General features: G+C 67.2%; 55 protein-coding genes and 2 pseudogenes. 27 read left to right on the top strand and 30 right to left on the bottom strand.

The features are described from left to right. On the top strand, window positions 1-597 hold a 597-nt coding region (locus ACFWU9_RS29700; RefSeq protein WP_384323849.1), incomplete at its 5' end, for a DUF5819 family protein. Further along, on the top strand, window positions 587-1,738 hold the full coding sequence (locus tag ACFWU9_RS29695; RefSeq protein ID WP_384323847.1) for an HTTM domain-containing protein: 1,152 nt from the start codon (window positions 587-589) through the stop codon (window positions 1,736-1,738). The genes ACFWU9_RS29700 and ACFWU9_RS29695, both read left to right, overlap by 11 nt. A gap of 455 nt (window positions 1,739-2,193) precedes the next feature. Here ACFWU9_RS29695 and ACFWU9_RS29690 read toward each other — a convergent pair whose 3' ends face one another. Then, complete coding sequence (locus ACFWU9_RS29690) at window positions 2,194-3,129, bottom strand: NADP-dependent oxidoreductase (protein WP_384323845.1); 936 nt, start codon at window positions 3,127-3,129, stop codon at window positions 2,194-2,196. A gap of 50 nt (window positions 3,130-3,179) precedes the next feature. On the opposite strand from ACFWU9_RS29690, the gene ACFWU9_RS29685 reads away from it, so the two are divergent. Beyond that, on the top strand, window positions 3,180-3,794 hold the full coding sequence (locus ACFWU9_RS29685; protein ID WP_384323843.1) for a TetR/AcrR family transcriptional regulator: 615 nt from the start codon (window positions 3,180-3,182) through the stop codon (window positions 3,792-3,794). 115 nt (window positions 3,795-3,909) lie between these two features. On the opposite strand, the pseudogene ACFWU9_RS29680 reads toward ACFWU9_RS29685, so the two are convergent. The 6 genes and pseudogenes from ACFWU9_RS29680 to ACFWU9_RS29655 all read right to left on the bottom strand — a co-directional run. After that, window positions 3,910-4,102, bottom strand: a pseudogene (locus ACFWU9_RS29680) (transposase); the annotation flags it as partial. A gap of 457 nt (window positions 4,103-4,559) precedes the next feature. Further along, on the bottom strand, window positions 4,560-5,138 hold the full coding sequence (gene amaP / locus ACFWU9_RS29675) for an alkaline shock response membrane anchor protein AmaP (RefSeq protein ID WP_384323841.1): 579 nt from the start codon (window positions 5,136-5,138) through the stop codon (window positions 4,560-4,562). A 4-nt stretch (window positions 5,139-5,142) separates the two neighbouring features. Beyond that, complete coding sequence (locus ACFWU9_RS29670; protein ID WP_384323839.1) at window positions 5,143-5,802, bottom strand: DUF6286 domain-containing protein; 660 nt, start codon at window positions 5,800-5,802, stop codon at window positions 5,143-5,145. Continuing rightward, window positions 5,799-6,143 (bottom strand): hypothetical protein, encoded by a 345-nt coding sequence (locus ACFWU9_RS29665; protein ID WP_384323837.1) that lies wholly within the window; start codon window positions 6,141-6,143, stop codon window positions 5,799-5,801. Before ACFWU9_RS29665 ends, ACFWU9_RS29670 begins: the two co-directional genes overlap by 4 nt. A gap of 5 nt (window positions 6,144-6,148) precedes the next feature. Then, the gene (locus tag ACFWU9_RS29660) at window positions 6,149-6,370 is read right to left on the bottom strand and encodes a hypothetical protein (RefSeq protein WP_384323835.1); all 222 of its coding nucleotides are present in this window, start codon (window positions 6,368-6,370) and stop codon (window positions 6,149-6,151) included. A 27-nt stretch (window positions 6,371-6,397) separates the two neighbouring features. Continuing rightward, window positions 6,398-6,886: an Asp23/Gls24 family envelope stress response protein gene (locus ACFWU9_RS29655; RefSeq protein ID WP_384323833.1), complete on the bottom strand. Its 489-nt coding sequence runs from the start codon at window positions 6,884-6,886 to the stop codon at window positions 6,398-6,400. Between the two features lie 93 nt (window positions 6,887-6,979). On the opposite strand from ACFWU9_RS29655, the gene ACFWU9_RS29650 reads away from it, so the two are divergent. From ACFWU9_RS29650 to ACFWU9_RS29630, 5 genes and pseudogenes are all read left to right on the top strand, one after another. Continuing rightward, a complete protein-coding gene (locus ACFWU9_RS29650; protein WP_384323831.1) occupies window positions 6,980-7,672 on the top strand; it encodes a hypothetical protein in 693 nt (230 codons plus the stop codon). Window positions 7,673-7,970: 298 nt separating this feature from the next. After that, the gene (locus ACFWU9_RS29645) at window positions 7,971-10,019 is read left to right on the top strand and encodes a SpoIIE family protein phosphatase (protein ID WP_384323829.1); all 2,049 of its coding nucleotides are present in this window, start codon (window positions 7,971-7,973) and stop codon (window positions 10,017-10,019) included. Window positions 10,020-10,586: 567 nt separating this feature from the next. Next, the gene (locus ACFWU9_RS29640) at window positions 10,587-11,198 is read left to right on the top strand and encodes an HD domain-containing protein (RefSeq protein WP_384323827.1); all 612 of its coding nucleotides are present in this window, start codon (window positions 10,587-10,589) and stop codon (window positions 11,196-11,198) included. Window positions 11,199-11,477: 279 nt separating this feature from the next. Further along, complete coding sequence (locus tag ACFWU9_RS29635; RefSeq protein ID WP_384323825.1) at window positions 11,478-12,893, top strand: FAD-binding oxidoreductase; 1,416 nt, start codon at window positions 11,478-11,480, stop codon at window positions 12,891-12,893. A 439-nt stretch (window positions 12,894-13,332) separates the two neighbouring features. Further along, window positions 13,333-13,671, top strand: a pseudogene (locus tag ACFWU9_RS29630) (NAD(P)/FAD-dependent oxidoreductase); the annotation flags it as partial. Window positions 13,672-13,847: 176 nt separating this feature from the next. On the opposite strand, the gene ACFWU9_RS29625 reads toward ACFWU9_RS29630, so the two are convergent. Then, on the bottom strand, window positions 13,848-14,567 hold the full coding sequence (locus ACFWU9_RS29625; RefSeq protein ID WP_384323823.1) for a cation transporter: 720 nt from the start codon (window positions 14,565-14,567) through the stop codon (window positions 13,848-13,850). Between the two features lies 1 nt (window position 14,568). Then, window positions 14,569-14,904 carry an ArsR/SmtB family transcription factor gene (locus ACFWU9_RS29620; protein WP_384323821.1) on the bottom strand — a complete coding sequence of 112 codons (336 nt, stop codon included), beginning with the start codon at window positions 14,902-14,904 and terminating at the stop codon, window positions 14,569-14,571. A gap of 144 nt (window positions 14,905-15,048) precedes the next feature. Here ACFWU9_RS29620 and ACFWU9_RS29615 point away from each other — a divergent pair, with 144 nt between their 5' ends. From ACFWU9_RS29615 to ACFWU9_RS29605, 3 genes are all read left to right on the top strand, one after another. Then, entirely contained in the window at window positions 15,049-15,831 is a 783-nt protein-coding gene (locus ACFWU9_RS29615) for a MerR family transcriptional regulator (protein WP_384323819.1), read from the top strand. A gap of 49 nt (window positions 15,832-15,880) precedes the next feature. Next, on the top strand, window positions 15,881-16,216 hold the full coding sequence (locus ACFWU9_RS29610) for a YnfA family protein (protein WP_384323817.1): 336 nt from the start codon (window positions 15,881-15,883) through the stop codon (window positions 16,214-16,216). Between the two features lie 69 nt (window positions 16,217-16,285). Further along, on the top strand, window positions 16,286-16,720 hold the full coding sequence (locus ACFWU9_RS29605; RefSeq protein WP_384323815.1) for a hypothetical protein: 435 nt from the start codon (window positions 16,286-16,288) through the stop codon (window positions 16,718-16,720). Here ACFWU9_RS29605 and ACFWU9_RS29600 read toward each other — a convergent pair. After that, on the bottom strand, window positions 16,717-17,385 hold the full coding sequence (locus ACFWU9_RS29600; RefSeq protein ID WP_384323813.1) for a winged helix-turn-helix transcriptional regulator: 669 nt from the start codon (window positions 17,383-17,385) through the stop codon (window positions 16,717-16,719). The two genes, ACFWU9_RS29605 and ACFWU9_RS29600, sit on opposite strands and share 4 nt — an antisense overlap. 391 nt (window positions 17,386-17,776) lie before the next feature. Between ACFWU9_RS29600 and ACFWU9_RS29595 the strand changes: the two genes are divergently transcribed. From ACFWU9_RS29595 to ACFWU9_RS29585, 3 genes are all read left to right on the top strand, one after another. Then, window positions 17,777-19,072, top strand: a complete 1,296-nt coding sequence (locus ACFWU9_RS29595) for an MFS transporter (protein ID WP_384323811.1) — start codon at window positions 17,777-17,779, stop codon at window positions 19,070-19,072. 32 nt (window positions 19,073-19,104) lie between these two features. Further along, window positions 19,105-19,809, top strand: a complete 705-nt coding sequence (locus ACFWU9_RS29590; protein WP_384323809.1) for an SDR family oxidoreductase — start codon at window positions 19,105-19,107, stop codon at window positions 19,807-19,809. Between the two features lie 192 nt (window positions 19,810-20,001). Continuing rightward, window positions 20,002-20,850 carry an alpha/beta fold hydrolase gene (locus tag ACFWU9_RS29585; protein ID WP_384323807.1) on the top strand — a complete coding sequence of 283 codons (849 nt, stop codon included), beginning with the start codon at window positions 20,002-20,004 and terminating at the stop codon, window positions 20,848-20,850. Between the two features lie 126 nt (window positions 20,851-20,976). Here the strand turns inward: ACFWU9_RS29585 and ACFWU9_RS29580 are convergent, their stop codons facing one another. Then, complete coding sequence (locus ACFWU9_RS29580; RefSeq protein ID WP_384323861.1) at window positions 20,977-21,735, bottom strand: SDR family NAD(P)-dependent oxidoreductase; 759 nt, start codon at window positions 21,733-21,735, stop codon at window positions 20,977-20,979. A 57-nt stretch (window positions 21,736-21,792) separates the two neighbouring features. On the opposite strand from ACFWU9_RS29580, the gene ACFWU9_RS29575 reads away from it, so the two are divergent. Beyond that, window positions 21,793-22,146 carry an ArsR/SmtB family transcription factor gene (locus ACFWU9_RS29575; RefSeq protein ID WP_384323805.1) on the top strand — a complete coding sequence of 118 codons (354 nt, stop codon included), beginning with the start codon at window positions 21,793-21,795 and terminating at the stop codon, window positions 22,144-22,146. An 89-nt stretch (window positions 22,147-22,235) separates the two neighbouring features. On the opposite strand, the gene ACFWU9_RS29570 is transcribed toward ACFWU9_RS29575, so the two are convergent. Further along, window positions 22,236-22,955 carry a hypothetical protein gene (locus ACFWU9_RS29570; protein ID WP_384323804.1) on the bottom strand — a complete coding sequence of 240 codons (720 nt, stop codon included), beginning with the start codon at window positions 22,953-22,955 and terminating at the stop codon, window positions 22,236-22,238. Window positions 22,956-23,407: 452 nt separating this feature from the next. Between ACFWU9_RS29570 and ACFWU9_RS29565 the strand changes: the two genes are divergently transcribed. The 3 genes from ACFWU9_RS29565 to ACFWU9_RS29555 all read left to right on the top strand — a co-directional run bounded on the left by ACFWU9_RS29565 (window position 23,408) and on the right by ACFWU9_RS29555 (window position 26,393). Next, window positions 23,408-24,292: a haloalkane dehalogenase gene (locus tag ACFWU9_RS29565; RefSeq protein ID WP_384323802.1), complete on the top strand. Its 885-nt coding sequence runs from the start codon at window positions 23,408-23,410 to the stop codon at window positions 24,290-24,292. An 86-nt stretch (window positions 24,293-24,378) separates the two neighbouring features. Beyond that, entirely contained in the window at window positions 24,379-25,341 is a 963-nt protein-coding gene (locus ACFWU9_RS29560; RefSeq protein ID WP_384323800.1) for an SDR family NAD(P)-dependent oxidoreductase, read from the top strand. Window positions 25,342-25,544: 203 nt separating this feature from the next. Further along, window positions 25,545-26,393 (top strand): NmrA family NAD(P)-binding protein, encoded by an 849-nt coding sequence (locus ACFWU9_RS29555; protein WP_384323798.1) that lies wholly within the window; start codon window positions 25,545-25,547, stop codon window positions 26,391-26,393. 246 nt (window positions 26,394-26,639) lie between these two features. On the opposite strand, the gene ACFWU9_RS29550 is transcribed toward ACFWU9_RS29555, so the two are convergent. Then, window positions 26,640-27,158 carry a winged helix-turn-helix transcriptional regulator gene (locus ACFWU9_RS29550; RefSeq protein ID WP_384323796.1) on the bottom strand — a complete coding sequence of 173 codons (519 nt, stop codon included), beginning with the start codon at window positions 27,156-27,158 and terminating at the stop codon, window positions 26,640-26,642. 131 nt (window positions 27,159-27,289) lie between these two features. Further along, complete coding sequence (locus ACFWU9_RS29545) at window positions 27,290-27,640, bottom strand: VOC family protein (protein WP_384323794.1); 351 nt, start codon at window positions 27,638-27,640, stop codon at window positions 27,290-27,292. 1,073 nt (window positions 27,641-28,713) lie between these two features. Here ACFWU9_RS29545 and ACFWU9_RS29540 point away from each other — a divergent pair. Continuing rightward, on the top strand, window positions 28,714-29,115 hold the full coding sequence (locus ACFWU9_RS29540) for a hypothetical protein (RefSeq protein WP_384323792.1): 402 nt from the start codon (window positions 28,714-28,716) through the stop codon (window positions 29,113-29,115). Window positions 29,116-29,270: 155 nt separating this feature from the next. On the opposite strand, the gene ACFWU9_RS29535 is transcribed toward ACFWU9_RS29540, so the two are convergent. The 7 genes from ACFWU9_RS29535 to ACFWU9_RS29505 form a co-directional block, all read right to left on the bottom strand. Then, the gene (locus tag ACFWU9_RS29535; protein ID WP_384323790.1) at window positions 29,271-30,173 is read right to left on the bottom strand and encodes a cytochrome P450; all 903 of its coding nucleotides are present in this window, start codon (window positions 30,171-30,173) and stop codon (window positions 29,271-29,273) included. Beyond that, the gene (locus ACFWU9_RS29530; protein WP_384323788.1) at window positions 30,170-30,490 is read right to left on the bottom strand and encodes a hypothetical protein; all 321 of its coding nucleotides are present in this window, start codon (window positions 30,488-30,490) and stop codon (window positions 30,170-30,172) included. Before ACFWU9_RS29530 ends, ACFWU9_RS29535 begins: the two co-directional genes overlap by 4 nt. Window positions 30,491-30,504: 14 nt before the next feature. Next, on the bottom strand, window positions 30,505-31,083 hold the full coding sequence (locus ACFWU9_RS29525; protein ID WP_384323786.1) for an ATP/GTP-binding protein: 579 nt from the start codon (window positions 31,081-31,083) through the stop codon (window positions 30,505-30,507). After that, window positions 31,067-31,363: a DUF742 domain-containing protein gene (locus ACFWU9_RS29520; RefSeq protein ID WP_384323784.1), complete on the bottom strand. Its 297-nt coding sequence runs from the start codon at window positions 31,361-31,363 to the stop codon at window positions 31,067-31,069. Before ACFWU9_RS29520 ends, ACFWU9_RS29525 begins: the two co-directional genes overlap by 17 nt. A gap of 62 nt (window positions 31,364-31,425) precedes the next feature. Beyond that, entirely contained in the window at window positions 31,426-31,848 is a 423-nt protein-coding gene (locus ACFWU9_RS29515) for a roadblock/LC7 domain-containing protein (protein ID WP_384323782.1), read from the bottom strand. Between the two features lie 129 nt (window positions 31,849-31,977). Further along, complete coding sequence (locus ACFWU9_RS29510) at window positions 31,978-34,197, bottom strand: nitrate- and nitrite sensing domain-containing protein (protein WP_384323780.1); 2,220 nt, start codon at window positions 34,195-34,197, stop codon at window positions 31,978-31,980. 248 nt (window positions 34,198-34,445) lie between these two features. Further along, a complete protein-coding gene (locus ACFWU9_RS29505) occupies window positions 34,446-35,234 on the bottom strand; it encodes an SAM-dependent methyltransferase (protein ID WP_384323778.1) in 789 nt (262 codons plus the stop codon). Window positions 35,235-35,477: 243 nt separating this feature from the next. On the opposite strand from ACFWU9_RS29505, the gene ACFWU9_RS29500 reads away from it, so the two are divergent. Both ACFWU9_RS29500 and ACFWU9_RS29495 read left to right on the top strand, forming a co-directional pair. Beyond that, window positions 35,478-36,968, top strand: a complete 1,491-nt coding sequence (locus ACFWU9_RS29500) for a helix-turn-helix domain-containing protein (protein WP_384323776.1) — start codon at window positions 35,478-35,480, stop codon at window positions 36,966-36,968. A gap of 58 nt (window positions 36,969-37,026) precedes the next feature. Beyond that, window positions 37,027-37,614 (top strand): 2'-5' RNA ligase family protein, encoded by a 588-nt coding sequence (locus ACFWU9_RS29495; RefSeq protein WP_384323774.1) that lies wholly within the window; start codon window positions 37,027-37,029, stop codon window positions 37,612-37,614. 444 nt (window positions 37,615-38,058) lie between these two features. On the opposite strand, the gene ACFWU9_RS29490 is transcribed toward ACFWU9_RS29495, so the two are convergent. After that, window positions 38,059-38,427, bottom strand: a complete 369-nt coding sequence (locus ACFWU9_RS29490) for a hypothetical protein (protein ID WP_384323772.1) — start codon at window positions 38,425-38,427, stop codon at window positions 38,059-38,061. Between the two features lie 352 nt (window positions 38,428-38,779). Here ACFWU9_RS29490 and gltX point away from each other — a divergent pair, with 352 nt between their 5' ends. Beyond that, complete coding sequence (gltX, locus tag ACFWU9_RS29485) at window positions 38,780-40,150, top strand: glutamate--tRNA ligase (protein ID WP_384323859.1); 1,371 nt, start codon at window positions 38,780-38,782, stop codon at window positions 40,148-40,150. Between the two features lie 431 nt (window positions 40,151-40,581). Here gltX and ACFWU9_RS29480 read toward each other — a convergent pair whose 3' ends face one another. The 6 genes from ACFWU9_RS29480 to ACFWU9_RS29455 form a co-directional block, all read right to left on the bottom strand. Next, a complete protein-coding gene (locus ACFWU9_RS29480; RefSeq protein ID WP_384323770.1) occupies window positions 40,582-41,676 on the bottom strand; it encodes a radical SAM protein in 1,095 nt (364 codons plus the stop codon). A 14-nt stretch (window positions 41,677-41,690) separates the two neighbouring features. Then, window positions 41,691-42,809 (bottom strand): radical SAM protein, encoded by a 1,119-nt coding sequence (locus tag ACFWU9_RS29475; RefSeq protein ID WP_384323768.1) that lies wholly within the window; start codon window positions 42,807-42,809, stop codon window positions 41,691-41,693. Beyond that, the gene (locus tag ACFWU9_RS29470) at window positions 42,806-43,585 is read right to left on the bottom strand and encodes a nucleotidyltransferase domain-containing protein (protein WP_384323766.1); all 780 of its coding nucleotides are present in this window, start codon (window positions 43,583-43,585) and stop codon (window positions 42,806-42,808) included. The genes ACFWU9_RS29475 and ACFWU9_RS29470 overlap by 4 nt, the downstream gene beginning before the upstream one ends. Further along, window positions 43,582-45,015 carry an FAD-dependent oxidoreductase gene (locus tag ACFWU9_RS29465; RefSeq protein WP_384323763.1) on the bottom strand — a complete coding sequence of 478 codons (1,434 nt, stop codon included), beginning with the start codon at window positions 45,013-45,015 and terminating at the stop codon, window positions 43,582-43,584. The genes ACFWU9_RS29470 and ACFWU9_RS29465 overlap by 4 nt, the downstream gene beginning before the upstream one ends. After that, window positions 45,012-45,908: a hypothetical protein gene (locus ACFWU9_RS29460; RefSeq protein ID WP_384323761.1), complete on the bottom strand. Its 897-nt coding sequence runs from the start codon at window positions 45,906-45,908 to the stop codon at window positions 45,012-45,014. Before ACFWU9_RS29460 ends, ACFWU9_RS29465 begins: the two co-directional genes overlap by 4 nt. Window positions 45,909-46,401: 493 nt before the next feature. Beyond that, window positions 46,402-47,232, bottom strand: coding sequence for a TauD/TfdA family dioxygenase (locus ACFWU9_RS29455; RefSeq protein ID WP_384323759.1), 831 nt, complete (start codon window positions 47,230-47,232; stop codon window positions 46,402-46,404). A gap of 168 nt (window positions 47,233-47,400) precedes the next feature. On the opposite strand from ACFWU9_RS29455, the gene ACFWU9_RS29450 reads away from it, so the two are divergent. After that, on the top strand, window positions 47,401-47,820 hold the full coding sequence (locus ACFWU9_RS29450; RefSeq protein ID WP_384323757.1) for an NUDIX domain-containing protein: 420 nt from the start codon (window positions 47,401-47,403) through the stop codon (window positions 47,818-47,820). 6 nt (window positions 47,821-47,826) lie between these two features. Next, entirely contained in the window at window positions 47,827-48,999 is a 1,173-nt protein-coding gene (locus ACFWU9_RS29445; protein ID WP_384323754.1) for a helix-turn-helix domain-containing protein, read from the top strand. A gap of 1,037 nt (window positions 49,000-50,036) precedes the next feature. Here the strand turns inward: ACFWU9_RS29445 and ACFWU9_RS29440 are convergent. Further along, window positions 50,037-50,435: an ATP-binding protein gene (locus ACFWU9_RS29440; RefSeq protein ID WP_384323857.1), complete on the bottom strand. Its 399-nt coding sequence runs from the start codon at window positions 50,433-50,435 to the stop codon at window positions 50,037-50,039. 413 nt (window positions 50,436-50,848) lie between these two features. Between ACFWU9_RS29440 and ACFWU9_RS29435 the strand changes: the two genes are divergently transcribed. The 3 genes from ACFWU9_RS29435 (at window position 50,849) to ACFWU9_RS29425 (ending at window position 53,544) form a co-directional block, all read left to right on the top strand. Then, entirely contained in the window at window positions 50,849-51,715 is an 867-nt protein-coding gene (locus ACFWU9_RS29435) for a helix-turn-helix domain-containing protein (RefSeq protein WP_384323752.1), read from the top strand. After that, window positions 51,712-51,954, top strand: a complete 243-nt coding sequence (locus ACFWU9_RS29430; protein WP_384323750.1) for a DUF397 domain-containing protein — start codon at window positions 51,712-51,714, stop codon at window positions 51,952-51,954. Before ACFWU9_RS29435 ends, ACFWU9_RS29430 begins: the two co-directional genes overlap by 4 nt. A gap of 1,002 nt (window positions 51,955-52,956) precedes the next feature. Further along, a complete protein-coding gene (locus tag ACFWU9_RS29425) occupies window positions 52,957-53,544 on the top strand; it encodes a hypothetical protein (RefSeq protein ID WP_384323748.1) in 588 nt (195 codons plus the stop codon). Here ACFWU9_RS29425 and ACFWU9_RS29420 read toward each other — a convergent pair. Then, the gene (locus tag ACFWU9_RS29420; RefSeq protein ID WP_384323745.1) at window positions 53,504-53,929 is read right to left on the bottom strand and encodes an HNH endonuclease; all 426 of its coding nucleotides are present in this window, start codon (window positions 53,927-53,929) and stop codon (window positions 53,504-53,506) included. The genes ACFWU9_RS29425 and ACFWU9_RS29420 overlap by 41 nt on opposite strands. Window positions 53,930-54,928: the final 999 nt, after the last annotated feature.

The following is a 54,928-nucleotide window of genomic DNA, read 5'->3' as shown; positions in this document are numbered from 1 at the left end:
GCGGGATTGCGTACCGTCGTATTCCTCTGCCTGGCGACCGTGCTGACCCACGCGGTCCTGGTGTTTTTGCACATCGCGCCCCCCAACGCCGTCTCGCAGCGCTACAGCCGACAGATCAACGCCTGGGTCTATCCGCTCTTCGAGCAGAACTGGCGGCTCTTCGCCCCTGACCCGGACTCCGTCAACCGGCAGATTTCCGCGCGGACGGCGCGCACCGCGGCCGACGGAAAGGTCCAGGTGAGCGGGTGGTTCGACCTGACGGCCGTGGACAAGGCGGCCGTCGAGCACAGCCCCTTCCCCAGCCACACCGCGCAGAACGAACTGCGCCGGGCCTGGACGTCGTACCTCGAACTGCACGGCGGGAGCGACGAGTCGCGTTCCGCCCGCGCCGTAATGATGCAGAAGTATCTGCGCAACATCGCGGTGGCGCGGACGAGCGACCGCTTCGGCAAAGGCGCCCCGTTCATCCAGCTCCGCGTCGTCACCGTGCCCATCCCGCCCCTGGGGACGGACGGCACGCGCGCGGCCCAGGGCTCGCCGAAGACCCCCGAGACCCGGCTCCTGCCCTGGTGGAAGGTGACGCCCGATGGCAACTGAACAGCTCTCACCGCGCGACCGGACCAGGCGCCTGTACGCCCTGCTGACCGAACAGCCGCTCTCGCTCTACGCCACGGCAGTGCTGCGCATCGGCTACGGCCTGCTCTATCTGGGCTTCCTGCTCAGGGAGTTCCCGCATCGCGACGAGATCTGGGGACCCGGTTCGCCCTGGACCCCGGAGCTCGCGGCACAGCTCTACGACCAGACCGGCTGGGCGAGCATCCTCGCCCTCTCCGAGAGCCGCACCTACTTCGAACTCTGCTACGCGCTGGCTGTCGTCACCTCCGCGCTGTTCGCGCTCGGCTGGCGGACTCGCGCCGTGTCCGTCCTCTTCGCCCTCGTCGTGGCCTCGTTCCACTCCCGGTCGATCTTCATGACGGACGGCGGCGACAACCTCATCCTCCTGATGGCCTTCTACCTCGTACTCACCGCCTGCGGCCAGCGCTGGTCCCTGGACGCGCGCAGAGCGGCCCGGCACGGTGCGACGGGCGACGGGCGTACGACGGCGCCGGCAGGCCAACTCCGCTACGCCCGGACCACGCTGGTCACGGTGCTGCACAACTGCGGACTGATCGTCATCGCCGTCCAGGTCTGCTTCCTCTACGGATCGGCCGGCCTCTACAAGGTGCAGGGCGGTACGTGGGGCAGCGGCACCGCCATGCACTACGTACTGAATCTCGAACTCTTCCGGCCCTGGCCCGCACTCTCACAGATCGCGGACGAACAGACCGTACTGCTCGCGATCACCGCGTACGGGACGGTGCTCCTCCAGGTCGCGTTCCCGTTCGTCCTGTTCGGCAGGCTCAAGTACCCCGTCCTGACAATGCTGTTGGGCATGCACATCGGGATCGCGGTACTCATGGGACTGCCGCTCTTCTCCGGCGCGATGATCGTCGCGGACCTGGTCTTCCTCCCCGACCGCTTCTACCTCGCACTCCGACGCCTGTGCGGGCGAGCGGCGCGGCGCACAGTCCGGCGCGCCGGGCCGGGGAAGCCCACGAGCCAGGCGTCCGAGGGGTTGCCAACCACCGCACTGCTGCCGCAGCAGGGTGGGGCCAAGGGGCCGGTGGAGAACGGTCTCCGTGCGTCACCGTTGCCCTCTCCACCTTCTTCGACCAGGCCCCCAACCACCGCACCTTGAACAACACCCGCACCCCCCTGCCCACCCTCCACCAGCGAGGACAGCGCCTCACCCGACCCCTGTTGCAGAGCAAGCCGCGCAGGTGCGGCAGGCGCTGCCGGAACTGGCCGAGCAGATCCTCGCCGAAGGGGGGCCTTTCCCACATCGCTCACCACGGTCGCGCCGCTTCCGCAGCATGTGGCGGTTTGAAGCTCCCCCGCAGGGCGGCTCCGAGGGGCCAATCCCTCATCTCTGGCACAGCACCGACGTCCAGACCTGACCTGCAGCAGGACTCTCCGCCGTTCGTGGCAAACCACATGATCGGGTAGCTCAGCAGGAAGGCTCTGTGGCCGGAGCGGCATCTCGCGGGGCGCGCACAGGTCGCGGTGTCGACGAGGACACCATTCCTCGCTGGCGCTGACCTGACCGACCCATGCCCCAGCCGGTTGGTGATCGACCTGGCCCCGCACGGAGGTTCAGTGCAGCAGCGCGATCTTGCCCCGGGCATGTCCGGTCTCGCTCAGCGTGTGTGCGGCCGCGGCATCGGCGAGAGGGAACACCCCCGCTACGGGGATTCGCAGCCGGCCCCGCTCGGCCAGTTCGACCGCGATCGCCAGGCCGTAGATCGCGGGCGGATCGGCGGGGCCCAGGGGCATGCCCGGCGAGGTGTGCGACAAGTGCACGCCGTGGGCGGCAGCGGTGACATCGGCGACCGTCACCACGCGGGCCGGGTCGCCCGCGACGGCGACCAGATCGGCCAGCGCGCCGCCCGCGCAGTCGACCACCGCGTCCACACCGGACGGCGCCAGCGCGCGGACCCGCTCAACCAGCCCCGGCCCGTACGTCGTCGGCTCCGCGCCGAGGGAGCGCAGGAAGCCGTGGTTGCGCTCCCTCGCCGTGCCGATCACGGTCGCGCCGCGCACGGCCGCGAGCTGCACGGCGACCGTGCCAGTACCGCCCGCTGCGCCCTGCACCAGCACGGTGTCTCCGGCGGCCACGACGAGCCGGTCCAGCACCCGGAAGGACGTCTCGACGGCGCCCATCGCGCCGGACGCCTCCTCCCACGTCCACGTGGACGGTTTCCGTGTCCACGTGGTGAGGACCACATGGTCGGCGTTGGCGCCGCGACGGGTAGGTGAGGTGGCGCCGAACACCTCGTCCCCGGCGTGAACACCGGACACACCCACACCTACCTCGTCCACCACCCCCGCCGCCTCGTAGCCGGTCAGGACGGGAAAGGCCGTCTCCAGCACCTCCCTCATCGCCCCGGACCGGCTGCGCACCTCGCCCGGTGACACACTTGAGGCACGGACGGCGATGCGGATCTCCCCGAGGCCCGCGTGCGGTTGTGGAACGTCGACGATCCGGAGGACACTGGGCGGGCCGTACTCGGCGAACTGGATTGCTCTCATGGCTCCGAACGTAGGCGGGACGGTCCTCCTGCCCGTCCATAGTGAGAGTGGTGGCGACCAAAGTGAGTCAGTTGCGTTCAGACGCCCACGACAACCGTGAGCGCATCCTGGCAACGGCCCGGCTGGCATTCACCGCCGAGGGCCTGTCCGTGCCGGTCCGGGAAATCGCACGCCGCGCCCAGGTCGGCGCCGCCACCGTCTACCGGCGGTTCCCGACCAAGCAGGCGTTATTCACCGCAGCCTTCGACAAGGAAATGACCCTGTGCTCAAGGGTCATCGAAGAGGGTCTCGCGGCGAGAAACCCGTGGCAGGGGCTATCACGGGTGATCGAGAAGCTCGTGACCGCGCACGGCGGCGACCCGCGGGTGTGGCCCATCCTCGCGCAGCTCTCCCGCAGCGCCGAGTACACCGCCGACCACGACCGGACGGTGAACGGGCTGCTCGAACTGATCCGGCGCGCCAAGGAAAGCGGCGAACTGCGAGGGGACATCGTCCTGGAGGACATCGTCCTCACCATGCAGGCGGGGCACGGCATCCGCGCAGGCTCCCCTGCGGCACAGGCAGCGGCGACGCGCCGACTCGCGGCGCTGATCATCCAGTCGTTTCGGGCAAACCCCGAAGCTGCCCCACTACCGCCCGCCGTCCAGCTGCCGACACGGGCATGACATGCCGAGGCTAGGACGTGGGTGAAGTCGGTGCGCTGCCGGCCACGCTCCCGGACCAGGCCGACTGCCCGGATCTTCTCCAGCGCGAGGTCCAGCAAACTGTCGGCCCGACCTTCCTCAGCCAGACGCTCGCGGAAGTCGGAGAGAACGCTGTGGTGGAAACCAGGGTCCTCCAGCTCCATGCCCATCGCGTACTTGAAGTTGATGCGGTTGCGCACGGACTCGGCGGCCTGACGGTCGGGCAGCTCCAGCAGGAACTGCAAGACCGACACCGTCGCCAACTGAGCAGGTGACAGACCCGGCTCGCCGTCTATACCACTCCTCGAAGCCCTTGTCGCTCCAGAGACCCTTCAGATGGTCATGGATGGCCATGGTCGTAGTGGCCTGGGGATTGCCTGCCCGAGCGAGCCACGCGCACCGTCAGCTCGGGAACCACACCGCCGGAACGGGAGCGAACGCACATCTCGGGCTTCCGAAGTCGCGGACCCCAACCGTGCCACCCGCACGGGCCACTAGATTCGCCAATCTCGGGGTGCTCACCACGAACGGGTGAACCCTCATCACTCCACCCACCACCACAGCCGCACCAGCACCGTTGAGCACGAACGTTCCGTTCGCCCAACGGTCACCAGGACCGCAAAAGACTTCCAACCCGAGGACCGCCCCGCTACACGATCACCTGAACAGGTAAAACGCATCGCTCAGGTGCCACGCAGGGTTTGATCAACCACACCGAATTTCAAGATCGCCGACAGTGTCATCCACTCAGGTCACCTGCTCCGCGTGGTGCTTCGTGACCCGCAGGCGGGCTTCCGCCTGAAGCGCCGCCAGGTTCGCGGAACGCTGTGCGTTGCCCAGCACTTCGCTGGTGAAGTGGTTCAGCGTGTCGGCTGGTGCGGCGTGCGGTTCCAGCAGCAGGCGGACGCGCACCACGGGTGCGGTGCGGTGGCCTGTCAGTCTGACCCGTGCACCAGCCACCCCGTCCTGGGCTTCCGCTTCGCTCTCCAGGACCCTCTCCAGGGCCTTTCCGCGCAGCGTTGCGCCGTCTCCGTCGGGCGTGTTGATGACTACCTCTGACAGTCGGGCGCGCCGGAGTAAAGCCAGCAGCCACCAAAGGGTGAGCACAAGGATGACAGCGAGGGCGGCGATGACGACGGGCCACCACCAGTCGTCGTTGCGCCAGCGAAGGCGGTTGGCGTGGGTCAGCAGTACGTCGTGTGAACTGCTGTATGGCCACCAGGACGGCACTGCCCAGCCCTGCCCTTGCGCCATGGCCACGCCACCGGCGCAGAACAGGACGAGTCCGATCACAGCCAGCAGTAGGCGATTGACCGTCCGGATCATTCTGTCATCCCGTCTTTTTGGGCCTGCGGACACGGACCGACAGTGAAGGCGGCTTGGCCAGGCCGAGCTGCCCGACAGCGCCCCCCAGAGTCGCGTCCAGGTCTTTGCGTACATCGTCGAGTGCGCGGAAGTGGGACTGGGCGCGGACTCGCACCTTGGAGCGGTGGACCTTCACCCGTGCGGCCTGGACGCCGGAGACTTCCATCGCCCGGTCGCGCAGTACCAGCGCGGCAGCATCGCGTTCGAGGCCTGCCCTTAGCTGCGTGGCGTCGCGTCGCATGGGCAACAGAGCGCGCAGACCAGGGGTGAGAGCGAGCAGGGCCAGCCAGACCCCGAGAGCCATGGCGGCGCAGGCAGCGACCACCACCCATGTCTCGTTCAATGGCTGTTCGGCCAGCTCCTGTGCCAGTCTGCGGCGCCAGTACATCGCCGGGCCGCCCGCACGTACCGAGACGATGTCGTACAGCAGCAGTCCGGCTGCTCCGGCCAGTACCGCGGCGAGCAGCAGGGCGGGAATCCGCCGCATGGACCAGAAGCGCCCGGTCCTGCCGGCGCCCCCGGCCGGCTTCTTCGGTGAGGATTCATGGCGTGTGGCCGCGGCGCTGGCGCGGCCCTCGTCCTCGCCGGTGCCCTGCCCGCCCGGTTGAGGTGCGGGTTCACTCATCGGACCCTCCGGTGTGCTGCACTCCCCGCCCGGGAGTGCAGCCGTTCGACTCTCACCTGCACGTGGGGTACCTCCAGGCCCGCCAATGCGGTCACCTGTGCGGCGACCTGACGGCGTACGGCCCTGCACTGTGCACCGATGTCACTGGGATAGGACAGCTCCACACTGACGCGCACGTGCGCGGCGCCGTGACGCACCCTGACCCGGGCGTTCGGCGCGGTGCCTACCCACGGGGCGGCATCAAGTGCCTCGCGTGCCGCCTGCGCGGCGATCTTGATCACCGCGCGGTCAGTGATCACGGTCGACCCGCGCTCAGCCGTCGCGACCTGATCAGCAGCCATACGGGTCACCGCCGCCGCCCGTAACGGTCACGGCGCCGCAGAACATCGTCGTCGCGCTGGGGCCGGCGGAAGAAGTAGCCGGGTTGCATGTCGCCGTCGGAATACCACCCGGCCAGAAACCCGGCGATCCCCAGTACGGCCACCACCACAAAAGCTCCGAAGCCGCCGAAGTACCCGGCGAATCCGAGCGCGATACCGGCCAGGAGGCCGGCGGCCGCTCTGTTCATCGTGTGCTCCTCTTCACGTCGCCCGCGTCAGCGCAGCTGTGACTGTGAGTCGTCGTCTTCCTCGCCGGGCAGCTTCACATCGCTGACCGCGATGTTGACCTCCACGACTTCCAGGCCCGTCATCCGCTCCACCGCAGAGATGACGTACTCACGGACAGCCCCCGCGACATCGGCGATCTCCACCCCGTAGTCAATGACGATGTCCAGATCGATCGCTGTCTGTGTTTCTCCCACCTCCACCTTCACACCCTGGCTGACGGACCTGCTGCTACCCGGGACCCGTTCACGGACGGCGCCGAAAGTGCGGGCCATACCGGTGCCGCCCATCGCATGCACGCCCATTACTTCGCGGGCCGCCAGACCGGCGATCTTCTCCACCACGCCGTCGGCGATAGTGGTGCGCCCCCGCGAACCGGGGCTGCCGCCCCGCCTGCCCGCCGAGGGCTTTTCCCCTTCCCCGTCTGGCCGCTCCCTGACGGAAGCCCCGGGCTGGTTGTGCGCCGCGTTCTCCGACATCGCAATTCACCCTTTTCTGCTAGATACAGGACTCACGGCTCAGAGTAAGCGTGCTTGCCGAGCACCGCGCCACGAATACGGCACGCTGAAAACATGACCACGACGCACAGCACCGGTGGATGGCCCGCCGCGGTACAACAGCTCCGCGACCTCGGCAGAGCGCTGCCCCTCGGCGAAGCGCAGGACGCCACCTGGCTCTTCGAATGGGCAGCCGCGGCGGAACTCCGGCGAGCCGGCGCCACCTTGCCGGGTGCGACACCCGGCCGGCTGCGGATCGGCCTGATCGATCCGGACACTGCGGGCACGCCCGCCACTACCGCCCCACCCAGCGCGCTGCCACCCGGCCCTCTGCGTATCGACGGGGAATTCGCAGCCCTGCCCGGAGAGCCGCTGCCCGCCCTCGCAGATCAACTGCGCCACGTACTGTTCGCCTGCGCGGCCGATCGGCTGGGACTGCACGTCGCAGAGGTGAACCTGCAGGTAACGGCGCTCCTGGAGTCGGCTGATGCTTCCCCCGTGCCCCCTACTCCGATGGAGGTACCCACCACCTCCCCGGACGAAGAAGCAGCCTTCACCGCAATCGCCGTTCCCGGCGTCGCCCACCTCACCAGGACTCTGGGCAGCCCGGTGACCGAACGCCGGGGACACCTGCGGGTCGAATTCGCCACGGCGGCCGGGCACCATCCACTGCACGTAGCCCGCGCCGTCCGAACAGCAATCACAACCAAGCTGGCAAGCGACACACCAGTAACCGTGCTCATCACCGCAGTGAACGTCACTGCCTGACCTGAACGCACACCCGTGGGAAGCGATCACACGATGCGCGGCTTCTTCCCCTGAAACAGAGAGCACGGCACCACGCTCTCCGGACTACGCCCTGCGCCGGGGAGTCACCAACCATCTGGATCGGCTCGCCGACGACGTACGCGCGGTGGCGGCGGGGGACTCCGACCATCCGGTGACCCCAACAGGGAAAACGCCTTACCGACCATGCCTCCCGCCTGCGGTTGGGCGGTTGTCGATATTCTGAACCCTGCAGGCCAGGCAGAGCGGCCTAAAAGGGCATGAGTCGTATAGTTCTTCTATGTCCACCCCGGGAGATGGGACTGCCGGCGAGCCCCTTGAGGTGCTCGCCGTGCTCGATTCCCATCTGACGGTGACCACCTGGACCGGGTCCGCCGAGCGCTTGTGGGGCTACCCCACAGGCGAGGTGCTCCACCGTCCTTTCGCGCGCCTGCTGGCCCCGGGCGGCTCCGTTCCGGCCGATGCCCTCGCCGCCGGCCGCACCTGGTCGGGCCCCGTGCGGATCAGCCGCCGAAACGGCCGGCAGGAGGAGCTCAGACTCTCGGTCTTCGCCCTGCACGGCGGTGACCGCACAGCGGGCTGGCTTCTCTGCACGCACGATCCGGTGGCACGGCCGAGCCTGGACCCCCCGGCGCTGCGTGCTCTCATCGGACATGCGCCGTTCAGCCTGGCCACGTGGGACCGGGACCTGCGCTGTACGTGGTTCAACGACAGTGTTTACGACCGGAGGATCTTCCGTGCCGGCCCGGAGTTGGGCGGTCACGTGACCGACCTCTTCGACGCCCGGCATCCCGCTTTCCTGGAATCAGCGATGACGCGGGTGCTGGAGACCGGCGTGCCGCTGATCCGCCACGAGCTGTGGCCAGCGTCGGCGGAGCGGGAGGGCAACTACTGCTGGGTGACCTTCCTGCGCCTGGAAGGATCCGACGGGCGGCCGCTGGGTGTGTGCTCGGTGGCAATGCATGGCAGCGGCGGGCAGGAGCGCGGACGGCTCAGGCTGCTCAGCGAGGCGGAGCGGGGCGTAGGGACCAGTTTGGATCCGATGCTCACTGCCCAGGAGCTGGCGGAGACCGCAGTGCCGAACCTCGCCGACTACGCCACGATCGACCTGACCGAGGCGGTCCCGCTGGGAAGAGTGCCGCTGGAACGCATCCGGGCCGACGGCCCCGGCATCCCCGGCTTCTACCGTGCTGCGGCGGCCTCCATCCACGCCGACCTCCGCGAATCGCTCTGGGCTCCGGGAATGGCGGTCTTCGTCCCCCGCGAATCTCCCTTCACCGCCGTTCTCGGGAGTCGGAGGTCCCATTTCGAACCGTTCCTCGACACATCCCCGGGCACCTGGCTCGACAACGACCCGGACCGAGCCCGGGTTATCCGCCAGACCGGGATGCACTCCCTGATCATCGTCCCGCTGCACGCGCGCGGGGCGATGCTGGGCATCGCCGTCTTCGTCCGCACCGAGAACCCGACCCCTTTCAGCCGGGCCGACCTCGTCCTCGCCGAGGACCTGGTGTCGCGGGCGTCGCTGAGCCTCGACAACGCTCTCAGCTACACCCGCGAGCGGGCAATGGCGCTCACGCTGCAGCGCGATCTGCTGCCGCACCGCCTGTCTGGCGCCGGCGTCGTCGAGGTGGCTTCCCGCTACCTGCCGTCCGACACCCACGGCGGCGTGGGCGGTGACTGGTTCGACGTCGTTCCGTACGCCGGTGGTCGGATCGCCCTGGTGGTCGGGGACGTCGTGGGCCACAGCATCAACGCGGCGGCCACCATGGGGCGGTTGCGGACCATGGTCCGCACGCTGGCCAAGCTGAGTATGCTGCCCGACGAGCTGCTCACCCATGTCGACGAACTCGTGGTCGAGATGGCCCGGGGTGACCTGGAAGGTGACGATGCCTCACTCCCGGCGGTTGGGGCGACCTGTCTGTACGCGCTGTATGACCCGGCCACCCGGCGGTGCACCATGGCTAGCGCGGGGCATCCGCCGCCCGCCATTCTGGCTCCGGACGGATCGGTCGAGTTCGCCGACGTTCCTCCTGGAGCGCCGATCGGGGTGGGACTGGCATCGTTCACATCGGTCGAGGTTGAACTGGAGGAGGGCAGCGTGCTGGCGCTGTACACCGACGGCCTGATCGAGACCCGCGACGCCGACATCGACCAGGGCATGCAACGGCTGCGTTTGGCACTCACTCACCCGGCGCCGTCCCTGGGCGACCTGTGCGACACGGTCGTCGACATCATGCTCCCGGACGGACCTGCCGACGACGACACCGCGCTCCTGCTGGCCCGAACCCTTGCTCCGGCGTCCACGGACACGGCCGGGATCCGGTAGCCTAACCGGGTACCGGATCCCGGTAGACCGGGAGGGAACTGTCGGAGCCACCGGGCGCGATCACCGGACGGCCACCGTTCAGGACACTTCCCCGTGGACAGCCGAGGTATTGGCCAGATCGGTGAGGTCCGTGGGTCCACGCAGGTACGACGGTCCGGGACCGCGAAAGAGGCGCCCCTCTCGCCGGTGACGGCGAACCCTGAGCGGGCCGGCACCCCACGGATACCGTGCAGTCGTGTGTGGCCCTCGCCCACGGCGGCGGCAAGCCGCACCGTGAACATCTGGCTCAACGACTACGACAGTCGGCCCCGGCGGCTTCACGATCCGATAGCCGCACCCCACCAATATGGTCCTCGTCCGTCCGGATTCAAGGGATACAGGTCCAGATGAAGGTGGTAACAACGACGGGGCTGCGGCAGGGTGGAGTGGAGAGGAAAACGGACAGTCGTGTCTCGATGGGTTATCGACTGACGGCACGCTGCGAACAGCGGTCGCCTCGCAGATATCACGTGTCTGGCGCAAGGCCGTCATTCACGTCACCCACGGCTCAGCCGAAGGAAAGCGCTCATGACCCGAACGACCCTCAACGAACTCGTGGTCCCCGACACCGCAGCGTCGGCCGCCGCCCGGGAGGTGGCATCGGCGTACCTGTCGCCTGCACTGTTCAACCATTCCCTGCGCTCCTACGTATGGGCAGCCGCCCGCGGCACCGCGCGCGGTATCCCTTTCGACCCGGAACTGCTGTACGTGGCAGCGATGCTCCACGACCTCGGCCTGATGACGGCCTTCGACAGCCACACTCTCGCGTTCGAGGAAGCAGGCGGCCACGTGGCGAGCGTGTTCGCGGCGGGGGCCGGATGGACGACGCAACGCCGTGAACGCCTCTCGGACGTGATCATCCGGCACATGCAGCTGGACGTCGACGAGTCCACCGACCCCGAGGGCCACCTGCTGGCCCAGTCCACCGCCACGGACGTAGTCGGCGCGAACCTGGACGACTTCGACAGCGATTTCCGCCGCGACGTGATCACCCGCTATCCACGCCTCGACTTCACAGCGGACTTTCTCGCCTGCTTCCGGGAACAGGCTGCGCGCAAACCGGCCAGCTCTGCGGCCGGCGCGCTGAGCGCCGGCCTTGGCACCCTCATGGCAGACAACCCCTTGGACACCCGTCCCTAGGGACACAGCGTCCTCAATGCGGGACCGGGGAACATGCCCGGTCCCGCACGACCGGCGGGCATGCCCGCCACCAGGGACACCCCCATGCACCGAACCGGCGCACGCTGCCGCACGTGAGGCGGTCCGCACAGCTTTGGGGCTACTCGCAGCCCGCTCTCCGCAGATGAAGGCAGCCACCACTGCGGCCTGTCCGCACCCCTGCCGCCGGACTCAGTCTCGACCCGCCCAATGAGGACCGCACGTTTTCGGAATACTCACACTCGCAATAGGCTAGATGTCATGACTTTCAATGATTCGGCCCTGCCGCTGATGCTGCCGGAGGACGCCGTGCCTCTCCGGGCTGCGGTGGCGGGGCCGGTTCTGCTGCCGGGCGACGAGGGATACGACGATGAGCGCGCCGTCTTCAACCTGGCTCACGATCTGGCTCCCGCGGTGATCGTGGTGGTGGAGAGCGCGGCCGATGTCCAGGCTGCGGTCACGTTCGCGGCGGGGCAGCACCGCCCGGTTCTGATCAAGACCACCGGCCACCAGATGGTCGGCCCGGCACACGGCGCCGTCTTGATCGCGACCCACCGGATGAACGATGTGACCATCGACGCGATCGGCCGTACGGCCCGGATCGGCGCGGGGGCGCTGTGGGCCGAGGTCGTCAAAAAAGCGGCCGAGGCCGGGCTGGCTCCGCTGAACGGGTCGAATCCAACGGTGGGAGTCTCCGGATACACCCTGGGCGGCGGTCTCAGCCCGACCCTCGGCCGCTCCCAGGGATATGCCGCCGACCATGTGCGCTCGCTGGACGTGGTGACCGCCGACGGCGAGTTCCGGCACGTTGACGCGGGGTCCGAACCCGAGCTCTTCTGGGCGCTGCGCGGCGGCAAAGGCAACTTCGGAGCGGTCACCGCGCTGGAGTTCGATCTGTTCCCGGTGTCCCGCCTCTACGGAGGCGGGATCTACTTCCCCGGGGAGCGGATGGCGGACGTGCTGCGCGCCTGGACCGCCTGGCACCCGGGTACGCCGGAGACCATGACCTCTTCGTTCGCCGTACTGCAGCTCCGAGATCTGCCCCAACTGCCCGAGCCCCTCCGCGAGTCCCCGCACGAGGAGTTCGTCGCGCACGTGCGGATCGCCTACAACGGCACAGCCGCCGACGGCGAGCGGATGACCGCACCGCTGCGGGCGGCGGCTCCAGCGCTCCTGGACACCGTTGCCGACATCCCCTACACGAAGGTCGCTTCGATCCACAACGAGCCGACTGAACCGGTGCACTACTACGAACGGAGCATCATGTTGCGGGAGTTCCCCGCGGAGGCATTGGACAAGCTCGTCGAACTCGCCGGCCCGGACTCTGAAAGCACCCCGACCGTGGTCGAACTGCGTGCCCTGGGCGGGGCGTGGGACCGGGAGCCCTCAGTGCCCAACGCCGTGGCCACCAGGGGCCTGCCGTACGTCCTGCTGTGCGTCGCGGGCGGTCGGGTATCGGAAGAGCCGCAGCTCAAGGAGTCGGTAGGGGCGGTGCTCGACGGTATGGAACCCTGGCGGGCCGACCGGCGGCTGGTGAACAACCTTGCGCCGGACGAGGCGACCCACGCCGCCTCGATCTACGGATCAGAGCGCTACAAACGCCTGGCGGGCGTTAAGAAGATCTACGACCCTGCCAACATCTTCCGGATCAACCACAACGTGGCACCGGCCGCCTGACCAGATAATGGACACCGGCTCCTGACACGTTCGTGGTGGTGCATGAGTGGCTGCGTGGGGGTCTGTGTCACAGAAGCGGAAAGCGCAGCGCATGACGCCGGCGCGGGGAAGCGGGCGCGGTCGGCGGTGCGGGCGAAGATCAGCAACATCGACCGGTACTTCGTGTTCCTGGAGCAGGGGTTCGCTGGGGAGATCGCCCGGTTGTTCGGCGCGGTGGTGGAGTCGCCGGTCGATCTGTTCAACCGGCCACGGCACCGTAGGAGCTCCGGGCTCAGGGTGCCGCCCTCGCAGCGCGCGATGGAGGAGTTCCTCGCCCGCTGGCGGGACGCGCTGGGGCAGGCGGGAAAGGCGGCGGTGGCATGCCGTGACTACGTCATGTCGAAGATGGCGTACGTGTCCGGGGCGAGCTGCGGCCGAGCTGTGCGGGGTCAAGCCGACAGACGTGCACTGGGGCGGCGTCGTTCTGCGGGACGTCTTCACCGGCGGAACCCGCGAACTCCCGGTCACCGGACTGTTCATCGCGATCGGCTATGACCCGCGCACCGAACCCTTCCAGGGCCAGCTCGGCCTGGACACCTCCGGCTACCTCAAGGACGCCTGACCCTCGACGCGCACGAACTTTCCCGGAGTATTCGGCGCCGGTGATGTCGTCGACCACACCTACTGCCAGGCCATCACCGCCGTCGGCAGCGCCTCAGCAGTACTCGACGCCGAGGGCTACCTCGCCAACCTCACCCCGGTGCGCACCGGCGAGCGCGAACCTACCCTCACATTCTGACGCGGGAAATGACGGCCCAGAGCAGCGAAATGGCAGCGACCGTGCCGCCCTGACGCAGTGTGTGGTCCGCAAGGGTGAGCTGGCGAATGGCCTCCTCGTAGAAGCGGACCGTGGCACGCAAACCGGCGCCGCCCGGGGACCACGCGGCCTGCGTGATTCCGGGGCGGGGCGCGCGTTCAGCAGCAGACGCACCCGGGGCGGTAGCCGCACGCGTCGGGTTCCACGGCAGGCGTGCCCGCAGCGGGGCGGACCGAGGGTGCGCAGCAGCTTTTGCCCTGCCAGGCGTCGCGGCCTTCCCTGACCGCGATGGCGGCGATGGCCAGGGCGGCGATGGGGTCGGCCCAGGACCAGCCGAGGGTGGCGTTGAGGACCAGGCCCACCAGCAGGACAGCGGACAGGTAGGTGCACAGCAGCGTCTGTTTGGAGTCCGCGACGGCGGAGGCGGAGCCGAGTTCGCGCCCGGCGCGGCGCTGGGCGGCGGACAGGAACGGCATGATCGCCAGCGACAGGGCGGCGATGACGATGCCGGGGATGGAACGGTCGGCCTCGCCGCTGCCGGCCAGCGTCCGCGCCGCGTCGAAGGTGACGTATGCGGCGAGTACGAAGAACGACACCGCGATGATCCGCAGCGTGGTCTTCTCCCTCGCGTCGTGCACCGCGTGGTCGCGGGCGGAGAACTGCCAGGCGACCGCAGTAGCCGAGGAGACCTCGATGACCGAGTCGAGGCCGAAGCCGATCAGCGCGGTCGACGAGGCGATCGTGCCGGCGGTGATCGCGACGACGGCCTCGATGACGTTGTAGGTGATCGTGGCCGCGACCAGCAGGCGTACGCGCCGGGCGAGGATGTCTCGCCTGACCGGGGAGGGGCCGAGGGAGATCGGTGTCTCGGCGGCCATCTCAGCGGCACCCCTTGTCGTCCGCGTCCGCACACGTCTTGTCGGCTTCCACCGCGACCACGGCGGCACGCAGATCGTCCAGAGCGTGGCCGAGTCGTTCGTCGGCGAGCTCGTAGCGGGTACGCCTGCCTTCGGGCACGGGGACGACCAGGCCGCAGTCACGCAGACAGGCCAGATGATTGGAGAGACGGGTAAGGGAGATTTCCACCAGGTCGGCGAGATCGGCGGGGTACGCCAGGGCTTGGCGGAGAGCGAGCAGAATACGGCAGCGGATCGGATCGGCGAGCGCGTGGCCGAAACGGGCCAGCATCTCGATGTCGGAGGCAACGGTCAGCACACCCGGACAGTACGGAATATCCTGAAATCACAAAGCCTGTACATGCGTGGCTCGCCTGGAAAGCGACGACCCCCTGGGGAACTCGGGCGCCCGAGAACAGTCGACTTGACCTTTAAGTGGGGTCGAAGGTTTACCGTCGGCGGCGTGAGGACCTACCGCATCTCCCAGCTTGCCGAGCGCTCGGGTGTACCGGCGACCACACTGCGCTTCTACGAGGGCGCCGGACTCCTGCCCGCCGACCGGACCCCGGCCGGCTACCGGGTGTATGGCGAGAGCGCGGTCGAGCGCCTCGCGTTCATCGGCGCGGCCAAATGCCTCGGGCTGCCACTGGAGGAAATCGGCGAGCTGCTCGCGGTGCGGGAGGCCGGCGCTTGCAGGGATGTGAGAGCTGACCTGCGTCCGCGGCTCGCCGGCCGCGTGGCCGAGGCCGAATCCCGCGCCGCCGAACTGGCCGCGTTCACCGCCTCCCTGTACACGGCCCTGGAGCACCTTGACGCGCTGCCCGAGCGCGCGAGCCCGTGTGATCCGGAGTGCGGCTTCCTCGCTCCGGCGGCTCCGGCTCCTGGCGGTAGGGGGCTGGCGGACGTGGTACCCACGCCCCGCCGACAGGCCGCCGAAACAGAAGCGGAGGCGTGGCGCGCGGCGCCTGTGGTCTGCTCGCTGACCGGTGACGGACTACGTGAGCGGACCGTGCAGTGGCGGGAGGCGGTCGACGGCGCACTGCGGACAGCGGTGCCCGAGGGGCTGCGGCTGACGCTGCCCGTGGATCGGACCGCGCGGGTGGCGGAGCTGGCCGCGGCCGAGCAGCGGTGCTGCCCGTTCTTCGACTTCCGGCTCCATATCGACGGCCCGCACCTGCACCTTGACGTCCGCGCACCGGCCGACGGGGCCGATGTGCTCACCGACCTGTTCGGTCCGCCAGCCTGAACGCGCCCGATCGCCCCTTCTCTCTCCAACTGTCAAGAGGATCTCCGCCGTGCTTGTCGCCCGTTCCCTCGCTCTGTTCGCTGTCGCCGCCGTGTTCGAGATCGGGGGCGCCTGGCTGGTCTGGCAGGGTATCCGCGAGCACAAAGGATGGATCTGGATCGGAGCCGGCGTCATCGCTCTCGGTCTCTACGGGGTGGTCGCCACCTTCCAGAACGACGACAACTTCGGCCGGATCCTCGCCGCGTACGGCGGCATCTTCGTCGCCGGGTCAATCGCGTGGGGCATCGTTGCTGACGGCTACCGCCCCGACCGCTACGACATCATCGGCGCCGCGGTGTCCCTGGCCGGGATGGCCGTCATCATGTACGCCCGACGCGGCCACTGAACGGGTCGCCCCCGGAGGAAGGCTCGCCTCCCGGGCGAGGTCGTGTTGCGGAGCGCGGCAAGGCCAGTCGTGGCGAGCCAGTTTGACGGCCGAGACGAGCAGGATCACCGCCAGAGCTGGGATGAGGACCAGGTCCGGGAACACGCCGAGGAGGAGTCCGCCCAGTACCGCGCCGACGGTGGAGCCTGCGGCCGTGATCAGCGTGAAGCAGAGATTGGCGCCGAGGACGGCGAAGCTGCCGTCGCGGCTGTAGCGGGCGAAGGCCACGAGCATGGTCGGCAGCGAGACCAGGAGGGAGAGGCTGCCTGCGGTTTTGATGTCCTCGCCGAACAGCAGCACGATCGTGGGATCAGCAGCTCGCCTCTGGCCAACCGTGCTGCGGTCGCTCCAGCGGTCCCTCCGACCGCCCGCGCGGACCCCGGCCAGCAAGCCGCCGCCCATCCGATGCGGGCAGGCACTGTCCGCATCGGTATGGGCGTAGCCAAGTCCAGCCGTTTGATTTAGGACGCCCTGCGGAGCGGGGTGGCATAGCGTTCGCCCCACACTCTCAGGGCGCCGAGGACGGGCTTGAGGTCTCTTCCGGCGGTGGTGAGCACGTATTCGTCGCGCGGTGGGCGCTCGGAGTACTGACGCCGTTCTATGAGACCGGCTGTTTCGAGTTTGCGCAGACGCAGCGTGAGGGTTTCGCGGGGTGCGCCGGTGTTTGTCTGGATGTCTTTGAACCGGTGGACGCCGAAGCTGATCTCCCGAAGCGCGTGAAGAGTCCAGCGCTCACACACGATGTCGAGCGCGTCGCTGATGAAGCAGACGCGGGGCTCGCTCAAAGTTCCGTCCACGGGCGTGACGTAGCGTTCACCCCATTCCCGCAGAGCGGCGAGGACGGGGCTGAGGTCGGTGCTGGCGGGGGTGAGTACGTATTCGTCGCGCGGCGGGCGCTCCGAGTACCGACGCCGTTCCACGAGGCCGTTCTCCCTGAGTTTGCGCAGACGCACAGACAGCGTCTCGTCGGGTGCGCCGGTGTTGGCCTGGATGTCCTTGAACCGGTGGACGCCGAAGCCGATCTCCCGAAGCACGTGCAGAGTCCAGCGCTCACAGAGGATGTCGAGCGCGTCGGCGATGGAGCAGACGCGGGGCGCTCCAAGATTCGTCGGTTCGCTTATCTGACTCACTCCGTCACGGTAACGCATACCGCCGACGTACCAGGAAAACGGGACCGGCATCGGCTCCGGACGACCACGCGGTCCGCCGTCCGGCCCGGTGGCCAAGCCGCCTGGCGCGGTGTTGCCCCGAGCAGCGCGGTCATGAGTTCGCTTTTCTGAGTGGCTCTGCTAGCGTGACAGCACGGCAACTCCGGTAATCGAACCGACGTGCGGACCGGGAGCCGCCTGGAGTGCTCTCGTATTGGCGGGGCGCTCGCGCCCGACTCCAAGGGGTCGCCGTGCACGAACATCTTCGGCAACGGCGCCGAGCGCATCTGACCGCGAGGCAGGTGTGCAGCCGCAAGTAGTCGGTTCGTTTTTCTGAGTTATTAGGTTGTGTCGAGCGCGAGAGATGATTTCGATGACCGAAGTAAGCAAAGGGCTGGCGGACGCGAATACCGCCGTCCCGGCAGCACACGAACGCCGAGGGCCTGGACGGTATCTGCCCCGTTCCGTCGGCTTCGTCGGAATCACCGCGGCGATGGTGATGATCCTCGTCGCGGCTGGTGCGCCGACGCCGCTGTTCCCGATGTACGAGAGGGAGTGGGGCTTCCCTTCGTGGATGCTGACGCTCGCGTTCGGTGTCTACGCGATCGCTCTTCTGGTCGCCATCCTCGTGATCGGATCGCTCTCCGACCACATCGGTCGCCGTCCCCTCGTGATCGGAGCTCTCGCGATCGACCTGGTGGCGATGGTGGTTTTTCTCAACGCCTCCTCAATCGGCTGGCTGATCGTGGCCCGGATCATCCAGGGCATTGCCACCGGAGCCGCTTCGAGCGCGATGAGTGCCGCGGTGGTGGAACTCGCTCCTGATCGCCACAAGAAGCTGGGCGCGCTGATGACCAGCATGGCTCCGTTGGCGGGTCTGGGCATAGGAGCACTGTTCGCCGGCATACTCGCCCAGTTCGTCTCCGACCCGGCATCCGCGGTGTGGCTCGTCCTGGTCGTGGTGATGGTTCTCGGAACTCTTTTCGCCGTGTTCATACCTGAGACGTCCACTCGCAAGCCCGGGGCGCTGGCGTCGCTGACACCTCGGATCTCGGTGCCGTCACAGGTACGCGCGCTGTACTTCACCAGCATCCCCGGGGTGGTCGGCGCCTTCATGACCATGACGTTGTTCCTGGGGCTGGTCCCCGTAGTGCTCGGCGCCGTGTTCGCCACGGCCAGCCCGGCCCTGGGAGGGCTGGCCGCGTTCGTGGCCTTCGGCGCGGGGACGGTCCTTACCGCCGCCACGGGGCGCGTGCGCCCCCATCTGCTCAGGATCATCGGCAACAGCACCATGACGATCGGCGCGGTCATCTTCGTCGGGAGCGTCGCGGCCGAGTGGCTTCCGCTTCTCTGGGCCGCCGCTGTGCTCAGCGGGATCGGGATCGGTGCCACGTTCGCCGGCTCCGTCAGGGGCCTGGTGCCCGAAGTGGAAGCCCATGAGCGCGCGGGGCTGTTCGCTGCGATCTACCTGACCGCCTACCTCGCGATGGGTCTTTCCGCCATCGTCGCCGGACTCGTCGTGGACTCCGTCGGGGTCACCTCGATGATCGTCACCTTCGGGATCGTCCTGGCGGTCATCTCCCTGACCGGAGTTGTCGTCAGCACCGGGCTCCCAGGACGCCGGAAGGCCGCACCGGCGCACAGGGCCACACACATCACACCTTCGTGACACACGTTTCCTCACAAGAGGGAAGGAAGACCATGACATCACTGCAGGATGCGACGGTTCTGGTCACGGGCGCCAACGGAGGTCTCGGCTCCGGGTTCGTGACCGCCGCCCTCGACCGGGGCGCCCGCCGGGTCTACGCGACCGCTCGATCCCCGAAGCAGTGGAACGACGAGCGGATCAGGCCGCTCCAGCTCGACGTGACCGACCCCGCGTCGATCGAACGGGCAGCAGAGCTCGCGTCCGACACGACGATCCTGGTGAACAACGCGGCGATCTTTCCCCGCGGCGACCTGCTCACCGCACCGTTCGACGACATCACCACGACCATAGACACCAATCTGATCGGCCCCATTCGCCTCACACGCGCTCTCGCACCTTCACTCCGCGCGGCGAACGGCGCCCTCGTCAAAGTTGCTTCCGTACTCAGCTGGCTTGCGGTCGGAAAGGCGCACAGCGTGTCGAAGGCGGGACTGTGGTCCGCGACGAACGCCTTCCGGCTTGAGTTCGCGCCCGAGGGGGTTCAGGTACTCGGAGCCTTCCCCGGTCCCACCGACACCCCCATGCAGGCCGGCGCGGACCGGGACTCCTTCAACAAGGTGGCTGATGTCGTCGCCTCGATCTTCGACGCGCTCGTAGCCGGAGAGGACGAGGTCCTCGTCGACAAGATGACAGAGCGTGTGCATGCTGCCCTGTCGCAGCCGCTCACCGCGCTGTACCCGAGCCTCGGCTCACGATGAGAGGCACGCCCCGTCGGGGACGAGACCGCTCTGCGGCCCGACGGGGCGTCACCGTGAACCCATCGGCTTGCCGAAGGGTCGCGACCATGCCTGAAGGTGATCGGGCGCGCGCCAGCCACGGTGCGCCGCTGTGCTGCCCCGAACGCGCAACGCGATGACGCGTTGCCGATAGTCGATAGAAGGAGACCCGTTGTGAACTCAGAGCCGAACATTGTTATGCGTCCACAGGTAAGGACCATCGGCGGCTTGTCTGTTCGTTTCGCGGAGAGCGGGAAGCGGAGGGGTACCCAGCCGGATGCAGTCCTGCTGAGTCCTTGGCCGGAGAGTCTGTTTGCTTTCAACCCGATATGGAACCGGCTGGCGGAGCATGCCCATCTCCTGGCCATAGATCTGCCCGGGTTCGGTCGGTCCGAGCGCCGGGACGAGCTGCTGTCTCCGCGGGCGATGGGTGAATTCATCATCAGTGTTGCAGACGCCTTCGGCCTGGAGAATCCACACCTCGTCGGTCCCGACATCGGGACCTCGGCGTCACTCTTCGCCGCTGCCTCGCAGCCGGGTCGCCTGCGCAGCTTGGTCGTGGGGAGCGGTGGAGCCGCGGTTCCGCTCAGACTGGAATCGGTGCTGAAGGAATGGGTCGAAGCCCCGGATCTGGAGCCCTACCGAGGCATCGACGGTCGTCACATCGTGGGAGCCGCGATGGAGTTCACCGAGGGCTACTCCATGCCGGCGGAGATTCGTGAGGACTACCTGGCGTCCTACGAGGGTGAGAGGTTCGCGGAGTCCATGCGGTACGTGCGTAGGTATCCGCAGGAGTTGCCGATCCTCGGTGAGCTGCTTCCGTCGATCCAGACGCCCGTGCGGATCATCTCCGGCAGCAAGGACGTCGTGGTACCTGCGGAGAACCCGGAGTTCCTGCAAGCCAGGCTTCCGCGGAGTCGAAGCGACTTCATCGATGTGGGTCACTTCGTCTGGGAGGAAGCCCCCGACGGGTACGCGGCACTGATCACGGAGTGGTGGGGCGGGGAGTACAGAGCGGTCTGAGGCCGACCGGCAGCCCTTGGTCGGAAGCCTTGCACGTTAGCCGTCAGCCGTCAGGCGTCAGTGTCCCTGCGCGTCGGCGAACGTCGGGCTGCCGGGCCGTCGGGTTCTGGGCGGGATCCCGAATTGTCAGGTCAGTTCCAGTCCTCCGTCGACGGTGAGGACCTGGCCGGTGAGCCAGGTGGTGTCCGGGTCGGCCAAGCGTACTATCCAGGCGGCGACTTCGGCAGGTTCGCCTCGGCGGCCGAGGGGAACGCGGGCAGCTTCGTCCCGCTTGATCCCTTCGATCACTTCCTCGGGCAGCCCGGCCGCGACCAGGGCCTGGCTCTCGGTCGGTCCCGGTGCCAGGGCGTTGACGCGGACGCCGTCGGCGGCAAGTTCCAACGCCCAGCTACGGGTGAGCTGTTCGAGGGCGGCCTTCGACGCGGCGTAGTGCGCGCCGCCCGGCAGCGGCCGGTGGCCGTAGGTGCTGGAGACGTTGATGATCGTTCCACCGCTGTCGCGCAGGTGAGGCAGGGCGGCCCGGGCGAGGAGGCTGGGTGCGGTCACGTTGAGGGCGAACAGTGTGGTGATTCCTTCTGCGGTTGTATCGGCCAGCGGCATCACCTTCGTGGCGCCGGCGTTGTTGACCAGCACGTCCAGCTGTCCCCACCGGTCCACAGCGGCGTGGACCACATCCTGGGGCGCGGTGGGAGTGGTCAGGTCCGCAGGATGGATCACGACGTCCGGGAGTCCGGCGGCCGTCTCCTTCAGAGCGTCCGTGCGGCGGCCGACGATCATCACTTTTGCGCCCGCCTGGGCGAAGGATCGCGCGGTCGCGCGGCCGATACCGGATCCGGCGCCAGTGACGATGACGACGCGACCCGTGAGGTCAGTGGAGAGTTGCATGAGATCGTCCTTAAAGTTCGATGTTCGTGAAACATCGAACAAAGTAGCATGGTCACTATGAGACAGGCGCCGCATCCCGATCCGGACCAGATCAGCCTTGTCGCCCTGATGGGCGCGTTCAGCGACCCGATACGGGTGGGGCTCGTGCGTGTCCTGGCCGACGGCCGAGAGCGTGGCTGGGGGGAGTTGGACGCACCGGTGGCCAAGTCCACCCTCAGCCACCACCTGCGCGTCCTGCGCGACGCCGGCGTCACTCGTACCCGCATGGAGGGCACTCGCTGCTTCGTCACGCTGCGCCGGGGCGACCTGGACTCACGGTTCCCCGGGCTCATCGGCGCCGTGCTCCACGCGGCCGATCGTGACGACATCGGCGCCTATGTCGGCCTCAGTTCGACCTCACCGACGGCCTGACCTGCGGGGATCTTGCTAGCACCCAGGGGTGGCGAGGGCTCCCCCGGGTAGCCCGACCCGTGCACCGCCCTTTTGGCGCGGCGAGCGGTTCAGGAGAGGGTCACCGACCGGACGTCGAGGGAGACGATGCGCGGTTCGTCTGGTGCTGTCGTGTCGTCGTCGTTGCGGCGCACGACCCATCGGCGGGTGGGGAAGCTGATCCCGCCGAAGGTCTGGTGATCCGCTGTGTAGTGGGCCGTGGGGATCCCGCCGAAGATGTCGGCGTTGTAGTCGTGTCGGCGCAGCAGGAGGTCGTCGGCACCGAAGTAGAAGGTCTGTACGGAGTTGTGGGTGGCCACGTAGTCGGGGAACTCGACGCGGAGCCTTCGCCAGGTCTCCCCGTTCTCCTGCCACGGTTCCATCTCGGCGGCCCGGAAACCGTCCCAGGCGAACAGGAACGGGATGCTCCAGTAGTTCCAGAACGCGTAGCCGGCGAAGTACGCCGTCTGCAGCTCGTCCCAGAGTGCGCCCTCGGGATGGTTTTCGAACGCGCGCCGGGGTTCATCCCGGTCGGCGAGCACGTTGCCGTCAGGGCCGACGACCTCGACGCGGTGGGGCGCGAAGAGACCGCGGTGGCCCGGCGTACCGAACGGCTCCAGAGAAGCGCGCTGGGATCGCGTGTCGACCGTGGCGACGATGTGAGTGAGGAAATCCTCGCGAGGCCACGGAAGTACCCCTCCGGCTGAGGCTGTGACGCGTAGTTGCGCCATTTCTCTCCATCGGTCGAGACCGCCATGGGCCTTCTGTACGAGGCCGAGCAGATCTGTCATTTCGCTTTCCTTTCGAGTTGCAACCCGGGCCGGTGGTCCTGCCGGATTCGATGCGGCAGCTGTCAATGCCGTCGTTAACGGGCGCTAGGGCAAGTGGATGGTGCCGATGGGCCGGCCTGTCCGGCCATCGATCCCGAGGGATCAATGCGTCGTCACGCGACACCTGACGTGAGGTCCCGACGGCAATGCCGCGATGGGCGAGAGCTGTTGACGGTGAGCTACCTGCAGGGTCATCGCTCCCGGCGGTGCCCCGGTGTGCGGCGGCCGACTTGACTTCTGCAACGTAACAGGGAAGGCTGACTTTATCAAAGTTTAGCCAGGATGGCCGTGTGGGCCAGAGGCATGGGGCGGACTTCTGGGGCGACCGGCGCCGCAGTCTTTGCCTCGCCCCGCCCCAACGGCACCGCCGTCGTCCGGTGCGTTTGCAACCGACATCTCAGGGATTGACTTCAATGACAGACAGCTGGAAGCAGCGCAAGTCGTACGCCGATGTCCTCGGACATCGAATGGCATACATCGACGAGGGCGAAGGCGCACCCATCGTCTTGCTGCACGGAAACCCGACGTCTTCCTATGTGTGGCGCGACGTCATTCCCGCACTGGAGGGCCTGGGGCGCATCATTGCTCCCGACTTGATCGGTATGGGCGACTCGGAGAAGCTCGGTGCTGACGATCCGACCCGCTACACCCTCGTCCGCCACCGTGATTTTCTCGATGCACTGCTCGAAAAACTCGGCGTGACGGAGAACGTCACTCTGGTGGTTCACGACTGGGGCAGCGCCCTGGGGTTCGACTGGGCCCGGCGCCAGCCAGGAGCAGTTCGGGGGATCGCCTACATGGAGGCGATCGTCGCACCTCTGTATTCGTGGGATCACTGGCCCGAGGTCTCACGGGAGCTGTTCCAGGCGTTCCGTACGGATCAAGGTGAGGACCTGGTCCTGGAGAACAACGCCTTCGTCGAGATGGTGCTTCCCGCCGGAATCATCCGCAGCCTCACAGAAGAAGAGATGGCCGAGTACCGGCGCCCTTACCTGGACAAGGGAGAAGGCCGGCTGCCCACGCTAACCTGGCCGCGGCAGATTCCCGCCGAAGGTGACCCGGCGGACGTCTGGCGGATCGTCGAGGAATACGGGGAGTGGCTCGCGAAAGCGCAGGGGATTCCCAAGCTCTTCGTGAACGCGGAGCCGGGAGCGGTCCTTCTTGACCGACAGCGTGCCTTCTGCCGGACCTGGCCGGATCAGACGGAAATCACCGTTCCCGGGATCCACTTCGTGCAGGAGGACTCCGGCGCCCAGATAGGTGAGGCCGTCGCCGGCTGGCTTTCCCGCCTCACCTGACCGGCATGCTCATGGGCCTGCCGCAGTCCGAATTCCGCACAACACGCCGTCCTTGACGGCGACCAGATCTGAAAGTGCCTGCAGACATGAAATCCATCACCACATCTTTTGGCGCACGTGCCACCGCGACGGAGGTTCTGGCCGGAGTCGACCTGACCGGCCGTCGCGTGATCGTGACCGGAGGGGCGTCAGGGCTGGGGACGGAGACGGTCCGCTCGCTTGCCGGAGCCGGCGCACGTGTCACGATCGCCACCCGTAACCCCGACCTGGCGAAGCCGATCCTCGAAGAGTTTCCCCGCACGGATGTCGCGGCGGTCGATCTCACCGACCTGGACTCGGTACGCGCCTTCTGTGAGGCATGGGAGGGGCCGGTGGACGCTGTCGTCGCCAACGCGGGAATAATGATGCTTCCCGAGCGGCAGGTCAGCGCCGTGGGCTGGGAGATGCAGCTGGCCACCAACTACCTGGGCCATTTCGCGCTGGTCAGGGGGTTGCATGAGGCCCTCCGGGCCGCCGGTCGTGCGCGCGTGGTCGTCGTCAGCTCGGGGGCGCAACTGCTGACGGTCTTCGACTTCGACGATCCGCAGTTCGAGCGGCGTCCGTACGATCCCCTTCTTGCGTATGCCCAGTCGAAGGCCGCTGCCGTTCTCCTTGCCGCGGGCATCACCCGCCGATGGGCGGGGGACGGAATCAGCGCTAACGCGTGTGCTCCAGGGCTGATCCATACGAATCTGGCGCGTCATCTGAATTCGGCCACACCGCAGGCTCTCGGCTCGCAGGACGCCGACGGCAACCTGATCACACCGGACCACTTCAAGACGCCCGAACAAGGCGCTGCCGTCAGCGTTCTTCTGGCCGCGTCACCGCTCCTCGAAGGCGTAACGGGGCGTTACTTCGAGGACAACCAGGAAGCCAAGGTCGTCGAGGGGGGCTTCGAGTTCATGGCCGGTGGTCCCCAGGCGATGGCCAACGCGGTGGCCCGGTGGTCCGTGGACCCCGCAGCCGCAGACCGACTCTGGGACTTCGCGGCCTCGGCTCTCGACAGATAACTCCGCGGCAGCAGGTACGAGTCGGCTCTGTGAAGGGCGGGAGAAGGCGCTCTGGCTCGCCCCTCACAGAGCCGCAAGGCAACAGCGGGTCGTCGACGTAGTCGGTGAACTCGCGCACCCCATCGGCGGCGATCGCGCCGTCCCCTGAAGAACGTGCCCCGACCGGATCGGGCTGTGCGTCCGTATACACAGTGGAGTTACCCATGTCTGCTTCGACGGGCACCACGACAGTCCTCGTCACGGGAGCGACAAGCGACACCGGACGGGCCACAGTCCGGGAATCCCTTGCTCTCGGACTCCACGTCAGAACCCTTGTGCACTGCATCGACGCACGCTCCCAGGACCTCGCCGACCAGGGAGCCGAAGTCATCGTTGGGGACTTCCACGACATCAACACCCTCCGCCCCGCGATGGAGGGCGGGGTGGACGCGGTGTACCTCTGCTACCCCGTTCAGCCGGGACTCCTCCAGGCGACCGTCAACTTCGCCCAGGCCGCGAAGGAGACAGGTCTCAAGGCCGTCCTCAATTGTTCTCAGAGGTCCGCGAACCGAGAGGCCACCAGCCCGTCCAGCCGCGACACCTTCGTCGCCGAACAGGTACTCAACTGGTCCGGCCTGAGCGTCATCCACCTCCGGCCGACCATGTTCCTGGAGTGGCTCACGTACCCGTGGGTGCTGCCCCACCTGCGGAAGGGCATCCTGTGGATGCCGGTCGGCAAGGGCACCAGTTCACCGGTCGCCGCGGAGGACCAGGGACGTGCCATCGCCGCACTTCTCCTGAACCCCGAGGAACACATCGGCGCAACCATCAATCTCTCCGGGCCCGCCGAGATGGACCAGGAGACGATGGCGGCCGAATTCTCCGACGCCCTGGGCAGGAGGATCGTCTTCGAGAACCCGCCCGTGGAGGAGTATGCCGACTACCTCACCAAAGCGGGCGTCCCCCCCCCTTCGGCGTCGTGCACATCCGCGGCACCATGCTGGACTACCGGATCGGCCGCCTCTCAGGCGCCGACAACAACATCGAGAAGCTCACCGGCCGACGATCGATGACCGTCGGTGAATACGCCCGGACACACGCTCAGCTCCTGAACGGCCCCCACAGCTGAACCGACCCCATCGCCTCGGCATGCCCACCGGGTCTCGGACAGGTCCCAGATGCCGGCCGTGGCCGCGCCGCAGTGGTACAGAGCGCGGTTGCGGCTCGGCATTCCCGCCGATCCGCTCGCGAGGGTTTCCCGGATGCGGATCAGTCGCGGATCCGGCGTAAGCGGCGTTGACCAACAACACGGGACGGGATCAGCTCTTCTCCTTCTGCCGGGCATGGGTCTCGCTCAAACTCACTTCATGACCCGCCGCGCACCGCAGAACGGACTCGACGGGCTCGCCGCAATCAGCGTGAAACAGGTCCACCAGGCCGCTTCCCTCACCCAGCCCATCGCCCCAGGTCATCAGTGCGACCATGATGGGGAACACTGAGCGCCCTCGGTCGGTGAGCACGTACTCGTGGCGCGTACGGGCACCGGGCTCACGGTACGGCCGCTGAACAAGCAGCCCGTCCTCCACCAGGGCCTTGAGCCGCTTGGCGGCGATGGCATCGCTGAGCCCGGTCCGCTGGGTGAGCTCATCGAAGCGCCGAATGCCGAGGAAAGTCTCCCGCAGGAGAATCATGGCCGAGCGCGTTCCAACCATTTCCAGCGCCCGTTCGATCGAGCACCTCATTCCCTCTGTCGCCCAATCGTCACGGTCGACGAAGTTGCCGACCGGGGTAATCACCCGAGAGTCAGCACTTCCGGCGGTCCCTCTCTCTGATTGCATGATTTCAACCCTACACTGGCCTTTGTTTCGTATAGTCAGCCTGCCGGCTACCGATCTTGCTTCGACATCGACTACAGCGAGGCCCCGTGACCGGCCGAGAATCCTTCGGACGGCCACGGGGCAGGCGGTGTCTACCTGGCAATCAGGTCGAACTCGTTCCCCTCCGGGTCGGCGAGCGTCGCGTAGTGGATACCGGCATTGATCTCGTTCAGCTTGGTGGCGCCCAGTCCGGTCAGCCGTCGCACCTCGGCGTCGAAATCGTCGGTGGCGAGGTCGAAGTGCATCCGGTTCTTGACTGTCTTGTCCTCGGGGACCTGACGGAATCCGATCTGGGATCCCGGGATCTCCGGGTCGGCTGCGACGGTCGCGCCGGTCGTGTCAGCGCCGTCGGCAACAGTCCTGCCCAGGGCTTCGGCCCAGAAGGTCGCGACTGCTTTGGCGTCGTGGGCGTCGAAGGTAATGGCAAACACTGAGATGGACATGAGGGTCTGCTCTCTTTCAACTGTGAGGTACGGGCGGCCGATACAGCGCGGATAGCGTCCCGCTGCATGGAGTTCGTGCTGGGAAGCAGTACCGCGGCGGACTGCGGGCGGAACCCGTGGTCATGGACTTCGTCATATCCGGGCGGCCCGGTCGATGCATGCCGGCCATCGGGGACTTGCGCGTCGGTTGAGCGGCCCCAGACAGGCCCCTGCCGCGAGCAGCTCGACGATCGCCACCGTCCACCAGCCGTGCACGAACAGCCTGTGTGCCGCGCTGTCGGACCAGGGGCGGCGTCCCGACGATCGCGAGGACGACGCTGACGCCGGGTACGTACCCGAACTGACGCGTCATGTCGATGACGCCGCTACCGGTCGAGGTCCGGTGGGCCGCAAGGCCCGCTGTGGCTGTCGCCAGCAGCGTCGGGAGACGGCCGGGGCGACGAGGGCGAGGATCCCGACCGGGAGGTTCGCGAGGAACACCCACCGCCGGCCGGCGGTGATGAGCAGGGATCCCGGCACCGGCCCGACAGCTGCGATGACCCCGGCCACCGCGCACCAGATCGCGTAGCCACTGGGCACCCAGCTCACGTCGCCGATCGACAGAACTGTGGAAATCGCGCGCGGACTGCGCGTGACCGCCTGATCGGCGGCTCGCGGAGGGGCAGCGACACCCTGACTTTCATCCAGCATAGTCAGGTATGCCAGTGGCTGACTTCACAATGAGCAAGTCAGATGTTTCGTTGACACCGAAAAAGATGAGAGTCACCTACCGGCCACGACCTGCCTGCTTCGGAGTCGGGAGCGACCGAGCCCGAGAATCGATTCGCCATCAGACGTGCTGCTCAACCGCCTACCGCTACATATCCCTTCACGGAGGAACCCCGTGCATGCCTGCACACCGGAACTCGCGCGCGGCTTTCTGAACATCCGGCCGTCACCGCCGATCCAGGACCCGCTTCAGTCCGGACTGCATTGGCTGCCTACTCCGACCAGACCCGCCCTCTTGTATGTGCCCGCCAGGCTCCGGCCATGGGCGGCGCCTCTGCTGGTCGCCTTTCACGGACGCGCGGGCAATGCATGCCCTTGGGGCGGTGCAGTGCGAGGCCGTGGGCGATGTCGTCGGCGCCCAGCAGCACGCCGAGGTTCACCCCCGTTTCGAGGTTGTCGGAGTCAGCGATCTCGATGACCAAGGCGTCCTGGGTCTCGCCGGGGACTTCGGCGAGGTCGATGCCGCCCTGGTGGAGCGCGTGTTGCAGCGTGTCGGCGGCGTCCTCGGCGCGGATGTAGGCTGCGGTGAGCAGGTCGCGTCCACCGTGCCGGCGGGCAGGTGGAGCACCACGTTGTCCTCTTCGTCGGTGTCCGCGGTGGCCTCGATCCCCGCGTTCTTCAGCCACTCCGTGGCCTCGCCGGCGTCCAGGAAGTGGAGGAAGGGCAGCCAGCTGCTGCCCAGCAGCACGACACGCAGCGTGGACTGATCATCCGTCATGTCCACATGGGCTGTGATCCGCGCCCGGTCGAGCGACTGCTGCATGCGCTCTTGCGGCGAGGTGTCTTCGGCTTCAGGGGTGATCGCGAACAGCGACCTCTCTGGCAGGAACGGGCAGCGGCATGGCCACAAATGGCGTGGGGTTCACGTGCCGGTGCTGCTGGGCGGACGGCTGGTCCGGCGGCGGTCGGGCGTGATGGTGAGGGGGAGGGTTTCCCATCCGTGGAGGATGTTGTTGCGGGCCCGGACCGGGTTGCCTGCGTTTTCGAGGCGGGTGCCGTAGTGGGCGAGGGCTTCGAGGAGGCTGGCGGCCTGTGCGAGGGCGAGGTGCCGGCCGGCGCAGGCGTGGGGGCCGTGGCCGAGGGCGAGGTGGAGGTCTCCGCCGGGGCGGAAGGTGTCGGCGAACGAGCCCCATTGGCGGGGGTCGCGGCCACCGGAGCCGTAGGACAGCCACACCTGCTCGCCCGCCCGGATGGGGGTGTCGCCGATGCGGGTGTCGCGGGTGACACCTCTCCCGAACCCCTGGATCGGGGCGTCCAGGCGGATGGCTTCGTTGAAGACTGCGGCGGCGTCGAGGCGTCCGGCCCGCAGTTCCTTGAAGTACCGGAGGTGGCCGGCGAGGTGGTGGAGTGCGGCGGTGATGCCGTGGGTCGTGGTGTCCATTGCGGCGGTGGTGTAGGCGGACATTAGCGGCACCACGTCGTCTTCGCCGATGTCGCCAGCGTCGGCCGCCTCATACAGCGCGTGCGTCCACGACCCCGGCCGTACCGTCTTACGGGATACTTCTCTGCTGTGGAAGGTCATCGTCGCGGCGGCCAGGGGGGCGGCTTCGCGGTAGCGGGCGTTGTCGGGGCCGAACATGTCGAACGTCGCCGCAGCCGAGGCGACCAGTTCAGGGCGGGTGGAGTCGGGCAGGCCCATGAGGTGCACGACCTGGCCGGCGACGAACTCTGTCGCCAGCTCGACCGCGTCGAATGTTCCCCAGCTGATGTACTCGGTCGCCAGGGGCGCGGCGCGCGATTTGATCTCCGGTATCAGGGACTTCATGGCACGGGGGCGAGCTGGTGGGACAGCGGGCGGCGCAGCTGGATGTGGCTCATGCCGTGGGCTTCCAGGACGGTTCCGTTGAGGAACTGCCGGTTGGCCTCGGTGGTGAGGGCTATTCCGTTCTCGGAGGAGAAGATCTCCGGCCGGCTGAGTGCGGCTTTCACGTCTTCGTACCGGCCGACGAACCACGCGTCGTGACGCTCCAGCCATACGGCCGGGCCTGTTCGGCGCAGGACTTCGTAGAGCGGGTGCGGGTTGTCGAGAGCGGTGTCGGCGAACAGGTCGATGCTTGACGACGGTTCGGTGGTCAGCGTCATGCTGGTCTTCCCTTCTACCCGGTGGCGAGGGTGAGGGCGAGGCGGTGTTCGACGACGGTCACCAGGGCGTTGCGGCAGTCCTCTTTGTCGCGGGCGTCCAGGTGGAGCACGGGGACGGATCGGGTGAGGGCCATGGCGTCGCGGATTTCGTCGGTGGTGTGCCGGTGGCTGCCGTCGAAGTGGTTGACGGCGATGACGAAGGGCAGTTCGCGGGCTTCGAAGAAGTCGACGGCGGCGAAGGCGTCTTCCATGCGGCGGGTGTCGGTCAGGACGACCGCGCCGATCGCGCCGCGGACCAGGTCGTCCCACATGAACCAGAAGCGGTCCTGTCCCGGTGTGCCGAACAGGTACAGGACGTGCTCGCCCAGGGTGCGGCGGCCGAAGTCCAGGGCGACGGTGGTGGTGGTCTTGCCGTCGAGGTGGGTGAGGTCGTCGGTGCCCTCGCTCAGCGCGGTGATCCGGGCCTCGGTATTCAGCGGCTCGATCTCGCTGACCGCACCGACGAAGGTAGTCTTGCCGACCCCGAAACCGCCGGCGACCAGTATCTTTACCGGCTCAGAGGCGCTCGGCCCGGGGTTAGCTGACGTTGGCATTCTCAAGTCTTTCTTTCACTCGGCGCAGAAGGGCGACGCTGACAACGGCGTCGTCGGTCAGTTCCTTGGGCTTTCGGGTCTCGACCCATCCGGCGTCCCGCAGGTCGGCGACCAGGGCACCGGCGACGCCGACCGGGACGTTCAAAAGGGCGGCAAGCTCGGCCACCGCACGCACAGGCCGACACAACGCGAGGGCATCCGCGTGTGGTGTGCCGGGAGGTGGCCCGCCGGGGGCGCTGGTGGGCGTGACGCAGGTGTCGAGGCGGATGTCGTCCGTCATCTCCCGCACCCGGCCACCGGTTGCCGACCACGGCCGGGAACGGCGGCCGGGAGCGGCACGGTTCACCTCGGGACACCGCCCGGGCTAGAGGGCCGGCGGTCGGCTGCGTCGAGCTCGTCGCCGAGCTGGAGGCTGAGCTCGGTCAGTTCGTAGCCGACGACTCCCAGGTCGGCGTCAGCCCTGATGCTGACAGCGAGATAGCTGAGCAGGCCGCAGCGGACGATGCTGAAGTAGCCGTCCTCCATCTCGATCAGCGTGCGCCGCACATGGCCCGCTTCCTCTTCCGTGGCGACGGCCACGGCGAGGCTGCCCAGCGAGCTGGCCACCGCGGCACGGCGTTCGGCGGTCGCCTCGTCGTAGAGGCTCCAGTACATGGCCAGACCGTCCTCGGCCAGCACCACAGCTCCCCGGACGCCCGTGACCTTCTGGATCCGGGCGTCCAGGATTTTCTGGATCTCGGGGTTCGGTGTCCGTGTCCTGATCAACTTCGGTCTTCCTCCTCGACTGCCCCAGCAGTACTGATGCGGGCTGCAACGGTGGTGGGCTTGTGGGTCTCGACCCATCCGGCGTCATTCAGTTCGGCGACCAGGGCTGCGGCGACGCCGTTCCGGATTTCAGGAGCGCTGCCAGCTGCCCCAGGTGGCAGCTACTTCCTCGGGCGAGCGGTCGCCGGCCGGGTCGTAACCGGGCCTGGTCGGCGCGGGCTCGGCGAGCTGCGGGGCCATGTGGGTCTGCGGTCTGCGCTTCGGCAGGCGCGGTGCGCCGCCGGCTTCCAGAGCAGGGCCGGTCGCGGCGGCTGAGGAGTCGGTGCTCGTGCGGACGGGCAGTGGAGTCCGCTGCTCGCTGGCCGGACCGGGCAGCCTTCTCGGAAGCTGCTGTGCGGGCAGGGGCTGGGCCGGCAGTGCTGCCGGAGCGACGAGGGTTGTCGCTTGGGGGCGCTGGGCGGGTTGGGGGCACTTAACGGTGTAGGGCAGCAGGACCACGGCCGTGGTGCCGCCGTAGTCCGACCGGCGAAGGGACACCAGAAGGTGGTGCCGGCGCGCCAGGTTGGCGACCACGAACAGGCCCAGGCGCCCGTCCCTTTTCCGTGAGATGGCTGCGAAGGTCGGCGGGTTGGACAGGATGCCGTTGGCCCGCGCGTACGCCTCGGGAGTCATGCCCTTGCCGCGGTCCTCGATCTCCACTGCCGTGCCGTTGACCGCCGTGACGTGGGAAACGCGCACGTCGGCGTCCGGCGGGGAGTAGGCGAGCGCGTTGTCGAGGAGGGCAGAGATGACGTGCAGCACGTCGTTCACCGCTCCGGGGCCGATCCACACGTTTGCGCTGATCTTGTTCTTCACGCGATCGGGGGCGTGGGTTTCGGCGGCGGCGTCCTGGACCAGCGCGGCCAGCGACTTCGGTTCGGTGTAGGTCTGCTGGACGGCGCCCGCCAGGCTCAGGAGGTTGTCCAGATGACGGCGGGCCTGGCTGCCACGGTGATCGACATCAATCAACTCGCCCACGAGGCCGTCGTCCTGCTGGTGCTTCAGCTCCAGGGCGCTGAGGGTGTCGAGCTGCCCGTTGATGAGGTTCAGCGCACGAGCGGTGGTCGCCGCCACGAAGTCGGAGAAGCCGCGCCGGTCGGCGGCCTGCTGGTCGGCCATCTCGATCGTCATCGCCAGCGCCGTGGCGAGCCCTCGCTCGACGCCGGTGAACTCATCGCGCCGGCCGGACAGCTGGGGGATCTCGTCCGCCACTTCGACATGGTGTCCCTGCTGAAGGCGGCCGACGAGTTCGGGCAGCCGCTCGGCCGTATCCTCCGCCAGACTCTGCATGGTACGCAGCCGCCGGGTGACCGAGCGGATCACGCCGATGATCAGAGAGGCGATCAGCAGCACCGCGGTGAGACTCAGCGCGATCTGCCATACCACCTGGTCACGGATCTCGTCCGCCCGCTCGTACCCGTGCGCCAACAACCCCTGCGTACGGGAGGCGTTCAGCGCACCGAGCTGCTGCGTGATCGGCCCGTACGCCCCGTCCCACCGCTCCAGCTCCCGCGGCAACGCCTCAACAGCACCGCTCGCATCGACCGCCGCCGCCGAGATCAGCGCCTCCTCGACCTTCTCCTTCGTCTTCCACTCATCGCTGGCGATGATCCGCTCGTACTCGGCCTTGTCCGGCGCCGGCAGGAAGGGAGCGATCCACCGCTCGTACATCACCCGCTGAGCGCCGTACGCCTCCGCGAACGCTGACCTCTCCCCAGCCGACATCCGCCCCCTCTCGCGCGCCTGGGCGATGAGCATGTCCTGCTTCGACAACCCCTCCGACGCCCAGAACAAGCCGACCAGAGCCCTTGTCTCAGCGGTGAGGTGCGCATCGTCCATCGCCGACAGCGCCTGGTAGAACTCGATCATGGTCACCAGGAGTTCGCTGTAGTAGCCGGTGACCTCATCCGCAGGGCCGGCACGGGTATCGGCCCGCTGACGTGCGTCCGCGAGAGCGTCGAGCTTGTCGTAGACCCGCACGACGTACTCCCACTCATGAGGCTGGCTGGCCTCCAGCTCGGAGCCCGACAAGCGCTGGAACGAGCTGATGCCCCGGTCCGTGACCGCCCGCTGCTCCTCCAGCGCCGCCCGGCTCGCCTTCGTCGGATCGGCGAGGTAAGCGGCCGTCAGCCGCCGCTCCGCCTGCGCACCCACGAACAGTGGCAGCGACGCCTCTCCCCCCAGCTTACCGGTGGCGCTGTCGGCGCGCAGCGCGGCTTGCCGCTCCCAGTCGCGCGTCGCGCTCACCGCCATCAGGACCACGAGGGCCGTGACCGCGACGGTGGCCACCAGGATCAGGCGCGCCCGCACGCTAAGCAGACTGTTTCGAACCGTGCCGGTCTGCCGGTGTCGCCGGAGTGTCGTCGTCATGGGCCCTTCAAGCACGCAGTCGGTCGTACAACGGATGACGGGGAGAAGGCTGCCGGGGCCGGAGTAGGCGCCGCTCTGTCAACCGCAGCCCACGGGGGAAGGACACGCGGACGGCAGAGGGCCAGGGCCCCGGCAGCCAGTTCGAAGAGGACTCAGCGAGCACCAAGTCCTCGAGAATGAGGGAGAGTTCAAGAGCCCCGGACCGCAGCGACGCCCGCGTACACGGCACTGCGCGCCTGGCTGGGGCGCTGCTTGTCCTTACGCCATTTCGGGGCGATGACCAGACCGGGTTCCACGAGGTCGAGACCCTCGAAGAACCGCTCCACCTCAACCCTGGACCTGGGGTGAATGGTGATCCCACCGCGCTGGTACGGCGCCGCGATCGTCCGTGCACCGTCCGGCTCGAAGTCGAACGTCCCGTGCGACAGGACCAGGAAACTTCCGGGCGCCAGCGCGCCGACGAGTGTCCGGACGATGTCGTACGGATCGTCCTCGTTCCCAACGAAGTGCAGCAGCGCGACCAGCGACACCGCTACCGGCCGCCCGAAGTCCAGAGACCCCCGAGCGTGCTCCAGAATCAGATCCGGGCGACGGACATCAGCCTGGATGTAGGCGGTCTTCCCCTCCCGGGTACTGACCAGCAGCGCCTCGGCGTGCCGCAGCACGATCGGGTCATTGTCCGCGTACACCACCCGAGCCGTCGGAACGATCCGCTGCACGACCTGGTGCAGATTAGGCGCCGTCGGGATACCCGTCCCGATATCGAGAAACTGATTAATCCCCTCGCCGGCCAGCCACCCCGCCGCCCGCGTCATGAAGGCACGGTTCTGCTTGGCGCTGCGCTTCGCCACGAGGGGCAGCTGCTTGCCGACGGCGCGGTCGACCTCGTAGTTGTCCTTGCCGCCCAGCAGCCAGTCGTACACCCGCGCCGGATGCGCCTTGCTCGTGTCGACTTGGGATTTGGGGACATCAGTCATCAAGGTGCTCCTGAGTGCTGCGCGCTCTCGGCGGGACGGGTTGTATCAGCCGTGGGTTAGAAACTGCTCGGTTCTTCGGCAACGTGGCTTGGGGAGCCGCAGTGCGTTAGCGGATCCCGCGGACGCCGATAGTGCCGCAGAGAAGCAGAGCGTCTGATCGACTATCGGATTTCCAAAAACCGATCACGCTGCCACCGGCATTGAGGCAAACTTGTCGGACAGTTCTGCCAGTGCGGAGGAACCTTGGCATTCGACGCGAAGCCCAACCGGCTCTGTTCGCAGTGCGACTTCAAACTCAGCCGCTATAATGCGGGTCGCCGCTGCGGAAGTTGCGAGCGGAACGGCACCCCACGGCTTCCGCTTAGAGCCTGGCGGGACCCTGCCGTCGCCGAAGCCTTGGCCGCCTGGGACTTCGGTAAGGTTCTCCGTCTTCTCCGGGCCGCCGCTCAATTGAGTCAGCGAGAGATGGCGCAGTTGTGCGGCATCGGGCAGGCCACGCTGTCCGAGTTGGAGTCGGGGTGCCGTCGGCTCACGCATATCGATAAGATCATTTCACTGCTGAAAAGGCTTGAAGTCCCCTCTGAGCTAACGCCGATCCCTGTTCCGGGAGGCCGTTCCCGCTCGGACAGCGACCAGACAGAGGTGACGTGGGACAGCCCGTTCCACATCGCTCAGCGGCGTGGTTCCACCTTCATGTCCAATACCAATCCAGTAGCGCTCGATCTCCTGTTCGGACAAGTTCAAGGACTGGTCAACCGCTACGAACGGGAAGGGGCGATGCGGCTGGCGCCCGAGGCCCTCGACCTAAGGTCAGTTCTCCAGGAGTTGATCGAGGGTCAGCAGCCAGCTCGCCTCCGCCGCAGAGTCTTCTACTTGGCAGCGCAGGCTTCCGGCCTGCTCGCTTACATGGCGGTTAACGCTGGCCGGTCCGCCGTCGCCGAGGCGTACTGCGAGGAAGCCGTCGAGCTCGCCCAGGAGGCAGACGCCCCGTCCATTGCGATGTGGGCTCTTGGTACACGGTCCCTCGCCGCCTACTACGATCGGCGCTACGGCGAGGCGCTTGAGTGGGCCAACGCTGGCGTCGATATCGATCCGCACAACCCCCAAGCCATCCGGCTTCAGGTCAACGGCCGAGCCAGGGCTCTGGGCCAGCTCGGAGACCATAGGGGAGTCGATCGTGCTGTGGGTGCAGCAGAAGAACTGAGCGGCCGTCACCACGTTCCCGAAGGACTGACTTCCTGCATCAGCTTCGAGCCTTACGGACTCGCACGGACTCTTGCCAACGCCGCCACCGCCTACGTGCCGCTCAACGATACGGAGAAAGTCGTGCGGTACGCGGGAAAGATCAACCGGCACATCGAAGAGGTCGACTCCCCTTGGAGTTACGCCTTGGTCAATCTTGATGTAGCCACCGCTCTCCTTGTGGGGCGAAACCCAGATGCCGAGCAGGCCATGTCCATTGGCCATCAGGTACTCGATGATGACGGCGGTCCCCCCATTTTCTCCGTTGTGCAGAGAGCAACCGACCTTGCTGTCCACGCTCGTCCCTTTGAAAGCCTTGCAGTCGTTCAGGACTACCGGGACACGCTGTCAGCGTGGCGGACCACCCCCGACACCCGAGCGCTTGTGGGGTCTGCAACGATGACCCGGCATATACGGACGCCGGGAAGGACAGCAGAAGGTGCGCCACCGCGCAGAAGCCCCCACATTTCCGCCGATACCCCCGACCAGTAGCGACGACCCTCGCGCCGTCGCTGCCCACGACTGGGAAGCATTCGCCACTGTCACGCACATGGTCAACCACTGGGAACGCCCAGGGTGGAAGCCAGACACACGCGCCTTCTATTGGATGCTCGTCCCCGACTCGGAGCCCTTCGCCGCCCAGGTACTTGAGTGTCAGAAGGCGTTAGAGCACCTCCGCTTCGACGCCGTGAACCGAGCGAGTCTTCACCTGACACTCGGGCGTGTCGGGGACGCGGGCACTCTCTCCCAAGCCGCGCTTCGAAGTCTCGGTGCCGCAGCACGTGATGCGGTTCCCGCAAGCTTCGATCTTGTTGCCGTCCCTCTTACGGCATCCACCGGTGCGATTCGCTACAGCGTTGCTCCCTGGCATCCGATTCTAGAACTGCATACTGCTCTCGGTGCCGCTGGAGAACGTCACGGTATTACTCAAGGTCGAACTGCCGCTAGCCTGCGACCGCACATCGGCATCGCCTACTGCAACCGCCCTGTACCGACAGATGCTGTGCGCGCGAGCATTTCTCCTCTGCGTAGTCTGCCTCCTGTGTTGATGCGGATACACGAGGTTCAACTGGTCGAACTGCGAAGACGCGATAACAGCTATACATGGACGACAATTCACAGAATTCCACTGCAGTAACTTCTTGAACAGGTGATCACTGGCCTTCGCGTTGTGTTGGTCCAGGGCGGACTATGCGTTCTTGATGACGTGCGCGGCCTCCTAGCGGTCCGGCGTCGGTAGTTCCACCGCCGGGTGTCGGCCTCTCGCCGCCTGCCGCGCAGGACACTGCCGTGCTTGGGCTATTTCTTGACGTACCAGGTCCCACTTCCCGCTCCGCTTGCCTGCCACACACGGCTGCTCTCCCGTGCCCATGAGGCATCCGTCCACGTGGCGATGCGCCCAACTGCCTCCTGTGCGAACGTCGTACCTTCACTGCGGGGAGACCCGAGCGTGCGGATGCGCCGGCGCTCATGCCCATCCCGTCTCGGGGTAGAGGCGGCCGGCCGGGATGCCCTCGACGGCGACCCTCGAGTAGGAGGCGAGGTGTTCCGGGAGTGAGGTCGGGTCCCAGAACTTCCACTGTCAGTGGGCGCGCAGGAGCAGGCCGATGGGCGTCTCCCAGGGTTCCGTGGGCTGGGTGGCGTCGATCATGTCGCGGGCCTGCTGGTCCAGTCCCTGTTCCATCAGGGACATGATCCCGATCTGGCGGCCGTCGAGGAGTCGGTTGCCGATGCCGAGGGGCTTGGCAATGGCCTCGGCTGGCTCGGTCCACCGGCCGATGGGGGCGAGAGTACGGGCGCCGTCCACGAGCAGGGTGACCCACAGATCCTGGCACACCTGCCGGTGATCAGCCTCGGCGCTGGTCAGCGCTGACAGGTCGACGGGGCGTCCGTCGATCTCGGTCTTCTCCCACTGGGGGGGCGGCGTGGTTGAGACGGGTGAGGAGGCCATAGGCGGCCTGGCCCTGACCGTCACGGGTCAGCAGCCGGGAAAGGTTGACCAGCAGCACCAAGGACATGACTCTTGAAACGGTGAGCGCACGGGGGCGCTGTGAGATCGCATCGATGGACTTGAACGTCCGATGCTTCTCACGTAATCATCGGTGATGGCCCGAGTCGGGGTCTCAGCCTGCAGCCCCCTTCGGGGCTCTCGACCTTCGTGATCGCGGCCAGCAGCCTCGTTCAGTTTGTTCGGCTGCCGCTGCCGCTGCCAGCGCCAGGCGCTTTGCATACCGTGCGCCGACTACCCTGGGACCATGCCAGACGACGCGATCCGAGTTCGCTTTGCACCGTCCCCGACGGGCATGTTCCACGTCGGAGGAGCACGCTCCGCCCTCTTCAACTGGGCCGTCGCCCGACAGCAAGCAGGTGGTCGGTTCGTGCTGCGCATCGAGGATACCGACGAGGCCAGGAACCGGCCGGAGTGGGTGGACGGCATCCTGAGCGCCCTGTCCGCCATCCACATCAACGAGTCGGACTCAGTCTTCGAGGGACCGTACTTCCAGTCCCACAACACCGAGGGGCAGCGGGAAGCGACGATCCGCCTCTCCCGCGAGGGCAAGGCGTACTACTGCGACTGCACTCGCGAGGAACTGATCAAGCGCACCGGCTCCCAGCACCTGGGCTATGACGGATTCTGTCGGGACCGGGGTCTGAAGTATCAGGAGGGCCGGGCGCTGCGGTTCCGGACGCCTGACGAGGGCGTAACGGTTGTCAACGATGTCGTTCGTGGTTCCACACAGTTCCCGAACAATGCCATCGAGGACTTCGTGATCGCACGCGGCAACGGGAACCCGGTGTTCGTCCTGGCGAACGCTGCGGACGATATCCGCGAGGGCATCACGCACGTCATCCGTGGCGAGGAGCACCTGTCGAACACGCCGAAGCAGCAGTTGTTGTGGGAGGCGTTCGGTGTCGAGCCGCCGGTCTGGGGGCACCTGCCGGTCATTGTCAACGAGAAGCGCCAGAAGTTGTCGAAGCGGCGCGACAAGGTGGCGCTGGAGGACTACCTCGGGGAGGGATTCCTCCCGGACGCACTGGTGAACTACCTCATGCTGCTTGGCTGGGGGCCGGGCGACAACGTGGAGATCCGGCCGTACGACGAGCTGGAGAAGCTGTTTCGGCTGGAGGACGTGAACAAGGCGAGCGCGTTCTTCGACGTGAAGAAGCTGACGGCCTTCAACGGGGAATACATCCGCGCGCTGCCCCTGGAGAGCTTCATCCGGGCATGCCGTCGGTGGCTGGAGGCGCCGTACGCGCCTTGGGCTCCGGAGCAGTTCGACGAGGAGCAGTTCCGCATTCTCGCCGAGTTGGCGCAGACACGCATCACGGTCCTCGGCGAGATCACGAGGTACGTGGACTGGCTGTTCCTGGACGAGGCGCCGTACGACGAAGCGTCCTGGACGAAGGCGATGAAGGCGGGGGCGAGCGACATCCTGACCTCCACCCGGGAGCGGTGGTCCGCCGGAGAGTGGACGACGAAGGCGCTGAAGGAGGGCTTGGAGGCCGTCGCAGCAGAGCACGACCTGAAGTTGGGCAAGGCGCAGGCGCCTGTCCGAGTTGCCGTCACCGGCAGGACCATCGGCCTTCCGCTGTTCGAGTCGGTTGAGATCCTTGGCAGGGAGAGAACGTTTAACCGTATCGACGGGGCGGTTGGCAAACTCGTATCGGAGTGATCACGGCGGTGGGCCCGGAGCTGTCCGGGCCCACCGGTGGCACAGCGCCTGACACGCCGTCCGTTGATCGCTACCGTGTGGTGTTGCGCTGGCGCTTCACGTGTCTGCACCTGACACCGCACTCGGCGTCCTCAAGGGACGGAAAGCGCGGCTGCCTGCATGTGCTGCACACGCTTTCCCAGGTGGAGGACCTTCTGCCGGGGTAGCGCACGAGTGGTTCGTAGCCCGCCGCGAGCATGGTCGCCACGGCGGTCCGCTCTCTTTCGGTGAGCTGGGCGGGAGGCGGTTGCCGTTGCGGGCGCGGAATCGTCTGCCCGAGCGGGGGGACGTGGCTGCTCGGGGAGTGCCCTCCGATCAGCAGCCCGAGGCTGATCCATCGCTTCGGTTGCGGGGGCGAGGTCATGAGGGTTGCGTACCTTTCTCGATCACGGTCAGCGGAGATCCACAAGCCGGTGCTCCGTGTCGGCAGGCGCGGCCGGCATAGACCACAAGGGGCAGATGGGGATGGTCTGCTGGTCGCACTCGGAGCTGACGAGGGTGCGCTGGAGGTAGTCGTACGCCGCGCAGCCGCCACCACACACGCCGGCGTGGGCGCAGGTGCGGCATCCAGGGGCAACCTTGCTGACGAGGGTCAGTTCGCTGGTGTTCCGTACGAGGCGAGGCACGATCGCGCCGTCGCGCCAGGTCCCGTAGTGCAGCTCGGTGTCGAAGAACGCCGAACAGATGTAAACCCGGTTGTCGGGGAAGATCGCCAGGCGTTCGAGGTTCCGGGCCGTGCAACCGCCGTACCCCTGGGCGCTGATCTCGGGGAGGTGTTCCGGGGTCGCGAACGCAGGCGGGTAGAAGGTACGGAGTCGGCGGCCCGCAGCGTGCCGGCGGATGTCCTGGCACAGCTCCATCCACTCGGCGGGCGGGATCTGAAGGTGCGGCTTGTCCTTCCCGAGCCCGGTGGGCGTGAAGTAGTGGAAGGACAGCATCTCCAGGCCGATCCGGTCCGCCAGGTCGATCGCGGCGAACACGTCGTCGCGGTTCTCGGTGGTGACGGTGAAGATGGCGCGGCTCTGGAAGCCGGCCTTGATGGCACGGTCCATGCTGCGCAGCAGCGGGGCCCAGGTGTTCGCGCCGCGCATCGCCTCATGCGTTTCTTGGTGGGCCCCGTCCATCGAGAAACTGAAGGAGTCGAGGCGGTCGTCTAGGACCGGCCACACCTTGGGCGGGATGAGCCCGTTGGAGGTGATGACGGTCTTGTAGCCCTGGGCCTTGCACACGTCGAGGATGCCGTCCAGCTCCGGGTGCGTCGTCGGCTCGCCGCCGAGCAGGTACACCTTGTACTGGCCGTACAGGACGCGCAGGCCGGACAGAATCTCCTCGACCTTGGCGGGACTCATCCGGATCTCGTTGTCCAGCCGGTCACCCATGTAGCAGTGCGTGCAGCGCAGCGTGCAGCGGTGGGTGATGTAGAGGAACAGGAACGGCTCTTTCGGGACGGTGGCGTGGGCGGCACCGGCTTGCAGGTTGTCGGTCATCGGGTGGCCTTCCGCTATCGCAGGGAGTGCAGGGAGTCGGTGGGCCGGGGGCCCCAGGCGGAGACCGTCCACAAGATGCACAGCGGTGTGACCTTCCGGTCACACGCGTAGAAGCCGTCTTCCTTGTATGCCGGGAGCTGGGAGTAGGCGGGGCAGCCGCCACCGCAGGTGCCGGTGTTCGGGCAGCCGGTGCACACGGGGTCGGCACTGAAGTAGGCGTTCAACTCGTTGTTCGGAGACGGGTTGAGGACCATCTGCCCGTTCTCGAACTTCGCGTAGTGCCGGTCGTCGTCCATGAACACGGGGCAGGCGAAGACGGTCCCGTCGGGGTAGACGTGAGGGCGGTCCAGCGTGCGGGCGGGGCAACCGGGGTACCCACGGTCCGCCCAGTGGGCCTGTTCGTCGGCAGGGACGAATGTCGGTGGGTAGTAGACGGCGAGGCGGGGCTCCGGCGGGTACGCCTCGATCTGGGCGCAGAAGTCCATCCACGCGCTCGGGCCGAGAGGTTGGAGAAACCGGGCGCCGTTGCCGGTCTTGCCGAGGTTGTGGAACGAGAGGGTGTGGGCGCCGAGTTCGGCGAGGAAGGGGATCAGGTCCAGGGCGCCGGGTGCGTTGGTCTTGGAGACGGTGCACATCACGCGGACCTGGTAGCCACGGCGCCGGGCTTCAGCAATCCGGCTGGTCACATTGTCGAAGTTGTAGGGGTTGCCGCGGATCTTGCGGTGCAGGACGGGGTCGGCGGACTCCAGCGAGAAGTTGAACGAGCCGAGCAGGTCCGGGCCGATCTGGTCGAAGACGTGGTCCTCGAAGTCCCCGTTGCTGGAGATGGTGACGGTGTACCCGCGGGCCCGCGCTTCGCGGACGATCTGCGGGAGCTGCGGGTGCAAGGTGGGCTCCCCGCCGAGGAGATACAGCTTGTCGTGGCCGCCGGTGATCTTGAAATAGTCCATGATCTCGACGGCCTGCTCCACGGTCATGGTGTTCGCGGCGTTGAGCCTGGTGTTGCCGACGTAGCAGGTCTTACAGCGCAGCCCGCACGCCGTGGTCGGGTACAGGAAGACGAACCGCTCGCGCGGCTGGGTATAGATGGGCGGGCGGAGAACGGAGGGCATACCGAGGTCGATTGCGGTCATGAGATCGCCTCCAAGGGAGTCGAACGGGCGAGGCACTGCGCCGCGAAGACTCGGCGCACGGCCCCGTTGGTCAGAGGAATGGGGCATACGCTCGGGCTGGGCGACGGCGTATCGATGACGGCCTCGGCGGCGAGGGCTCCGGCGCGCGTAGTCAGGTCGGCCCCGAACCAGCGCTCCAGTCCCACGCCCGTCGGCGTGTCGATCCACTGGGGCGTCGTCTGGCGCTGCGCCCAGGTCCGCGCGAGGCTGGCCTGTTCGCTTCCTTCGGGGAGCGCCAGGGCCTTCTTGTGTTCCTGGACGCGGGGCATCGGCCACTTCGCGAAGTACGCGGCAGCCCGCTTCTCCAAGGCGGGCAACACATGGCCGGGGTCGAGCGTGTGGAGCTTGGGGTCGTCGAGGAACTTGAAGACGATGTCGCCCTTGCGGAACACCGAAAGGGGGCAGTCGGCCTGGTAGCAGGCGGACCGCTGGATCGCGGGCATCGCGGCAAGGGCCTGCTCGGTGAAGCTGAGCAGCATGCCGAGGCTGGCGGTGTCGAAGATCTCGCCGCAGTGGTCGAAGTGGAGACCGGCCTCTTCATGGAGCGCGCGCAGAGCGTTCGCGAACGCGGTCTCGGACGGCTGGTCACACTGCTTCAGGAGCACGAACACGTCAATGTCGCTGGTCGGCTTCGCCGTGCCGCGAGCGTACGAGCCGCCGACGAACGCGGCGGCGAGGTTGTCACCGAAGTGCTGCTCGGCGAGGCGAACGGCTCGCTGATCATCGGGGAGTGTCACGCGGGATCTCCGACGGTGGGGGAGGAGGAGACCATGGCGTGCTCGGCGGCGGCGATGCCCGCGACGGCGGCTTGGAGGATGCCCTGGGCGAGGCCGGAGCAGTCCCCGGCGGCGTACAGGCCGGGAAGGCTCGTCTCCATGTGCGGGGTGAGGGAGAGTTCGTCCCAGAGGCTTTCCAACTCCAGGCCGATCACGGCGATACGGGCGGCGTCGTACTTGCTGAGGGGGCGTCCGGCGAAGGACGGCATCAGCTCCTCGAACACGGTGCGCATGGCGGTGTGCACGGAGTCGGGGAGGATGCCGGCGAGGTTGGCGACGCCGTAGTCAGTGAGGGAGGGGAGGTGCCCCGCACGCTCCGCGAAGCCGTCGAGGGTCGTGCACGTGAGCTGTTTGGTGCGCCAGTCCGGGTACCACTGGAGAACTGGTTTGCCCGGCCGGTCCTCACGCAGGGAGCGGTAGGGGGTCAGCAGGTGCTTTTCGATCCACCGGGCGTCGCGCGGCTGGCCGACCTCGTCCCGGAGTTGGGCAAGGAGTGCGAAGTTCCCCGTGGCCGACTCGCCCGCCTCGGGAATGACGTGCCCGTCAAGGAGCGTGTGGTCGGCGTAGTCTGTGAACTTGAGGCGACCCCCGCCGGGGCCGGCGCAGAAGCAGAACGTCTTCACCTTGACCCCGGCACGGACCAGGGTGGTCTTGAAGTCGTCATGTATGAGCGCCCCACGGCGCAGGAGGCTGATGGGCGCCTCGAAGCGGAGCCCGACGGAGGGGGTGGGCAACGTGTGATCGAGTTCGAGGTCACGAATCTGCTGCGCCCACCAGCGCTGTCCTCGGCGGCCGACGGCCGCGATGACCCGGCGGGCTGCGATCGTCTCCATGCCGTCGGCCGATCTGAGGCTGGCCGTGAAGCCATGGCGGTCATCCGGCCGGAGGGCCGTGACCTTGACCCCGAGGCGCATGGTCACACGCGGGCTGCTGGCCAGACTCATGTACAACTGATCGACCAGGGTGCGGACCTGAGCGGAACTCAGTGAGGCGACGGGGTAATCCTTGACCTGGAACGGCGTGCCGCCGGTCAGGGCCCCTCGGAAAACGGGGCGGTCTTCGCCGCACATCCGGTCGAGGGCCGCGTCACTGAGTCGGTCCGCCCGGGCGGGGCCGAGGAGTTCCGCGAGACGTCGGCCGCTGGGGAAACGGGAAAGTTTCACGCCATCGCCGTAGTGGATCGAGCCGCCCACTCCGCTGATGACGTTGCAGATCCCGCGGCAGCCGTGGCAAGACTTCATCCGGTCCACCGGGCAGATACGCCGGGTGTGGTGACGCCCGGCGTCCACGAGGATGACGTTGACGCCGCACTGGGCGAGACGGTCCGCCGCGAGCATCCCCGCCGGCCCCGCGCCTACGACGAGCACATCCGCCGTCCGGTCGCTTGTCATACCGTGACCTCCACGTTCTGCGCGATCCACTCGCGGGCTTGAAGCGCCCGGTCGGCCATGCTGCGGTTGGCCTCCGCGAGGACGCGCAGCACATCGGAGTCGTACAGGTGCCGGTAGCCGTTCGGTCTCTCCGGCAGCGCGGGTGTGCAGCACAGGTCGACGACACTGCGGGACTGCGGGCCGGTCGCGGCTGCCCGCACCTGCTGCTGGTAGTCGCCGTGCAGGTTGGTCGTGGCGATGACCGTGTCGTAAGGTCTGCCTCCCAGGGCCCGGTCGAGGCTGGGGTGCCGTACGACGGTCACCGTTCCGAGCCCTTCAACCAGGCGGCGTAGCTTGCGCGGGCCCCGGGTCATCATCACCACGCGGTCGTAGCCCGGAGGCGGCGCTGCGGCGATGGCGCGCGCCAGCATCCCGCCGCCGACTACGAGGAGCCTCCGGGGCTCGGCCGGTCGCCGGTCGAACAGGATGTGAGGCAGGTCGCTGTAGTCGACCTGTGCGAAGAGGCCGAATTCCTGCCTTGCGCGAGTGGCCAGGACCAACGCGTCGTGGATTACGCCGTGGAGAGGGTGATCCGGCATGAGCCGAGATGCGGCCTCACGAACCTGCCGGTGGATGAACCGCTCGCCGGCGATAAGGGAGAGAGAGCCGGCTGCGATCTGTGCGAGACGAACGAGCGCCGCGCGCTGACCGTAAGCGCTGGACTGACCAAGCAATTCGAACGCCGGCGGCATGGCTTCCGCGACGGCGTACCACTCGATGCGCTGGCAGGTGTGGAGCAGAAGAGCGATGTGCGACGGCTCTGGCGGCGAGGCACAGAGTCCTTGGTGGGCGGCGCCTAGTTCGGCGAGGGAGTGAGTGGTGTCGTCGGCGTAGACGTAGGTGATGGGCTGCATGGACAGCGTCCCCTTCCCGGTGCAGAAATACGACCCGAAACGCGCGCAGATTTGCCCGACCCGCAATGGGCCGGGGGATCCCGTCCCTGTCCTGCTGTCGGCCCCGGAACGGGCGGGCCGCGGTGACGAAGTTGGTTCGTCACCGCTGTTCGTCCTGTCTCGTTCGAGCACTTCGTGTGTGGGGAGGAGCCATTGGAAGGCGACTCCTCCCCACACGCTTCGTCCGGCCCCGAGCCTTGTTCCAGGTCCGACTGCCGGGTTGTGCACCCGCCCGCCGATCGGGACCCTCACGCACCGATGGCGGGCAGGCGGTTGAGCGGGCCGGCCGCTGGCTCCCCTACGGAGCGCGGCCGGGGCGCGGTCAGGCGCCACCTCCTCCTGATCCGAAGACAGCCCCGCGTGCGGGAAGCGGTTTTCACGACCAAGGGGAAGGCCCCCGTCCCAGTGGCTGCTTGGCAGCGGTGTGGCGATGGCCGCTTTCGCGCCGGGGCTCTCACCTCAGAAGACGGGCCGACGACTTCTGGCCCGCCACTGCATGGTCGGGACAACTCCCGGTGGGTGACAGTGGTGCGCCCGCAGCCGGCGCGAAGCCGTGGCGGAAGTTGAAACGTGGGTTTCCCAGTGCTCGCCAGTGCACGCGGTCACCCACGAAAGCGGAACGGGCATGCAGCCACCTCTGGTTGTCCAGGAGGTATCCCTGGCCCGGCGTCAGACGCAAGGACAGTTGATGGCTGAGGGCCGCGGCCCGAAGGCCGGGCAGGTGAGGCCGGACGATAGGGCTCCACCGGGCGAGGGCATCGAATCGCAGTCTGATGGACACACGTCCGTCACGGTGATAGCTGAGTACCTGGGAGGCGTGTCCATTTCCGGCGCCGAAGTATGCCGTCCGCGGTCGGGACAGGACGTCGGCGGCCTCGCCGTCTCCCCGGTGCAGCAGGTCTGCGTGCACGCGGCGTCCGTCAGTGAGCAGGCACTCGCCTCCCCGGTCAGCGGGGCGGGAGCAGACCAGCAACATCAGGCGCGGGGGACTGGGAAGGCCGGACCGCTCCGTATGCGGGTCGAGCTGCCCACTGCCGAGTCCGGCAAACCCGGGTCGGCCAGCGTGGCGCGGCGAGTCACGGATGGTGGTCAGTCCATCGGGGTCACTGTCACGGTGTGGAGAAACCGTCATGACGCGGGAGGCGAAGGACAATACGGCCTCGCGGGTGGCGAGCCCGTCGAGAGTGACCAGGCCGCTCTCACCCAACTGCTCGGCGAACCGTGCGGGTGCGCCGGGGGCCTTGTGATCGAGGAAATGGGCTGAGAACAGATCACCGGGTCCCATCGTGGTGCTCCTTCGTCGGCGGCCAGTGAAGTCACTGTCGAGATCGGAAGCCCGGAAGGTAAAGCGACAGATTGTCGACTCCGGCAAATCGCCCAAGGCCAGGGCGCGTTGACCGCCCCGTGCTACGGTCCGGATACTCCGGCACCGCCCCGCACTGCGAGGAAACTCATGGCGTACCCGCCTCCCACCTGGCCCGTTTCCGTCAAAGGTGTCGCCCTGGACTCGCGCGCCCGGGTGTTGCTGCTGAAGAATGAACGTGACGAGTGGGAGCTGCCCGGCGGCCGGCTGGAGGCAACGGATCCCAGCCCCGAATCCACGGTCGAGCGCGAACTGCACGAGGAGTCCGGCTGGACGGTGAAGGCAGGGCCGCTGCTGGACACGTGGATTTACCAGCCGCTGCCCCAGACCCGCCCGGAGCGACGCGTCGTCATCATCACCTACGGCTGTACGGTCCTCACACCAGAAGTGAATCCGGTGCTCAGCCACGAGCACCAGCAAATTGGACTCTTCACCGCAATCGAAGTCCCGGCACTCACCATGCCCCAGGGGTACAAACAGTCCATCGCCGCCTGGTTCGGGCGGATGTAGCAGGCCATGGCCGCCACCGAACGTCCGCCGACGTCTCGTCCCTCGGCCCAGCACGTTGTGTGGCACTGGGCCACCCCGCAGGCCCGCACCATCCTGGGCAGCCGCGACCTCGGTGCCATCCTGCGCTTCCACCGAACCGTCCACGGTCTGAACCAGACCGAACTGGGAAACCTCCTCGGCTACGACAAGACCTACATCTCGGCCCTTGAACTGCGAAAGAAGACCCTGGGCGACGTGGGCTCCCTGCGCCGCGTCGCCGAGCAGCTTCGCCTGCCACCGCACGTCCTGGGCATCACCGATCCGAGTGATACCGACCACCGGGCGATGGTCCAGTTCGGACACTCCACGGTCCGCCTCGCCGAGATCGCCCGCCAGAGCGGCCATGCCTCCGAAGCCGTCGCCGAGCTGTGGCCGCTGGTTGCCCGTCTCGAAGCGCGCCTCGACGATGGGCACATCGAACGCGAAGTCCTGCGTCTGCTTGCCCACGCCCGGGTCGGCCTCGGAGTCGCGCTCGGAAACGTACTTCCCGAGGAGCGGCTGGGCACCGCAGCCCACTGGACCGCCAAGAGCCTGAGCATTGCTGCCCACTTCAACGATCGCGCCTTCAGCAGCTACGCCCTGCGGATGCACGGAAACGAACTGCGCAAGGCCCACATCCGGGGCGCCGCGGTGGACCGGCTGAGCCATGCCGCGGCCCTGGCACCCGACCGTGAGACCCGTGCGGCGGTGCTGCCGCTCTACGCCCGAGCGGCGGGCGAACTCGGTGATGCCCAGCTTTTCGACGGCGTGATGCAGGAGGCCGATGATTTGATGGGTAGCGCGGGGCACACGTCGCTTTTCAACCCCTACGCGCTGCACGAGATCCGTCTGCGCGGCCTGGTGAGCACGGGGCGCGCGGATGTAGCCATACGGCTGGTCGACCACGGCCCTACTGTGACGACGACCGTCGCACCGCAATGGCGAGTGATCGAACTGATCACCGTCGCCCACGTTCGGCTCCTTGCGGACGACCCCGGCGGGGCCACCGAATCGCTGAACACCGCCATGGCTGAAGCGGTAGTTCAGCGGCTCCCGCACCAGTTGCAGAGGATCGTACGGACCGCCGGCGACCGGCTTCCCGACCTGCGAGGCCAGGCGGTTCAGGCGCTCGATCTGATGCGGCAGGAGATGGCTGCCTAGCAATTGGATCAGCTCAGGCATGCGATCACATGATCAGCTGATGACGTCATGACTGTCCTTACTTTGTGAGTCGACGGCTACCGCGGGTCCACAACGAGTGGTGTGTGCTAAGGCTGGGAGGAGACAGGCCCGGCGACGGCAGGCCGGTCCGGCACCGCTGGGCACACACACGTGCGGTGCTCCGCCGGCTTGGCGATGTAGAACCCGGGCCTGTAGGGCGCGCCCCCCAGATGCCGACAGGCCCGCGCGAACTGCCCCTGGCTCAGGTGGAACTGGTGCCTAAGGAGCCCGCTCGGCAGCGCGTGCCCCGGTCTATAGAATCCGGAGAGAATCCGCCCGCGGATCAGCATCTCCACCCCGACATCGTCGGGGTGCGGCTGCCCCTCTGCGAGGATCAGAGCGCCACTCCCACGCCTGATCGCGATCGTCCCCAAGGTGTCCAGAACCACGAGTGCCCGCTCGACGTGGGGCACTTGAAGTCCGAGCTGCGTCGACAGATGCCCGGCGCCCGGCAGGCGCCCGCCCGGGCCGACTCGTTCGATACATCGATGTACGGCAGCGACCGCTGCTTCTACCGAGGGGCTGCAGCTCAGAATCGTGCTGGACATGCACTCGCCTTTCGTCTCGGACCCGTATGGGAGTTGGGGCGCGGGGGTTCAGCTCAACTGAGGAGCGGTTCCGCGATTCGTAACTGCTTCCTCCTCCTCTGACCGAGGCAGTTTGTCTGTGGGGAGTAGCCGGCGGGAGACGCTCCTCTCCAGACACTCCTCCGGCACTGAGCCTTGCTGCAGGTCACATGACCGGAGTGCACACATCGGCCGACAGGCGCGGTACCGGGCCGGCCACTGATTCCCCCGGTGCGCGGCCAGGCGCCGCCGACGATTGGCTCGTCGCGCCGGAGAGAGCCGGGTCCGTCGCCGATGCCTACTTCCGCCGGAGAGCGGCCAGGGCGAAGGCGAGCCTGCTCAGCGTCTCGTTCCGAGAGGAAACCGGACGGGAGAGGAGGTGGGAGGCTGTGGCGTTGTCCACGGCGACCATCACGGCCTCCCGGTGGGGAGGTTGAAGGTGCACCACGTCGTCATGCCGTCGTCACTGACCCCCCACCTACTGGAGAGGACGGCGACGAGAAACAGTCCGCGCCCGCACACGTCATCCTCCTCAGCAGTACGCAATCGGGCGGGGGCCGGGTTTTCGTCGGTGACCTCGACGCTGAGTTCACTGCCGGCGTGCCGCACGCGCAGGCCGACGCTTCCGTGGCCGTGCTCGACGGCGTTGGCGACCAGTTCGGAGACGGCAAGCTGCACATCCTCGGAAAGCGGGGCGGGCACGTCCCACAGCCGCATGACCGCTACGGTGATACGCCGCATCTGGGCGACACGGACGCGGTCCGGTGCCACGGCCACTTCGAAAGAGCGCGAAGCTAGCGGCCTCGGCATCGGCTTCGCAGTCGGCTGTGCGACGGCTGTGGCATGGCTCATCGGGGGCCTCCCAGGCAGGCGGTGTGCACGAGCATGCGGCCGACGGGGCCGTTGCGGCACGCGTCATGGCTTGCCTTGTCAATCACTCGACGTTTTCGCGCGACATAGGTGCCGCTTCGGCTTCCACAACAAGCTTGATGGGCGCGCTAGTTAACATTCAAGTGAATCCCCGAAGGTGCGCTAAGTGGCAAGTGCCATTTAGCGCGCTGAGGGTGTTGCAGAGGGCACAGCACGTGTCAGGCTCGGGGCTGACCCCTCGTTCTGGCTTACAGGCAAGGGAGTTGGCAGGACAGAGGCGCCCGTCTGACGGACGGCGCACCGAAGGGAGGAGACAGGTGGCTGCACGACGCGGGCCGACATACCTACGGGTCATGCTCGGCAAGGAGCTGCGCGAACTGCGCGAGCGGAAGAAGCGACTCGCTGAGGAAGAAGCCTCGTCCGCTGATGACGTGGACTCGTACACCGCCGAGGCCGTGTCCACGAAGCTGGGCTTCTCGCGGTCAAAGTTGAGCCGGGTCGAGGGCGGGGAGATCCCTCTGCCGAAACTCGCGGACCTCGAAGCGCTTCTGGACGAATACGGCGTGAGCGAGCCCAGCGACCGGGACGTTCTGCTCCAGATGCAGCGCGACTCACTCAAGAGCGAGCCGCTGACGACCTTCCGGAACGTGCTCCCCTCGGGCATGCCGCGCTACCTCGGCTTGGAACGCGAGTCCGTCCGCATCCGCGGCTACGAGAACAATGTGGTGCACGGGCTACTTCAGGATGCGGCCTACGCGCGCGCACTCATGGGCTCAGCCAAGATCGTGGAGGAGCGGACGACCGACGCTGTCGAGCGGAGTGTTCAGGCGCGGATAGAGCGAAAACGCCTCTTGGAAGGGGGTCGGGAGGTCCACATCATCCTGACCGAGAGCGCGCTGTGTACCCTGATCGGAAGCCCCGAGGTGATGCGCGGGCAGTACGCGGAGATCATTCGGCTCTGCCAGCAGGACAACGTAGAAGTACAGATCATCCCGCAGGCCATGTCCACCTACCGATCGGGATTCAGCTTCACGGTCCTGGACTTCGACGAGCTGGACTCGGTGGTTCAGAGCGACGGCTACAGGTCCATCACCATGTGGTCGAAGCCCTCCGATGTTGGGCAGTACCAGAGGCAGTTCGATGCCATGGTAAAGGCGGCGCCAGGGCCATCCCAGACGGCGTCGTTCCTGACGGAACTCGAAGAGAAACTATGGACATGACTGATCACAGGACGCCTGTTCCCTCCACCGAGTTCGCGCTTGAGGGCGCGTGGTTCAAGTCGTCGTACAGCGACCAAGGCGGCGGCAACTGCGTCGAGATCGCGGACCGAGACATCCACGTCGGCATCCGCGACTCCAAGAACAAGACCGGCCCAGTGCTCATCGTCACCGCCAGCACGTGGACGACGTTCATCGAGATGATGCGCCTCACCGGCGGCGGCCCGAACGCCATCGCCTGAGTACGCCGCACGCGAAGGTGGCGTGGTTCCGCCCTCAGGCCGGACCACGCCGTCTTGTGCTCATCGGGGACTTTCTTTTCTGCGCTCTGACATGTCCCCACGACCGATCACGCTGGGCAGAAGAGGCCGTGGCCGACGGCCCCGTGAGGATTTAGGCCGGTACGGGGTGGGCTCCGAGATCGCGCCGCATAGCGTCACGTAGCCGAATAAGAGCAGCCTCATACCCGGCGCGACCACCGGAGTACGGCTCGTCCCCGGCAAGGGTGCCGGCCGCGGCGAGATCCCGTACATCACGAAGACGGCGGAAGACGTTCTCGGATGCAGCGGCAACTTCCGGCGCGGCTGTGATCGACATCTGATATCGCATGCCGTAGCAGGGTGCGAAACTGTCGCGGGCAGAGCGCTCTCGTTCAACGGGGCCCGGGTCCTGGTTTCGGGCCAGGTCGCGAAAGGCGTTGCGTGCGTTGGAGAAGCATGCGAGATAGTCGCTGTACAGAACCTGGCGTGTGGCGAGGAGGCGGTCGTGTCACTCATGTCGCCAACGGCTGCGATCGAGCAAGGCTGCGGAAGCGGTCGCGATCAAGGCACCAACTACCGCACTGGCTAGCGTCATCCACGGCATGGTCAGAAGGTAGAGCGCCGCACCACGACGCCGAAACACCGCAGAAGTGGCCACCAGGGGGACGCTGGTCGAAAGGCGGCGCCAGCGTCCCCCGCACCTGGAATTGAGCACTGCTGGTTGCGCCGTGCACCACCGGGCTCTTTACGCCAGAGCATGACCGGCTAGCAGCAAGCACCTCCCGGCCAGTTCCGCAAACGTACGGCTGCCCGGCCTACCGGCTTTGGCCATCACCGGCTCGGGCTCGTAGTTCAGCCAGGACCACGCATCGACCACGAACGGCGCCGGCCGCTGACTCCTCGGACGTCGGCTCCGCGCCACCCACCAGCATTTTGTCCGCCGAACGGCCCACCGGCAGTCGCCGCGTACCTCAAAATTACCGCATGCCCACGTGGATCAGCGCCATCTTGCTCCCAGCGGTGACGACCCTTTTCGTCGGCTTCGTCATCACCCCACGCCTGGAAGCCCGCAACAAGCGCATCAACCTCGCGCACCAAGCTCGTGACGAATTCAGCCGCCGCGTACTCACCATCCTGTCGGCCTCTGCCCGTCTCCGTGAAACGCCGATCCCAGCAGCCCTCGCGGAGCAGCGCCCTGCCCTCACGGAGAGGCTGAACGCCGAGCGTGATCGGTGGGTCGACCAGCTCGACGAGGCCACCCGCTACATGGTGGATAACATGGAGACCTTCGCGTTGGGCTACGCCCCCGAGCGGGCGCGCGACATCGTCGGCCGGTTCGTCGCCCACTCCCGAGCCGTCATGCTGTCGGAGCGCGCCGTCGAGACAAAGGCGGAGCGGCTGGCCGCTCTGGCAGGCCCCGTCCAGAACCTCTTCTTCACCCGCCGTTGGCGAGTCCTCACCATCGGCCGCAGTTTCGAAGAATTCGAACGAGCCGTAGCAGTCCTCGACGAAGACCTGTCCGAGAACACCATCATGCCCGCTCCAACAAGTGCTCCTCAGCCCACGGCCTGACGACGGCGCTCCAGCTAGGCGGGGCCACCCAGGAGGCGTGCAAGTCCGCTGCCACCTTGCGTAATTGCTCGGCAAGCACAGCCCGCCCGGCTCCGCGCGTCTTGTTGCTATGGCAGTTCGGGCACAGGGCGATCATCGCCGCCGGATGGTCACGGCCACCGCCGACATGGTCATCGATGTGGTCGACCTCCAACAGCCGGCCCCCGGAACTCGTACGGTACGGAAGATCCGGCAGCAAGCACTCCGGGTTCTCACACCGACCGCGGCACCGCAGCAGCACCGCCTCCCGAGCCGCCGAACTCCGCACACGCCGCCGAACCTCCCCTTGTCGGCAGTTCTTGTCCTTACCGCGGGCCTCGCCGCCATCAACTCGACTGCACAGCATCCGATATCGAGCCCCGCTCGTCGGCCTGGCTCGTAGACGTCTGGGCGCATAGGGCTCAGGGCGCAGCAACGGCCTCACCGCCTCAGTGGCCCCGGGCGGTTCAAAGTCAGTTCGCCCAAAGCCTGGAGGATCGGCCGTACCCGATCAGCCTGGAGGATCGGCCATACCCGATACTGTTCGTCCAGCAGCCATCTCGCTGCCATGCCAGACGGGATGCGCGGCGCCCAGACACCGCCAAGAGGGACTTGCCCGTGGTGACTGAAAAATTTAGAACGCCTTCGTCCTCCAGGGCGTCCCTCACATACAGCGGCATGTCCTCGTAACGCACTCGCCTGGCCTCCTGCGGTCTCCCCGTTGCGCCGACTGCCTTACGGCCAACGACCCAACGCTGCCACACGGCACAGACAACGGCGCTCTGAGGAATCGAGTGCACCCTCGTTCCCGTCGCCAGTCGGCCAGGCGGTCGAGAGCGGCTCCGCCACCCGATCCAGCCCTCAACCACTGAGGTCAGCCCGCCAGGCGGACCCGTTCAGCATGTCGCTTCCCAACCCGTGGCACGCAGCGTCTCGGACGACAGCACGACCCGGGCACGCTTCTCTTCAACAGCCTAGGATCACGCAGTAGTTCGCCGTTGTTCCTCCTGCTGGGCATAGCTCAGTGCTTCACCCATCGGCCATGCCGGGAGGGAGGAACAAGTGGCCAAGCACGCACGACCTCGTAAGCGCAACAAGAAGGAGGTGGAGGCGAATGGAGAGGCACTGAAACGCCGCGAGCGGACGACGCTCATGATCAGGACTGGCATCCTGATCTGTGCCATCGCCCGCTCTTGTAGCGGCATATAACCGCAGCGAGGGTCCGCTCCTGGCTCGAACCGTGGGGCGGCCCTCGCCCAAGTCCCGGGGGGGTGGCCCCCCGCCGGGGCGCGGCCTCTACAAGTAATCAACAATAAGGGGGGCGTGGGTCAAGTTTTTTTTGTGAAAATAAGAGCATAAAAACACG

The sequence above is a fragment of the Streptomyces sp. NPDC058653 genome (genome assembly GCF_042716895.1).
Lineage (GTDB): Bacteria > Actinomycetota > Actinomycetes > Streptomycetales > Streptomycetaceae > Streptomyces.
The sequence above is the reverse complement of the archived record's forward strand: the minus strand, read 5'-3'. Positions and strand labels throughout refer to the sequence as shown.

Bases quoted from the DNA above. Each gene is read 5' to 3' on its own strand.
- ACFWU9_RS29695 (WP_384323847.1), top strand. From the start codon at position 587: ATGGCAACTGAACAGCTCTCACCGCGCGACCGGACCAGGCGCCTGTAC.
- ACFWU9_RS29690 (WP_384323845.1), bottom strand. From the start codon at position 3,129: ATGAGAGCAATCCAGTTCGCCGAGTACGGCCCGCCCAGTGTCCTCCGG.
- amaP (WP_384323841.1), bottom strand. From the start codon at position 5,138: ATGATCCGGACGGTCAATCGCCTACTGCTGGCTGTGATCGGACTCGTC.
- ACFWU9_RS29670 (WP_384323839.1), bottom strand. From the start codon at position 5,802: ATGAGTGAACCCGCACCTCAACCGGGCGGGCAGGGCACCGGCGAGGAC.
- ACFWU9_RS29665 (WP_384323837.1), bottom strand. From the start codon at position 6,143: ATGGCTGCTGATCAGGTCGCGACGGCTGAGCGCGGGTCGACCGTGATC.
- ACFWU9_RS29660 (WP_384323835.1), bottom strand. From the start codon at position 6,370: ATGAACAGAGCGGCCGCCGGCCTCCTGGCCGGTATCGCGCTCGGATTC.
- ACFWU9_RS29655 (WP_384323833.1), bottom strand. From the start codon at position 6,886: ATGTCGGAGAACGCGGCGCACAACCAGCCCGGGGCTTCCGTCAGGGAG.
- ACFWU9_RS29650 (WP_384323831.1), top strand. From the start codon at position 6,980: ATGACCACGACGCACAGCACCGGTGGATGGCCCGCCGCGGTACAACAG.
- ACFWU9_RS29645 (WP_384323829.1), top strand. From the start codon at position 7,971: ATGTCCACCCCGGGAGATGGGACTGCCGGCGAGCCCCTTGAGGTGCTC.
- ACFWU9_RS29640 (WP_384323827.1), top strand. From the start codon at position 10,587: ATGACCCGAACGACCCTCAACGAACTCGTGGTCCCCGACACCGCAGCG.
- ACFWU9_RS29635 (WP_384323825.1), top strand. From the start codon at position 11,478: ATGACTTTCAATGATTCGGCCCTGCCGCTGATGCTGCCGGAGGACGCC.
- ACFWU9_RS29625 (WP_384323823.1), bottom strand. From the start codon at position 14,567: ATGGCCGCCGAGACACCGATCTCCCTCGGCCCCTCCCCGGTCAGGCGA.
- ACFWU9_RS29595 (WP_384323811.1), top strand. From the start codon at position 17,777: ATGACCGAAGTAAGCAAAGGGCTGGCGGACGCGAATACCGCCGTCCCG.
- ACFWU9_RS29590 (WP_384323809.1), top strand. From the start codon at position 19,105: ATGACATCACTGCAGGATGCGACGGTTCTGGTCACGGGCGCCAACGGA.
- ACFWU9_RS29580 (WP_384323861.1), bottom strand. From the start codon at position 21,735: ATGCAACTCTCCACTGACCTCACGGGTCGCGTCGTCATCGTCACTGGC.
- ACFWU9_RS29575 (WP_384323805.1), top strand. From the start codon at position 21,793: ATGAGACAGGCGCCGCATCCCGATCCGGACCAGATCAGCCTTGTCGCC.
- ACFWU9_RS29570 (WP_384323804.1), bottom strand. From the start codon at position 22,955: ATGACAGATCTGCTCGGCCTCGTACAGAAGGCCCATGGCGGTCTCGAC.
- ACFWU9_RS29565 (WP_384323802.1), top strand. From the start codon at position 23,408: ATGACAGACAGCTGGAAGCAGCGCAAGTCGTACGCCGATGTCCTCGGA.
- ACFWU9_RS29560 (WP_384323800.1), top strand. From the start codon at position 24,379: ATGAAATCCATCACCACATCTTTTGGCGCACGTGCCACCGCGACGGAG.
- ACFWU9_RS29555 (WP_384323798.1), top strand. From the start codon at position 25,545: ATGTCTGCTTCGACGGGCACCACGACAGTCCTCGTCACGGGAGCGACA.
- ACFWU9_RS29550 (WP_384323796.1), bottom strand. From the start codon at position 27,158: ATGCAATCAGAGAGAGGGACCGCCGGAAGTGCTGACTCTCGGGTGATT.
- ACFWU9_RS29545 (WP_384323794.1), bottom strand. From the start codon at position 27,640: ATGTCCATCTCAGTGTTTGCCATTACCTTCGACGCCCACGACGCCAAA.
- ACFWU9_RS29540 (WP_384323792.1), top strand. From the start codon at position 28,714: ATGCATGCCCTTGGGGCGGTGCAGTGCGAGGCCGTGGGCGATGTCGTC.
- ACFWU9_RS29535 (WP_384323790.1), bottom strand. From the start codon at position 30,173: ATGAAGTCCCTGATACCGGAGATCAAATCGCGCGCCGCGCCCCTGGCG.
- ACFWU9_RS29530 (WP_384323788.1), bottom strand. From the start codon at position 30,490: ATGACGCTGACCACCGAACCGTCGTCAAGCATCGACCTGTTCGCCGAC.
- ACFWU9_RS29525 (WP_384323786.1), bottom strand. From the start codon at position 31,083: ATGCCAACGTCAGCTAACCCCGGGCCGAGCGCCTCTGAGCCGGTAAAG.
- ACFWU9_RS29520 (WP_384323784.1), bottom strand. From the start codon at position 31,363: ATGACGGACGACATCCGCCTCGACACCTGCGTCACGCCCACCAGCGCC.
- ACFWU9_RS29505 (WP_384323778.1), bottom strand. From the start codon at position 35,234: ATGACTGATGTCCCCAAATCCCAAGTCGACACGAGCAAGGCGCATCCG.
- ACFWU9_RS29495 (WP_384323774.1), top strand. From the start codon at position 37,027: ATGGTCAACCACTGGGAACGCCCAGGGTGGAAGCCAGACACACGCGCC.
- ACFWU9_RS29490 (WP_384323772.1), bottom strand. From the start codon at position 38,427: ATGGCCTCCTCACCCGTCTCAACCACGCCGCCCCCCCAGTGGGAGAAG.
- gltX (WP_384323859.1), top strand. From the start codon at position 38,780: ATGTTCCACGTCGGAGGAGCACGCTCCGCCCTCTTCAACTGGGCCGTC.
- ACFWU9_RS29480 (WP_384323770.1), bottom strand. From the start codon at position 41,676: ATGACCGACAACCTGCAAGCCGGTGCCGCCCACGCCACCGTCCCGAAA.
- ACFWU9_RS29475 (WP_384323768.1), bottom strand. From the start codon at position 42,809: ATGACCGCAATCGACCTCGGTATGCCCTCCGTTCTCCGCCCGCCCATC.
- ACFWU9_RS29465 (WP_384323763.1), bottom strand. From the start codon at position 45,015: ATGACAAGCGACCGGACGGCGGATGTGCTCGTCGTAGGCGCGGGGCCG.
- ACFWU9_RS29460 (WP_384323761.1), bottom strand. From the start codon at position 45,908: ATGCAGCCCATCACCTACGTCTACGCCGACGACACCACTCACTCCCTC.
- ACFWU9_RS29455 (WP_384323759.1), bottom strand. From the start codon at position 47,232: ATGGGACCCGGTGATCTGTTCTCAGCCCATTTCCTCGATCACAAGGCC.
- ACFWU9_RS29450 (WP_384323757.1), top strand. From the start codon at position 47,401: ATGGCGTACCCGCCTCCCACCTGGCCCGTTTCCGTCAAAGGTGTCGCC.
- ACFWU9_RS29445 (WP_384323754.1), top strand. From the start codon at position 47,827: ATGGCCGCCACCGAACGTCCGCCGACGTCTCGTCCCTCGGCCCAGCAC.
- ACFWU9_RS29440 (WP_384323857.1), bottom strand. From the start codon at position 50,435: ATGCCGAGGCCGCTAGCTTCGCGCTCTTTCGAAGTGGCCGTGGCACCG.
- ACFWU9_RS29435 (WP_384323752.1), top strand. From the start codon at position 50,849: ATGCTCGGCAAGGAGCTGCGCGAACTGCGCGAGCGGAAGAAGCGACTC.
- ACFWU9_RS29430 (WP_384323750.1), top strand. From the start codon at position 51,712: ATGACTGATCACAGGACGCCTGTTCCCTCCACCGAGTTCGCGCTTGAG.
- ACFWU9_RS29425 (WP_384323748.1), top strand. From the start codon at position 52,957: ATGCCCACGTGGATCAGCGCCATCTTGCTCCCAGCGGTGACGACCCTT.
- ACFWU9_RS29420 (WP_384323745.1), bottom strand. From the start codon at position 53,929: ATGCTGTGCAGTCGAGTTGATGGCGGCGAGGCCCGCGGTAAGGACAAG.